The organism is Serratia sp. CY55921 (assembly GCF_052167655.1).
GTDB classification, from domain to species: Bacteria; Pseudomonadota; Gammaproteobacteria; order Enterobacterales; family Enterobacteriaceae; genus Serratia; species Serratia ureilytica.
On sequence record NZ_JBJNMU010000006.1, the window covers coordinates 1 to 56918 of the forward strand.

Below are 56918 nucleotides of genomic sequence, written 5' to 3' on the forward strand. Positions count from 1 at the left end.
CTGAACGGCGCTATCGTGGGCATGACCACCTTCGGTGAGTCGGCGCCGGCGGAGCAGCTGTTCGCCGAGTTCGGCTTCACCGTGGACAACGTGGTGGCCAAGGCGCAGGCGCTGCTGAAGTAAGCCGCCGGGTGCAAGCCGATAAAAAAGCCGGTCATCATGACCGGCTTTTTTTATGGGCGGAAATCGCGATTACGACGCGGCCTTGACGCTTTCGGCGCTGCGCAACCGGTCGTAAGCCGCCGCCAGCAACAGCACCAACAGCGTAGGCTGCAGCCAGACCAGACCCTGCTCGGCCAGCGGCAGCTTATCGAACCAGGCGGGCAGCAGGCCGCTGAAGCTTGAAGCCTTCAGGCCATCGGCCAGGCCGAACACCAGGCTGGTAGCGATCACCGGCGCGAAGACGCGTCTGGCGCTGCGCCAGCGGTTCTGGCTGAAGCTGAGCAACACCAGCGCGATGCAAGGCGGGTAGATCGCCGTCAGCACCGGCAGTGAGACGCGGATCAGATTGGCCAGCCCCATGTTGGAAACCAGCATGGCGAAGAGGGCGAGGATGACCACCAGCGCGCGATAAGAAAGCGGCAGGTAGCGAGAGAAGAAGTCCGCGCAGGCACAGGTCATGCCGACCGCCGTCACCAGGCAAGCGATGAACATCAGCACCGCCATAAAGACGCTGCCCAGATCGCCGAAGGTGTGCTGCACATAGGCGTGCAGGATTGCCGCGCCATCCTGAGCACCGCTGCCGACCAGGCTGCCGCTGCCGGCGCCCAGCTTGAACATGCAGATATAGACCAGCGTCAGGCCGACGCCGGCGATCAGGCTGGCCCAGAGGGTGTAGCGCAGCAGCAGGCCGCTGTCGCTGACGCCGCGCGAGCGGGCGGCGGTGACGATAATCGAGCCGAACATCAATGCCGACAGCGTGTCCATGGTTTGATAACCCTGAACGAAGCCGGTGGAAAACGCCGCGGCCTGATAGCTGCCGACGGCAGAGACCGGCGCACCGGCGGGCCACACCAGGGCGGCGATGCCGAGCGCGGCCAGCGCCAGAATTTTCAGCGGCGCCAGAATATGGCCGACGTTATCGAGCAAGCGGCCGGGATACAGCGACACAACCATCGCCAGGGTAAAGAACAGCAGGCTGTAGATGAACTGCGGCAGGGCGCCGTCGCCAGTGAAGGGCGCGATGCCGAGGGCGAAAGAAACATTGGCGGTTCGCGGGGTGGCGAACAGCGGGCCGAGCGCCAGATAGCAGACGGTCGCCAACAGCAGGCCGGCGGTGCGGCCGATGGGGCCGGTCAGCAGGCTGATGCTGCCGCCGACGCGCGCCAGCGCGATCACGGCGATCACCGGCAGAGCGACGGCGGTCACCATAAACCCGAGGGCGGCCGGCCACAGATGTTCACCGGACTGCAGCCCCACCAGCGGGGGGAAAATGATGTTGCCGGCGCCGACAAACAGGGCGAAGGTCATAAAGCCCAGGGCGATAATATCTTTCGGGGATAAACTCTTGGTCATAACGGTATGGCACTGCCTGTATTCATGAAATAAACGGCCTGGCTGCGAAATGAAGCGCTGCAGAAGGAGGCGCGTGGGGCTGCGTACGCCCGCAAAAATTTTCGTCCGGCAGGATATAATAATTCGGCGACAAAAACCTGATTAATCCAGCGCTGTTTATCCTGGCGTGAACCGGCCACACAGAGGGATCATGGCGGCCGACCCGGCAGCGCGTTAGCGCGCCACCCTGTCTATCGACAGCGGAATTTCGATGTGCGGCTTGAAAGAGACGTGGCCGTCTTCGACCGGTTTACGGGGGAAAAAGATCGGCATATCGCGGGTCGAATGCCGGCTTTGTTCTGACGTTGCAGGGGCGCCATCGTACAGCGAATTCGCCTGCTGCGGCGCTCACGCCTGGCAGAATAGTCTGCGACACGGATGACCGCCAAGCCCGCGCCGCCGGGCGTGGGTATTGACTGAAAAACGTCCAACCTCACAAAACCGAAAGATAACAAGCAACGCCGTTGCCTCGTCGCAATTATTAACTGTATGTTAATTTTTGGTTTATTAAATGTGATCTGGGGATGGATGATGATGAAAAAAATCAGCGCTACCGTGGCTGCAATCACCTTACTGGGCTCCGTTTCCGCCTATGCGGCCTTCCCGGCGGGCTACCCCGCCGACTATCAGAAACTGGTCGACGGCGCGAAGAAAGAAGGCAAGGTGGTGATTTACTCGACCACTGACACCAAAGCGGCGGCGCCGCTGATCCAGGGATTTGAGGCGTTGTATCCGGGCATCAAGGTCGAATACAACGACATGAACAGCACCGAACTGTATAACCGCTTCATCAGCGAGCAGGCGGCCGGCGGCACCAGCGGCGACCTGGTGTGGAGTTCGTCGATGGACACCATTTTGAAACTGGCGGGCGATTACGCGCAGGAGTATGCCTCTCCGGAGCGGGCTCAGCTGCCAAAATGGGCGGTATGGCAAGATAAAGTGTATGGCACCACCTATGAGCCGGTGGTGTTCATCTATAACAAACGCCTGATCCCGCAGGGCGATGTGCCGGATTCGCACGCGGCGTTGGCCAAGCTGATCGCCAGCCAGACGGACAAATTCAAGAAGAAAGTCACCACTTACGACATCGAAAAATCCGGCGTTGGCTTCATGCTGTCGGTGCAGGACTTCAAGGCCGATCCCAACTACTTCAAAACGCTGGCCGACGTGGCCAAGGGCGGGCTGGCGGTGCAATCCTCAACCGGCACCATGATGGAACGCGTTTCCTCCGGTGAAAACCTGATCGGCTTCAACATCCTCGGTTCGTACGCCGAGGCCCGCGCCAAGAGCGATCCGTCGCTCGGCATCGTCTATCCGAAAGACTATACCCTGGTGCTGTCGCGCGTGAGCTTCATCAGCAAAGAAGCCGGTCACCCTAACGCCGCCAAGCTGTGGTTCGACTACGTGCTGTCGGAGAAAGGGCAAAATATTCTCGCCAATCAGGCTGATATCCCTTCGATCCGCAACGATGTCGAAGGCAAGAACGACATCGACGGCATGACCAAGCTGCTGGGCAACGCGCTCAAGCCGATCCCGGTCGACGACAGCCTGCTGGAGTATCTGCAGCCGGCCAAGCGTCTCGACTACATCAAACAATGGCGCGCCGCCGCGGCGAAATAACAGGGACTGCATTCGGACGCGCGCCTGACGTACAGGCGCGCGCCCTTTGGTCGTCGTTTACAACCATAGGGAGCATTTATGCAAGCATGGCGCAGAAAGTGGCAGAGCCTGCCGCGCGGCCTGGTGGTGTTGATAACCGCGCTGGTTATCTATGTCCCCCTGTCGTTTATCATCATTCAAAGCTTCCTCTCGGCTCCGTTTTTCTCTCCCTCCAAGGTCTTCAGCCTGGAGGCCTTCGAGTTCATCTTTACCGATCCGGATTTCTACAAGGCGCTGAGAAGCGGCTTTATTCTGGCATTCGGCCTGGTAATCATCGCTATCCCGCTCGGCGGCATTTTGGCCTTCCTGATGGTGCGCACCGATCTGCCGGGGCGGCGGATCATCGAACCGCTGATTTTGGTGCCGATCTTCGTGTCGCCGATGGTGCTGGGCTTCGGTTACGTGGTGGCGGCGGGGCCGGTGGGCTTCTTCTCGCTGTGGGCGGAGGCGCTGCTGGGCTTCGTGCCGTGGAACATCTATTCGATGGCCAGCATCGTGGTTATCGCCGGGTTGACGCACGTGCCCCACGCCTACCTGTACATCTCCTCGGCGCTGCGCAGCGTGGGCTCAGACGTTGAAGAAGCGGCGCGCACCGCCGGCGCTACGCCGCTGCAGGTGATGACCGCCGTCAGCCTGCCGATGGTGCGGCCGTCTATCTTGTACGCCGGGGTGCTGCTGTTCTTCCTCGGGCTGGAGGTGTTCGGCCTGATGCTGGTGTTGGGCGATCCGGAGGGCAACCTGGTGCTGGCGACCTACCTGTATCAGTTGACCAACAAGCTGGGCACGCCGTCTTACCACCTGATGGCGGCGGTAGCAGTGGTGCTGATTTGCATCACCATTCCGTTGGTGATGCTGCAGCGCAGGCTAATGCGTACCGCCAACCGTTTCGTCACCGTCAAGGGCAAAGCCTCGCAGGCGCGCGCGTTGCCGCTGGGCAAATGGCGCTGGGTGGCCGGCGCGGTGGTGATGTTCTGGCTGACCGTGACCATCGGCGTGCCGCTGATCGGCGTGGTGCTGCGCGCCTTTATCTCCAACTGGGGCGTGGGCGTGTCTGTCTGGGACGAACTGTCGATCAACACCTTCCGCACCATCTGGGCGCAGCCCAACCTGCTGCGCGCCATCGTCAACTCGATGGCGATCGGGGTGATCGGCGGGGCGCTGGCGGTCGCGTGCTATCTGTTTATCGGCATCGCGATGCACCGCAAGCCGGACGGCGCCACGCGCTTCCTCGACTACAGCGTGCTGGTGCCGCGCGCGGTGCCGGGGCTGTTGGCCGGTTTGGCGTTCCTGTGGGTGTTCCTGTTCCTGCCGATGTGGCTGGATAAATCGCTCAAGGAAGGCTGGCTGTCCGTGCTGCCGATGGCCGAATGGCTGCGCGAGAACGTGATCGTCTGGCTGCGTTCGCTGCGCAGCACCATCTTCAGCGTCTGGCTGGCCTACACCGTGGTGTGGATGGCCTATGGCCTGCGTCTGATCTCTTCCACGCTGCTGCAGGTGGGGCCGGAACTGGAGGAAGCCGCGCGCAGCGCCGGCGCCAGCCGCGGCCAGATCACCCGACACGTTACCATTCCGCTGTCGCGCTACGGCCTGATCGGCTCCTGGCTGCTGATGTTCCTGATCTTTGAACGCGAATATTCCACCGGGGTGTATCTGCTGTCTCCGGGCACGGAAACCATCGGCTCGATGCTGGTTTCCCTGTGGGCCGCGGGCGCCATCGATATCGTCGCCGCACTGTCGTTCATCAATATCCTGCTGGTGGTGCTGGGGCTGGGGATCGCTTTGCGCTTTGGAGTGAAATTACATGATTGAACTTTCGGTAGAGAACCTGCATTTGACCTATGGCGACAACCCGGTGCTGAAAGGGGTGTCGATGGATCTGAAACGGGGCGAAGTGGTCTCACTGCTGGGCCCGTCGGGCAGCGGCAAAACTACGCTGCTGCGGGCGGTGGCCGGGCTGGAGAAGCCGAGCCAGGGGCGAATCGTCATCGGCGACAGCGCGGTTTACAACGGCAGCGCGCGCAGCGAAATTCCCGCCGAAGAGCGCAACCTGGGGCTGGTGTTTCAGTCCTACGCCCTGTGGCCGCATAAAACGGTGTTTGAGAACGTCGCTTATCCGCTGAAGCTGCGTAAGACCGCCTCGGCGGAAATCGCCCAACGGGTACAGGCGGTGCTGGATCAGCTCGGGCTGGGGCATTTGGCCAAGCGCCATCCGCACCAGCTCTCCGGCGGCCAGCAACAGCGGGTAGCGATCGGCCGTGCGCTGGTCTACAACCCGCCGGTGATCCTGCTGGATGAGCCGCTGTCCAACCTCGACGCCAAGCTGCGCGAAGAAGCGCGGGTATTTCTGCGCGAGCTGATCATCAAGCTCGGTCTGTCGGCGCTGATGGTGACCCACGATCAGAACGAGGCGATGGCCATTTCCGATCGCATCCTGCTGCTCAATAACGGCAAAATCGAACAGCAGGGCACGCCGCAGGAGATGTACGGTTCGCCCGCCACGCTGTTCACCGCCGAATTCATGGGCAGCAACAACCGGTTGCCTGGCAAGATCGTGGCGCTGGAAGATGGCCGGGCGCGCATCGAAGGTAAGGATTGGGCGCTGTGGGGCAAAGCGGGCGAAGACGTGCAGGTCGGGCAGGAGGGCACGGCGGTGATCCGCGTGGAGCGCGTGCGGTTGGGTGAAGATCCACAGGGTAATCAGCTTGAGCTGCCGTTGCTGACCAGCATGTATCTCGGCGATCGCTGGGAATACCTGTTCCGCACCGTGGCCGAAGATTTCGTGGTACGCGCCTATGGCCACGAGGCGCGCGATCGGGCGCTGTGCCGGCTCTCCCTGCCGGCCGAGCATCTGTGGATATTCCCGAAAGCTTAACCAGGACGCCCGCCGTTGCGGGCGCTCCTTTTACAAATCCAGCACCAGCCGGCTGCCTTTGGCGCGCGAGCAGCAGATCAACAGGGTCTGCTGCGCCGCGCGTTCTTCCTCGCTGAGATACTGATCGCGGTGATCGGCTTCCCCTTCGACGATGCGGGTTTCGCAGGTGCCGCAAATGCCTTCGCGGCACAGGCACTCGACCTTGGCCGCCTTGCTGTTTTCCAGCGCCTGCAGGATGGTCATGTCTTGCGCCACTTCAAGCTCAATACCCGATCGAGCCAGCACCAGCGTAAAGGCGCCGCCCGCCGTGTCTTCGGCGGCAAAGGCTTCGCTGTGCAAGCGACCGGCATCGATACCCCGTTCGGCGGCGATCCGGTAGACCGCTTCGTTCAGCGCCGCCGGGCCGCAGACGTAGATATGGGCGCCGGGTTCCACATCGGCCAGCGTGCGCGCCAGATCCAACCGGCCGCCAAGGCTGGAGACATGGCAACTGACGTTGTCTGCGAACGGCGCTTGCATCAGCTGCTGCTGGAAGGCGTTGTGCTCTTCACTGTGGAAGCAGTAGTGCAGATGGTAGCGTTGGCCGCTGCGTTGCAGCTCATGCAGATGAGCCATAAACGGCGTGATGCCGATGCCGCCGGCGATCAGCACGTGATGTTGCGCTTCCGGCGCCAGCGCGAACAGGTTATTCGGGGTGCTGATGGTCAGCGTATCGCCGACCGCCAGCCGGTCATGCATGAAGTCGGAACCGCCTTTGGAAGGAGACTCGCGCCGAACGGCGAACTGGTAATGCTCGAGTTCGAACGGTGAGCTGAGCAGCGAATAGGCGTTGCTGTAGCGCTGCTCGCCGTCCTGCATTTGCACGATGATGTGGCTGCCGCCGCTGAAGGCAGGCAGCGGCCGGCCTTGCGGATCCGTCAGGGTAAAGCGCTTGACCCGTGCGGTGACGGTTTCGATGTCGACGACGCGGACATCAAGCATCTGATAGCTGGTCATTCATTGGCTCCAAAGCGCGGGCGTCCCCGCGCATGAAAAAGTTATACCGCCTGGCACAGGTATTTGAGCTCCAGATAGTCTTCGATGCCGTATTCGGAGCCTTCACGCCCCAGCCCCGACTGTTTCACCCCGCCGAACGGCGCCACCTCGTTGGAGATAAGCCCGGTATTGATGCCGACCATGCCGTACTCCAGCCGTTCCGAAACGCGCCAGATGCGCGCCGCATCACGGGTGTAGAAGTAAGCGGCCAAGCCGTAAATGGTGTCGTTGGCCTGGCGGATCGCCTCGGCTTCGTCATCGAATATCACCAGCGGCGCGACCGGGCCGAAGATCTCTTCTTCCAGCAGCAGCGAGCCGGGCTGCACGTCGCCCAGCACCGTCGGGGTGAAGAAATTGCCGCCCAGCGCGTGCGGCGTGGCGCCGGTCAGCACCTGAGCGCCTTTGCTCAGTGCGTCATCGAGCAGCTCCAACACCTTATCGCGCGCCTTGCGATTGATCAGAGGGCCAATCTGTACGCCGGCTTCGAAGCCGTTGCCGACCTGCAGTGCCGCCACGCGGGCGACAAACTTCTCGGCGAACTGCGGGTAAACGCCGCGCTGCACGTAGAACCGGTTGACGCAGACGCAGGTCTGCCCGGCGTTGCGATACTTGGCGATCAGCGCGCCTTCCACCGCGGCATCGATGTCCGCATCGTCAAATACGATGAACGGCGCGTTGCCGCCCAGCTCCAGCGACACTTTCTTGATGGTGTCCGCGCTCTGGCGCATCAGCAGCCTGCCCACCGGTGTGGAGCCGGTAAAGCTGAGTTTGCGCACCTGCGGGTGGCGAGTCAGCTCGACGCCGATCGCCTGCGAATTGCCGGTCACCACGTTGAACACCCCGGCGGGAATGCCGGCGCGTTCGGCCAGCTCGGCCATCGCCAGCGCCGAATAAGGGGTTTCGTTGGCGGGTTTGACCACCAGCGTACAGCCGGCCGCCAGCGCCGGCGCAGCCTTGCGGGTGATCATCGCCGCCGGGAAGTTCCAGGGCGTGATCGCCGCGCACACGCCGATGCCCTGTTTCAGCACCATCAGGCGTTTATCGCTGCTCGGCGAAGGAATGATGTCGCCGTTGGCGCGCTTGGCCTGTTCGGCGAACCATTCGATAAAGGAGGCGGCGTAGCGGATCTCACCCAGCGATTCCGCCAGCGGTTTGCCTTGCTCCAGCGTCATCAGGTTGGCCAGATCCTGCTGGTGTTCCAGCATCAGTTCAAACCAGCGCCGCAGCAGCTGCGCGCGCTGTTGCGCCGGCAGCGCGCGCCAGCCTTCCAGCGCCTGCTGGGCGGCGTCGATCGCCCGTTGGGTTTCGGCCGTCGCCATGTTGGGCACGCTGCCGATGAGTTGGCCGGTGGCGGGATCGCTCACCGGCAGGGTTTCCTGGTTGTCGGCGTCGCGCCATTGGCCGTTGATATATGCCTGTTGGCGGAATAGCGCCCGATCGGAAATTTTCACAAGAACCTCACAAGTCAGGGGAAAGGGGCCCGCGGGCCCCGTCGCATCAAGGTTGATAAACCTGCGCCAGCAGGTTGTGGAAGTGGGCGATGCCGTGTTCGCTGACGCCGCTGCCGGCGCCGTCGGCCATGATGCGCCCCTGGCCGCGATAGCCGCGCGACTTCAGGCCTTTTTGCACGCTTTCCACCAGCCGCAAATCTTCCGGGCGGAACACGTCGCGGTACCAGTCGATCAGTTTGAGCTGTTCGTCGCTCAAATCGGTGTTGGTGAAGTAGATGTCGTAGTGCTGCAAAGTGGTTTCCGCATCGACCGGGAACTCATAGATCACCGTCATCATGCCTTCCAGCGGCGGCATGTTGAACATGGTGCACGGCCACAGCCAGATGCCGTGGAAGCTGGATTCTTTGCCCTCTTCAAACTTGAACGACTGCTCGGAGGGACGGGCGTAGCCGAACTGCAGCGTCCAGTTGCCGTGCAGGGTGTGCCAGTAGCGATCGACCTGCACCGAGTCGGCGAAACCGGGATGCGCCGGGCCGCAGTGGTAGCACTCGAGGTAGTTGTCGACGATGTTCTTCCAGTTGGCCGGGGTGCGGGTGACGAAGCGTGCCGCCAGCTTGAGGTCGTCGACCTGCGGGCAGGCTTCGCGCACTTTGGCGCCGAGGCCCGGCAGCTGGTCTTCCACCGTGCCGGCCTGCGAGTCCAGGTTGACGTAAATAAACCCGGCGTACTCTTCGACCCGCACCGGCATCAGGTGCGAGTTTTCCTTATCAAAGTTCTGCACGTTTTCACAGTTGCGCGCGTGCGCCAGCTCGCCGTCCAGCTTGAATGCCCAGGCGTGATAAGGGCAGGTGATGACGTTTTTCGCCCGGCCGTCGCCCGCCAGCAGTTGGTGGCCGCGGTGCGGGCAGACGTTGTAAAAGGCGCGCAGCACGTTATCGCGGCCGCGCACCACCAGAATGTTTTCACCGATGATCTCGCGGGTGATGTAGTCGTTCGGTTGGGCAAGCTCGCTGCGGTGCGCCACGCAGATCCAACTGGTGGCGAACACCTGCTCTTTTTCGTGCTCGAACGCCGCCTGGTGGGTGTAGAACCGGGCCGGTATGGTGTAGGCCTCGCGTGCGTCGGCGCAGAAATCTTTCGGTAAGGTAAATTCAGGGATCAGAGTGCTCATAAGTTAACCTTCCTCTTTTCTTATTGTCATTTCGCCATAGGGCGCGGTTGATACGACGATGGAGCGGAGAGTTCGCCGGCCGGCGGCGCTTCGGGCAGCGTTGGCGGGCTGCTTTCGATCAGGTGCGCCGGGATGGCCGCGTAGTCCTGCTTCAGCCAGCGGGCGAAACCGTAGGTTTTCACCAGCAGCACCAGCAGGAACGGCAGTGCGGTCAGGATCACCGTGGTTTTCATGGTGTCCAGCGAGGCGCCGGTAAACAGGATCGACAGCGGGATCAGGGTGATCACCACGCACCAGAACAGCCGCAGCATCGGGCTGGGATCTTGCCCCTCCTGCAGGTTGCGGGTGCTGGTGGCGGCCATGGTGTAGGCCACGGCGTCCATGTGCGAGGCCAGGAAAATGATCATGATGAACAGATAGGCGGCGAGGAACAGCTTGCCGAGCGGCAGCGCCGTCAGCAGCATCTGCACGGCGGTTTCGCCGCCCTGGGTGCTGAGGATCTCCGGCACGTTGAGCTGCCCGCTGATGAACTGGTGCATGGCGTAGCTTTCCAGCGAGCCGAAGAAGAACCAGCAGCCGAGGGTGCTGCCGAGCAGCAACGCCCAGATCACTTCTTTAATCTTGCGGCCGCGCGAGACGCGGGTGACGAACATCGCCACGCCCGGAGTATAGGAGATCCACCACAGCCAGTAGAACACCGTCCAGCTGCGGCTGAAGCTGCCGTCGCCCATCGGATCGGTGAACAGGCTCATCTGCAGAAAGTTTTGCGCCGTCAGGCCGATGGCGTTGATGGTGTTGTTGATGGTGAATTCGGTCGGGCCGACCAGCAGCACCAGCCCGGCGAAAGCGAATGCGCCCCAGCCGACCATTTTACTCAGGCGCTGCATGCCGCCGTCGATGCCGATGTAAGAGCTGAGACAGAAGATCACCGCTGCCAGCAGGATCACCGTCGCCTGCACCGCGAAGTTGTCCGGGATGCCGGTCAGCGCCGTCAGCCCGCGGGTAAAGGTGGAGGCGGTCAGCACCAGTGAAATGGTGAGGGCGCCGACGGTGGCGACCAGGAAGATCAGATCCACCGCCCGCCCGACCGGGCCGTTGGCGCGCACGCCGGTGATGGCGGAAATGATCCCCGACAGGCTGAGCCCTTTGTTCTTACGCACGTGGAAGTGATAGGCCATGATCAGCGAGGCGAGGGCGTAGGTCGCCCAGGCGCTCAGGCCCCAGTGGAAGAAGGAGTAGCTGATGCTATATTCCAGCGCCTTCGGGGTGCGCGGCGCGATGTTCAGCCCCGGCGTCTGGTAGTAATACGCCCATTCCATCACCCCCCAGTACAGGGTAGACGAGCCCAGGCCGGCGCAGATGAACATGAACAGCCAGGCCAGCGTGGAGTATTGCGGTTTGCCTTCGCCGAGGCGGATATTGCCGTATTTGCTCAACGCCAGATACAGCACCACCAGCAGGGCGATCAGCACCAGGATTTGAATGGTTGAACCGAACAGCCGGGTGACGCCGTTGAAAATGGTGTTGGCGATAAGCGCGGATTGAGCCGGAAAGAGCATCAGGCAAAGGGCGATCAGCGCAATGCTGCACAGGCTGATGGCGATGAGCGTGACATCCTTTTTGGGATTGCTCTGCATGGGAGTGAACTCCTGTTATCGGTGGTGGGCCGGTGCGCAAAGCGTAGGGTGCGCCCGGGCCTTATTGGCTTGAACCATTTGTTTTGTTACACCGCGAGGAGCAAACCGCCCGGTGGGTCGCTACCGGGAATATTCACTCTTCATTAACATTTTCGAGTGTGCACAAATTACAGGAGGGCCACAATTGGGGCATCTGTAAAAGGATAAAACACAGTATGTAAACAATTTGTTGTGATCTTGACCGGGGTATTGGCGTGCCTTCTGCGGTGGTTTTCAACGGATTTGCGGCAGCGATCGAAGCGGAAAAACGGACGTGGCAAAGCAGGGCGCGGAAGGGCGCCCTGCACGGGAAAATCTGCGGCGTTCAGCGTTGCAGCAGGGCGGCGATCGCCTGGCCGACTTGCTGGGTGGAGGCGTCGCCGCGCATGTCCGGCGTGCGCGGCCCGTCGGCGATAATGCGCTCAATCGCCTGCAGGATGCCGTCGTGCGCCTGGCGGTAGCGGGCATCGCCGTCGCCGAGGAAGTCCAGCATCATCGCGCCGCTCCAGATCATGGCGATCGGGTTGGCGATGTTTTTGCCGAAAATGTCCGGCGCCGAGCCGTGCACCGGCTCGAACAGCGACGGGAAGTTGCGCTCCGGGTTCAGGTTGGCCGAGGGGGCGATGCCGATGGTGCCGGTGCAGGCCGGGCCGAGATCCGACAAAATATCGCCGAACAGGTTGGAGGCGACCACCACGTCGAAGCGTTCGGGGTTCAGCACGAAACGCGCGCACAGAATATCGATGTGCTGTTTGTCCCAGGCGATATCAGGGTATTGGCGCGCCATCTCCGCCACGCGCTCATCCCAGTACGGCATGCTGATGGCCATGCCGTTGGACTTGGTGGCGGCGGTCAGGCGTTTGCGCGGGCGCTGTTGCGCCAGCTCAAAGGCGTACTTCAGGATGCGGTCCACGCCCTGACGGGTGAAGACCGATTCCTGGATCACCATCTCGCGTTCGGTGCCTTCGAACATCCGTCCGCCGAGCGAGGAGTATTCCCCTTCGGTATTTTCGCGCACCACGTAGAAATCGATATCGCCCGGCTGCTTGTTCGCCAGCGGGCAGGGCACACCGGAAAACAGCCGCACCGGACGCAGGTTGACGTACTGTTCGAAGTCGCGCCGGAATTTCAGCAGAGAACCCCACAGCGAGATATGATCGGGCACCGTGTCCGGCCAACCGACGGCGCCGAAATAGATGGCGTCGAAGCCTTTCAGTTGCTCGAACCAGTCGTCCGGCATCATCTGGCCGTGGTGCTGGTAGTAGTCGCAGCTGGCCCACTCGAAGGTGGCGAATTCCAGCGACAGATCCCAGCGCGCCGCCGCCGCCTGCAATACTCGTATGCCTTCCGGCAACACTTCCCGCCCGATCCCGTCCCCGGGGATGGCGGCAATCTTGTAAGTTTTGCTCATACAGAGGTCTCATTTGTAGGTAGGGGAGATTGACAACACTGTTATCCTATAATTGACTAACTGTTAATCAATCCTGAAAACGGTGAAACATAAAACACGAATCATGAACAATATGCCGATCCTGAGTGACCTGCGGGTGTTCGTGCTGGTGGCGCGCCGCGCCGGGTTTGCCGCCGCCGCCGAAGAGTTGGGCGTTTCGCCGGCCTTTATCAGCAAGCGCATCGCGCTGTTGGAGAAGACGCTGGACGTGTCGTTGCTGCACCGCACCACGCGGCGGGTGGCGATCACCGAAGACGGCGAGCGCATCTACGAATGGGCGCAGCGCATTCTCAACGATGTCGATCAGATGATGGACGAGCTGTCCGAAGTGCGCCAGGCGCCGCAGGGCATGCTGCGGGTGGTCAGCAGCTTCGGCTTTGGCCGGCGTTTCGTCGCGCCGGCGCTGTCGGCGCTGGCGCGGCAGTATCCGCAGCTGGAACTGCGGCTCGACGTTTCCGATCGGCTGGTGGATCTGGTCAGCGAAGGTTTCGATCTGGATATCCGCATCGGCGACGATATCGCCCCCAATCTTATTGCGCGCAAGCTGGCGGACAACCAGCGCATCCTGTGCGCTTCGCCGGCGTACCTGCAGCGCCACGGGGCGCCGAAAAACCCGGCGGAGCTGGCGGGCCGTTCCTGTCTGGTGATCAAAGAACGCGATCATCCGTTCGGGCTGTGGCGGCTGCAGGGGCCGAGCGGTGAAGAAACGGTAAAGGTGACGGGCGCGCTGGCGTCGAACCACGGCGAAATCGTGCATCAGTGGTGCCTGGACGGGCAGGGCGTCGCGCTGCGTTCCGCCTGGGACGTGAAAGAGAACATCGACAGCGGCCGACTGGTGCACATCCTGCCGGAGTATTATCAGCCGGCCAATATCTGGGCGGTGTACGTTTCCCGGCTGGCAACGTCGGCGAAAGTGCGGGTGACGGTCGAATTTTTGCGCGACTATTTCCGTGAGCACTACGGCGAAACGGGGCCGGCGAGCGAAAATCCGCCGCGGCCTTGAGGCCAAAAATGTGCGCCAGATCATCTTATGCTCGTAAAACTCCCCTCCGTTACCTGAGGAACTGTCGCACGTGTTCCTTTTGCCAAAACTTTGGTTTATGCTCAGCTGAAGCGTTTCAGTTGAAGCACTCTTCGACAGAAATGCCGATGTGACGGCGGTGAAAAACCGCTGAAGCGCGGGAATAATGCAAACTCGGCGATTCACAGCGGGCGGTACGATCCACTACTCTATGCGGGTTAGTGAGACAACCAGTCAGCGCCGGGCGGCGCCGGTGAGTCAACCCGGCGTGGACGGCCCTTTTTTCAGGAGCAGCATGACCATCCGCATAGCGATAAACGGCTTTGGCCGCATCGGCCGCAGCGTATTGCGCGCACTGTACGAATCGGGCCGACGGGCGGAAATCTCCGTGGTGGCGATCAATGAGCTGGCGAACGCCGAAGGCATGGCCCATCTGCTGAAGTACGACTCCAGCCATGGCCGCTTCGCCTGGGATGTGCGGCAAGAGTGCGACACGCTGAGCGTCGGAGACGACGCGATTCGCCTGTTGCACCAACCGGCGGTGGAGCAGTTGCCCTGGGGCGAACTGGGCGTCGACGTGGTGCTGGACTGCAGCGGCGTGTACGGCAGCCGGGCGGATGGCGAGGCCCATCTGGCGGCGGGGGCGAAGAAAGTGCTGTTCGCCCATCCGGGCGGCAACGATCTGGACGCCACCATCGTGTTCGGCGTCAACCATCAGACGCTGCTGGCGGAACATCGCATCGTGTCCAACGCCTCGTGCACCACCAACTGCATTATTCCGGTGATCAAGCTGCTGGACGACGCCTACAGCATCGAGTCCGGCACCGTGACCACCATTCACTCGGCGATGAACGATCAGCCGGTGATCGACGCGTATCACGCGGATTTGCGGCGCACCCGCGCGGCGAGCCAGTCGATCATTCCGGTCGATACCAAGCTGGCCGCGGGCATCACCCGCATCTTCCCGCAGTTTTGCGATCGCTTCGAGGCTATCTCGGTGCGCGTGCCGACCATCAACGTGACGGCTATCGATCTTAGCGTCAGCGTGAGCGCCGCAGTGAAGGTGGCGGAGGTCAACCAGCTGTTGCAAAAGGCCGCACGGGAATCATTTCGTGGTATAGTTGACTACACGGAATTACCATTGGTCTCGATCGATTTTAACCATGACCCGCACAGCGCTATCGTCGACGGTACGCAGACCCGGGTCAGCGGGCAGCACCTGATAAAGACCTTGGTCTGGTGCGACAATGAATGGGGCTTTGCCAATCGGATGTTGGATACAACACGGGCAATGGCCGCCAGCGGTTTCTAGTACGGCGGCGCCGGCGTGATTGGCGCGCTGCTCAGGCAATTTTATAGAGATTCAATAAAGAGGGTTCACCATGTCTGTAATTAAGATGACCGATCTGGATCTGGCGGGTAAACGCGTACTGATCCGCTCCGATCTGAACGTGCCGGTAAAAGACGGTAAAGTGACTTCCGACGCGCGTATCCGCGCTTCCCTGCCGACTATCGAAGCTGCGCTGAAGCAAGGCGCCCGCGTGATGGTAACCTCCCACCTGGGTCGTCCTACCGAAGGCGAGTACAACGAAGAATTCTCCCTGCTGCCTGTGGTCAACTACCTGAAAGATCAACTGAAATCCCCAGTGCGTCTGGCGAAGGATTATCTGGATGGCGTCGACGTCGCCGAAGGTGAACTGGTGGTGCTGGAAAACGTCCGTTTCAACAAGGGCGAGAAGAAAGACGACGAAACCCTGTCCAAGAAATACGCGGCGCTGTGCGACGTGTACGTGATGGACGCGTTCGGCACCGCGCACCGCGCGCAGGCTTCCACCCACGGCGTGGGCAAGTTCGCGCCTGTCGCCTGTGCCGGCCCGCTGCTGTCCGCCGAGCTGGAAGCGCTGGGCAAAGCCCTGGGTAACCCGGCCCGTCCGATGGTCGCCATCGTGGGCGGTTCTAAAGTCTCCACCAAACTGACCGTGCTGGATTCCCTGTCCAAAATCGCCGATCAGCTGATCGTCGGCGGCGGCATTGCCAACACCTTCGTGGCGGCGCAGGGCAACAACGTGGGCCAGTCCCTGTACGAACCGGATCTGATCCCGAACGCGCAGAAACTGCTGGAAACCTGCGACATTCCGGTGCCGACCGACGTGCGCGTGGCGACCGAGTTCTCTGAGACCGCGACCGCGACCGTGAAGCAGGCCAACGAGATCCAGGACAACGAGCAAATTCTGGATATGGGCGACGTCTCTGCCGAGCGTCTGGCCGTTATCCTGAAGAACGCCAAAACCATTCTGTGGAATGGCCCGGTTGGCGTATTCGAGTTCCCTAACTTCCGTAAGGGCACCGAAATTGTCGCCCGCGCGATCGCCGATAGCGACGCTTTCTCTATCGCTGGCGGCGGCGACACTCTGGCAGCCATCGATCTGTTCGGTATCGCTGACAAAATCTCCTACATCTCCACCGGCGGTGGCGCATTCCTGGAATTCGTTGAAGGGAAACCGCTGCCTGCAGTCGTGATGCTGGAAGAGCGCGCTAAGCAGTAATTCAGACAACGGGAGGCGAAAGCCGCCCGTTTGTTTTATACCGCGCGGCAAATGCTGCGCGGCGTGAAAACATCGATTTACATCCATCTACGGCCGACGAAACAGGACAAAGTAACATGTCTAAAATTTTTGATTTCGTAAAACCGGGTGTCATCACGGGTGATGACGTTCAGAAAGTCTTCGCAGTTGCTAAAGAGAACAACTTTGCGCTGCCAGCGGTAAACTGCGTGGGTACCGACTCCATCAACGCAGTGCTGGAAGCCGCGGCTAAAGTGCGCGCGCCGGTCATCGTTCAGTTCTCCAACGGCGGCGCCGCATTCATCGCCGGCAAAGGCGTGAAGACCGATGTGCCTCAGGGCGCAGCGATTCTGGGCGCTATCTCCGGCGCACACCACGTTCACCAGATGGCTGAACACTACGGCGTGCCGGTGATCCTGCACACCGACCACTGCGCGAAGAAACTGCTGCCATGGCTGGACGGCCTGCTGGACGCCGGCGAGAAACACTTCGCCGCTACCGGCAAACCGCTGTTCTCTTCCCACATGATCGATCTGTCTGAAGAGTCTCTGGAAGAAAACATCGAGATCTGCAGCGCCTACCTGAAGCGCATGGCCAAAATCGGCATGACGCTGGAAATCGAACTGGGCTGCACCGGCGGTGAAGAAGATGGCGTGGACAACAGCCATATGGACGCTTCCGCTCTGTACACCCAGCCGGAAGACGTGGCTTACGCGTACGAAAAACTGAACGCCATCAGCCCGCGCTTCACCATCGCTGCATCGTTCGGTAACGTGCACGGCGTGTACAAGCCAGGCAACGTTAAGCTGACTCCAACCATCCTGCGCGATTCTCAGGATTACGTGTCCAAGAAATTCAACCTGCCGCACAACAGCCTGAACTTCGTGTTCCACGGCGGTTCCGGTTCTACCGATGCAGAGATCAAAGAGTCTGTGGGTTACGGTGTGATCAAGATGAACATCGACACCGACACCCAATGGGCGACCTGGGACGGCATCCTGCAGTACTACAAAGCGAACGAAGCTTACCTGCAGGGCCAGCTGGGCAACCCGAAAGGCGCCGATCAGCCTAACAAGAAATACTACGATCCACGCGTATGGCTGCGCGCAGCGCAAACCAGCATGGTGACGCGTCTGGAGCAGGCCTTCAAAGATCTGAACGCGGTAGACGTTCTGTAATCTTCGGCACCTGTTGCATGATGTACAAGGCTCCCTGCGGGGAGCCTTTTTGTTTATGGCAAGCCTGATGCGTGGCTTGGCTTGCCGTAGGCAAAATATAAAAAATAAGGAAAATCAATTTATTGATTTTCGACTGATGATCACAAAGGAGGAAAAACCACGTTTTTTCCTCCTTTGTTTGCAATTTAAAGGCTCCCTGCGGGGAGCCTTTTTCGTTTTCAGCCCAACAGGCCGGCGCCGACGTTGATGGACAGGCCCAGGATCAGCATGTTGAACGCGAAGGAGATCACCGACTGCAGAAGGGTGATCTTGCGCACCTCTGCCGCGCCGACCGCCACATCGGCGGTTTGCGACGCGACCGCGATGGTGAAGGAGAAGTAGGCGAAATCCAGATAGGTGGGATCGGCGAGATTGCCGGGGAACAGCAGCGGCAAAGGATCCTGCTGTGCGCCCTGGCGATAAAACTGATGAGCATAGTGCATGGTGAAGGCGGTCGGCAGAAGCAGCCAGGAGACCGCCAGCGTGGCGCCGGTCAGGAGCAAATGCAGCGTTTTCAGAGAGCCGACCACCTGTTTGGCGCTGCTCAATTCAAACAGGATCGCCAGTAAGCTGACCAGGCAGCCGAGGCTGACTAACGCCAGCACCATGCTGGCGCTTTCGTCCTGCCGCCGGGCGATTTGGCGAATGTGCTGCGGCGTGCTGACCAGCATCAGCCGCCAGAGAAACAGCAGGTAGAGCCAGGCCAGCGTATTCCAGCCGATCATCAAGCGTTGCAGCAGCGAGAGCTGGGCGGGCAGCAGCAGAAAGCACAGCAGCCCGGCGCCGACGGAAAACAGCAGCCTGGGCCGCACTTGCCAATAGTGTTTGAGCGAAGAGCGAATGTGCATGAAGAACGGATCCCTTGTCGTGAAATGGCCAACGCGCTGTTCTCAGCATAGAAGAAGCGGCGGGCGGTTTCGGCTATTTTTAATGCTGATGGTTGGCATGAGCCTTTAATGTTGGTTACCCTTAGGCGTGGTTTCCTACTGGCCGCCGAGGCCAGTGTATTTTTGCGAGTTTCTCCCGTTAGGGACTGAGTTAGGACGACACGAATGAAAGATTTGAATGTAGTAGACGGCATCAACGGTGCCGGCGACTGGTTGGTGAAGAATCAGGATCTGTTGATCCAGTACGCGGTGAATATCGTCGCCGCCATCGTTATCCTGATCATCGGTTCGATTGTGGCCCGCGTGGTCGGCAATGCGCTGAACCGCGTGATGAAGCTGCGCGGCATCGACGCCACGGTGGCCGACTTCCTGTCAGCGATCGTGCGTTACGGCGTGCTGGCGTTCACCTTCATCGCCGTGCTGGGGCGCGTCGGCGTGCAGACAACCTCGGTGATCGCGGTGCTGGGTGCCGCCGGTTTGGCCGTCGGCCTGGCGCTGCAAGGCTCGCTGTCCAACTTCGCCGCCGGCGTGCTGCTGGTGATCTTCCGTCCGCTGCGCGTGGGTGAATATGTCGATCTGGGCGGCGTGGCCGGTACCGTCGATCAGGTGCAGATTTTCTCCACCACCCTGCGCACCGCCGACAACAAAACCATCGTGGTGCCGAACGGTAAAATCATCGCCGGCAACATCATCAACTACTCCCGCGAACCGAACCGCCGCGTGGATATCGTGGTGGGCGTGGCCTACAACGCCGATATCGACGTGGTGAAGAAGGTGCTGGGCGACGTGATCGCCGCCGACAAACGCATCATGCACGCCAAAGGCGTGACCGTGCGTCTGAACGAGATGGCGCCGTCCTCGCTGAACTTCGTGACCCGTTCCTGGACCACCAATGCGGAATACTGGAACGTGTACTTCGATCTGATGGAAAACTTCAAGCGCGCGCTGGATGCCCACAACATCGGCATTCCGTTCCCGCAGATGGATGTGCACCTGTATCGCACCGAAGACGCTTCCGCCAAGGCGGAATAACACAGAAGGGGGCCTTGGCCCCCTTTTTTACTGTAGGCCGAGACGCTACCGATGGCGTCTCGGCCTTTTATTTTCCGCGAGGTCAGATGCCCGCAGCCGGTTCCGTGAGCGGCGTGCGGCGGCGCAGGCTGAGGCGATAGAGCAGGAAGATGGCGGCGGCGCCCAGCAGCGCCGGCAGCGCCAGCCAGAGGAAGAACACTTCCGTCGAGCCGGCGGCGGCCATCATCCAGGCGCCGAGCATCGAGCCGACAATTGAGCCGAAGCGGCCATTGGCCATGGCCCAGCTGACGCCGGTGACGCGGGCTGCGGTCGGATAAAGGGTGGCGGAGACCAGGTTCAGGCCGTTTTGCGCGCCGGCCACGCCGAAGCCGATAAGGAACACGACGGCGGCCAGCGTGTAGACGTCGCCCATCAGATACCCGGTCGCGCCAATTACCAGTGCGGCGCCCAGGTAGGAGACGGCCAGTACGCGGTATGGCCCGATCCGATCCATCAGCAGCGCCATCAGGATGGCGCCCAGGGTGCCGCCGAGCGGCACCATCGCGCCGATGCGCGAGGCGTGGGCGATATCGTAACCGGCGTCTTTGAGCAGGGTCGGCAGCCAGCTGGTGAGCAGGTAGAACACGAACAGCGAACAGAAGAACGCCACCCACAGCAGCAGGGTGCGTACGGCGCGGCCTTCGATAAACAGGTGTGATATCGGCGACCTGGCCTGCGCCGGGCGCTCGTCATCGACGATGGTTATCCCCGTCCAACGCTGGCCGGTGATGCGTTCGACCACCCGGCGCAGCCGATCGGCATGTTTGGCGCTGGCGGCCATAAAGCGTACTGATTCGGGCATCTGCCAGGCCAACAACGGCAGCAGCGCCAACGGCGCGATGCCACCGACCAGCAGCAGGCCGCGCCAGCCGAACGCCGGGATGATCTGCCCGGCCAGCAGGCCGCCCAGGGCTAACCCAGCGGTAAAGCCGCTCCAGCTCAAGGTGACCATCAGCATGCGGCGGCGCGCCGGTGAGTACTCCGAGCTGAGGGTGATGCAGGTCGGTATCGCGCCTCCGAGGCCAATGCCGGTGATGAAGCGCAGCAGGGTCAGGGATTCGATCGAATGCGTATAGGCCGAAGCCAGAGTACAGCCGCCAAACACCAGCACCGCGACGAGCAGCACGCGTTTGCGGCCAATGGCGTCGGCGATCGGCCCGAACAGCAGGCTGCCGATCAGCAGGCCGAACAGCCCCGCGCCGAAGGCGGGGGAGAGCTGAGCGGGCAGCAGATCCCACTCTTCGCGCAGCGCCGGCGCGATATAGCCGATGATGGCGGTATCGAAACCGTCCAGAAGGGCAATGAGGAAACACAGGGTCAGGATCAGGATTTGGTAGGGGGAGATCCTGGCGCGATCGATGATTTCGCTGATGCGAGCGGTATTTGGGCTCATGGTTATTCCACTGTTATTCGGCTTGTGTGGGCTGGCTGAGGGCTGTTCAGGCCAGGCCTGAACCAAAACCGCTGTGGCTGGCATCGCGTAGAAATCCGAGTATACACCAGAGCGGGGGCGTTGCGGGGAGGGGGAATTGCTGATAATCGCCCGCCGCAGGAGGTGTCTGTGGCGGGCGCAGGCAAGGTTATTTGGCTAACAGCTCTCGGCGCACGATCTCGGCGCCTGCGCTTAACGCATTCAGCTTGCCGCGGGCGACCTGACGGGGCAGGGGGGCCATGCCGCAGTTGGTCGACGGATAGAGCTTGTCGGCATCGACAAACTGCAGCGCTTTGCGCAGCGTGTCGGCCACTTCCTCCGGCGTCTCAACGGCATGATTCGCTACGTCGATGGCGCCGACCATCACCTTTTTGCCGCGGATCAGTTCAAGCAGATCCATGGGCACGTGCGAGTTATGGCACTCCAGCGAGATGATATCGATGTTAGACGTTTGCAGTTTCGGAAACGCCTCTTCATATTGTCGCCATTCCGAGCCCAGCGTCTTTTTCCAGTCGGTATTGGCTTTAATCCCATATCCATAGCAGATATGTACGGCGGTTTCACACTTAAGCCCTTCAATGGCTCTTTCCAGGGCGGCGATGCCCCAGTCATTCACCTCGTCAAAGAACACATTAAATGCGGGCTCATCAAACTGAATAATGTCGACGCCTGCGGCCTCGAGCTCTTTGGCTTCCTGATTGAGGATCTTCGCGAACTCCCAGGCTAATTTCTCGCGGCTTTTATAGTGGTTGTCATAGAGCGTGTCGATCATGGTCATCGGCCCCGGCAGGGCCCATTTAATCGGCTGTGTGGTCAGCTGGCGTAAAAATTTGGCGTCTTCAACGAAAACGGGTTTTTGACGCGAGACCGCCCCCACGACCGTCGGCACGCTCGCCTCATAGCGATTGCGGATTTTAACCACTTCGCGTTTTTCGAAATCGACGCCGCTGAGATGCTCGATAAACGTCGTGACGAAGTGCTGACGGGTTTGTTCGCCATCGCTGACGATATCGATGCCGGCCTGTTGTTGCTCTGCCAGTGACAAACGCAGAGCGTCCTGTTTCCCTTCGATGAGTTCTTCATTCTGCAATTTCCAGGGCGACCACAGGGTTTCCGGTTGGGCCAGCCAGACCGGTTTGGGCAAGCTGCCGGCGGTCGATGTGGGGAGCAATATTTTCATGATAGGTGACCTGTATTTAAGTGAATCAAAGCGCGTAGTGAGCAGACCATTGCTCAAGAATAGGCTTGTAGGGTTTGATAAATTGCTCTTCCGTAAATTTCCCCTGCTCAATCGCTAACTGGCTACGCTCTTCGCGATCGTAAACAATCTTGGTTAATGAATGATCCTGGTTATTCAGGCTTGGCTGATAGCATTGCCCCGCCGCCGAATTGGCATTGTAAATTTCAGGCCGATAGATTTTCTGGAAGGTCTCCATCGTGCTGATGGTGCCGATCAGTTCCAGATCGGTGTAATCGCTCAGCAAATCCCCAGGGAAATAAAACGCCAGGGGCGCAACGCTATTTTTCGGCATGAAATAGCGCACCTGCAGGCCCATTTTTTTAAAATACCGGTCGGTCAATGAAGCGCCGTCTTGCCGATACTCGTCGCCCAAGACCGGGTGTTGATTGCCCGTCCGATGGTAGGTGTCTTTGCTGGATACGCTGAGGCAGATCACCGGCGGTTTGCTGAAATTTTCATGGTATTCGTTTGAATTGACGAAGTGCTTAAAGATATTGCCGTGCAAATCGCCGAAATCATCCGGAATGGTAAATTCCGCCGCGTTTTTATTGTGCGCCGGCAGCAAGACGCTAAAGTCGTAATCGCGCACGTAAGACGAGAAATTGTTCCCGACGATGCCCTCGATACGCTTTTGCGTTTTTTTATCGATGATGTTGGTTTTCAGGATTTCGATAACCGGAAAGCTGGCGCCCTGATCTTCGATGCACATCTCAACCGAGATGATTTCCAGCTCGACAGAGTAGCGATCGGCCTTGGGGTTATCCCAATAGGCTAATGCATTAAAGCGATTGTCGATCATCACCAACGTGTTGCGCAGGTTCTCCCGGCGGTTTTTCCCTCTGGCCAAATTAGCAAAGTTGGTGGTGATACGCGTATTTTCAGAAGGGTTATAATCTTCGTCGAAAGAACTGCTCTTAATCGTAAAGGTAAAGTCTGTATTCATCGTCTTATAGCATCCTGTTATATGATATGAAGGCCGGATTTATCCATTTTTTTTCAATGGCTTGTTTTTCTATTTTTTTATTCAGCCGATTTCATATTGTCTGTCGTTAATGAGGTCTATTTTTGCCAGAGTCCCGGAGGGAGTGAAAGAGACTTAATTTCATTACCACATGAGCGGTATTCATGATCGGGCGTTCGGGCCGTTTTACCGCCGTTGCTCTGCGGCGAAAACCGCCGGTGGGTTGGGCCGGCAACCTGGTGCAGCCTGAAAAATTACGGGTATAATCCCTCCATGATCCCACGGCTTCAGACACGAACATGACAAAACTCACCTTACAAGAGCAGATGCTCAAAGCGGGCTTGGTAACCAGCAAGAAAATGGCCAAAGTCCAAAGAACGGCTAAAAAATCACGCGTTCAGGCCCGCGAGGCCAGAGAGGCGGTGGAAGAGAATAAAAAGGCGCAGCTTGAGCGCGATAAGCAGCTGAACGAGCAGCAAAAGCAAGCCGCGCTGTCCAAAGAATACAAGGCGCAGGTGAAGCAGCTGATCGAGATGAATCGCATCGTGCTGGCGAAAGGCGATATCGGTTTTAACTTTACCGACGGCAACCTGATCAAAAAAATCCTGGTGGATAAGGCGACGCAGACCCAACTGATCAATGGCCGCCTCGCCATTGCCCGCTTGGTGGTCGAGAACCGGGAAGAGTGTGAATACGCGATTATCCCAGCGAGCGTCGCCGATAAAATCGCGCAGCGCGATGCGGGCAGCATTGTGTTGCACAGCGCTGAGTCAGGAAGAGCAGGATGAAGACGATCCGTACGCCGACTTTAAAGTGCCTGACGATTTGATGTGGTAAGCCGCGTTCAGAACGGCGCGGCGTGACGAGCGGTTATCCGCTCTCCGCGGATGGGGTGCACAAAGTCCAGTTCGCTGGCGTGCAGCATCAGCCGCGGCGTCTGCTCGGCACCCGGCAGCAGGCGCCCGCCATACAGATCGCAGCCTAAAATAGGATGGCCCAATTGCCGGCTGTGAATACGCAGCTGGTGGGTGCGCCCGGTCTCCGGAATGAGCTGTACCCGCGTCAGCGGCAGCGAGATCCCGCCTTCCATTTCACGATAAAAACGCTCGACGACCCGATAGCGGGAGCGAGCGGGCTTGCCGTGAAGGGCGCAAATCGACATCAGCGGGAACAGCGCCGGATCGTTGGCGATCGCCGCGTCTATTACCCCTTTGTCATCCGCCACATGGCCGCAGAGCAGCGCGCTGTAGACTTTACCGACGGTGCGCTCGCTGAACTGCCGGCAGAGCGCGGCATTGACGGCCTTATTGCGGGCTACCACCATCAACCCGGACGTGCCGAAATCCAGGCGGTGTGCCAGCGTGCAGCCGGGGAAGATCTGCACCAGCCGATAGTGCACCGAGTCGAGATTTTGCGGATTTTTGCCCGAAAGGCTGAGCAACCCGGCGGGTTTATTGATCAGCGCCAGATGATCGTCCTGATAGAGGATCTCTATCTGGTCATGACAGGGCGGGGCGATGAAGGTATCGGTAATCGTAGACATCGGTCGGCCGGCTGGAGGGAGGAGGGGCGGATGATAGCGAATTTTTCGCCGATGGGCGAATCTGGCGGCGCTGGCCTGGCGCCCACAGGGTATTAGCATCTCTGATACTTGATTAGAAACATCAATTTCACCTAATGATCGCTTCCTCGTATGATGCGCGTGTTGACCGATACGCGCCCACGTCCGGCGCCTTTTATCATTCGAGGAATTTCCCATGCTAGCCGTCTTCCTGCAGGGCTTTGCCCTGAGCGCCGCCATGATCCTGCCGCTGGGCCCGCAGAACGTATTCGTGATGAATCAGGGCATTCGCCGTCAGTATCATCTGATGATCGCCTCATTGTGCGCGCTGAGCGATATCGTGCTGATCTGCGCCGGTATTTTCGGCGGCAGCGCGTTGCTGACCCGCTCGCCGCTGCTGCTGGCGTTGGTGACCTGGGGCGGGGTGGCGTTTCTGCTGTGGTACGGCTGGGGCGCGTTCCGTTCCGCCTTCAGCCCGCAACCGGCGCAGGCCGCGGCGCAGGAGCTGGCGCAGAGCCGCTGGCGCATCGTGGTCACCATGCTGGCGGTCACCTGGCTGAATCCGCACGTCTATCTGGATACCTTCGTGGTGCTCGGCAGCCTGGGCGGACAGCTGACGGCGGACGTGCGTTCCTGGTTCGCGCTTGGCGCGGTCAGCGCGTCGGCGGTGTGGTTCTTTGGTCTGGCGCTGCTGGCCTCCTGGCTGGCGCCGTGGCTGAACACCCAGCGGGCGCAGCGCATCATCAATGCGCTGGTCGGTCTGGTGATGTGGGGCATCGCGCTGCAGCTGGCCTGGCAGGGGGCAAATTTATAAGAATTTGTCACTAATCCGAATTCAAAACGCCGTGCGATATGCTACGTTTGATGCCAGGAAACCGGCGGTTCTCGCAGGGAAAAGCCGGCGATCAGAGACAGCCTGTCATTAAGGAGACACTGTGAAGCTAAAAGCATTGGCTATGGCCGCAATGGTCGGATTAGGGACGCTACCGATGGCGCTGCAGGCGGCTGAATTGCCTGAAGGGCCGCACGTCGTCACCTCCGGCACCGCCAGCGTGGACGCCACGCCGGATATCGCCACTCTGGCGATCGAAGTGAGCGTTTCCTCCAAAGACGCCGCCCAGGCGAAGAAGCAGGTGGACGAGCGCGTGGCGCAGTACTTTGATTTCCTGCAGAAAAACAACATCGAGAAGAAAGACATCAGCGCCGCCAACCTGCGCACCCAGCCGGAATACGATTACCTGAAAACCGGCGAGTCGGTGCTGAAGGGCTACCGGGCGGTGCGCCAGGTGCAGGTTACCCTGCGCCAGTTGGACAAGCTGAACGAGCTGCTGGACGGCGCGCTGAAATCCGGCCTGAACGAGATCCGCGCGGTGGAGCTGGGCGTCGCCAAGCCGGACGTGTATCGCGAGCAGGCGCGGCAAAAAGCGATCGAGAACGCGACTCAGCAGGCCGAATCCCTGGCCAAGGGCTTCCACGCCAAGCTGGGGCCGGTGTACAGCATTCGCTACCGGGTCGCCAACTACCAGCCGATGCCGGTGGCGCGGATGTATAAGGCGGCCGGCGCGGCGGCGGAAAACGACGCGGCGCAAACCTATGAACAGCAAAGCATTCACTTCGACGATCAGGTGGATGTGGTGTTCGAGCTGCAGCGCAACGCCGCGCAGTAAGGGTGTTGTCATGAAGAAAAGGTTCGCTGCGGCGAACCTTTTTTCGTTTTAATCCTGGCGCAGCACCTGGTGACCGTGCTCCAGCAACGCGTCGGTCACTTTACGCATCATGCGGCTCTCCGGCGCGAAGCGGTGCCAGTACAGCATGCGGCGCTGGTACAGCCCCGGCGTCAAATCGATCAGTTCGCCGGATGCCAGCTCCTTTTCGATCTGCAGATGCGGGATCATACAGCAGGTGGTGCCCTGACGGGCCAGCTGCACGAAGGCTTCCGATGAGTTCACGATATGGCAGGGCACGCTGCCCGGCGACAGATCGAAGTTCTGCTGCAGAAATGCCTGGTGCATGTCGTCGAGATGATCGAAGGCCACCGCCGGCGCTTTCAACAGCGCGGAGCGGGTGACGCCGTTCGGGAAATAGCGCTCGGCGAAGCCGCTGGAGGCCACGAACAGGTAGTCCAGCGCCCCCAGCCGATCCACCAGGCAGCTCGGCAGCGGCTGCGGCTGAATACTCACCGCGCCCACCACCTCACCGCGGCGCAGCCGCTCCTGGGTGCGGGTTTCATCTTCCACCTGCAGATTCAGACGAATGGGGGAGTCCGCCAGCACCGGCTTCAGCGCCGGCAGCAGCCAGGTCGCCAGACTGTCGGCGTTGACCGCCAGCGACAGCAGCAGCGGCGTATCGACGCCGGTGTCGTTGCCCAGCCACTCTTCTTCCAGCAGCTCCACCTGATGCAGCAGCGCCAGCAGCTTTTGCCCCTGTTCGGTCGGGCGCGGCGGCACGGTGCGGACCAGCAGCGGTTGGCCGAACAGGTTTTCCAGCTGTTTGATGCGTTGGGATACCGCCGATTGCGTGATGCAGAGTTTTTGCGCGGCGCGCTCGAAGCCGCGCTCACGGATCACCGCGTCCAGCGCTTGCAGCGTACGATAGTCTGGGCGTTTCATCGGAAAGATATCCCTTAAATTAGAATGATACCGGCACTATGCCACATTTTGCGTGCGGCGCAGGTGGAAAAATCACGCCCCCAGCTCGCCGCCAAGCGGGTAAAAATGCGGGCTGCGGTAAATAAGTGTGATCCTGCCGGCGTGAAAAACAGCGTTTTACCCTATAATACGCACACGTTTTCGTACAGAGGCAAGGGACATATTATGACGCAGGATGAACTGAAAAAAGCGGTGGGCTGGGCGGCGCTGGAATACGTGACGCCGGGCACCATCGTCGGGGTGGGCACCGGCTCTACCGCCGCCCACTTTATTGACGCGCTGGGCTCCATCAAGCACCAGATTGAAGGCGCGGTGTCCAGCTCAGACGCCTCCACCGCCAAGCTGAAAAGCCTCGGCATCCATGTGTTCGACAGCAACGAAGTGGACTCGCTCGATATCTACGTGGACGGCGCGGACGAAATCAACGGCCACATGCAGATGATCAAAGGCGGCGGCGCGGCGCTGACGCGCGAGAAGATCATCGCCGCCATCGCCAAGAAATTCATCTGCATCGTTGACGCCAGCAAGCAGGTGGACGTGCTGGGCAAATTCCCGCTGCCGGTGGAAGTGATCCCGATGGCCCGCTCCTATGTGGCGCGCGAGCTGGTGAAACTGGGCGGCCTGCCGGAGTATCGCCAGAACGTAGTGACCGACAACGGCAACGTGATCCTCGATGTGCATAACCTGAACATCACCGACGCCATCGCGCTGGAGAACAAGATCAACGGCATCGCCGGCGTGGTGACCGTGGGGCTGTTCGCCAACCGCGGCGCGGACGTGGCGCTGGTCGGCACCCCGGAAGGCGTGAAAGTGGTCAAATAAGCCTCTGCGGCCTGTGGCCCGGCTGTGCCGGGCCGCATATTTCTTCGGTTAAAACATCTTTTCTAAAAAGCGGCAAATTTGGTGACTTATGTCACATTGTGAAAACTGACTCCCCAAAGCTTCTGCCGAAAACTTTCCCTATGGCATTTTCTGCCGTAAACCGCCATCAACGCTGCGCCTTGTCCTGCCGGGCAGGCAATCGTTTGTATTGCCGCCTGCGTTATTTTTGTTATGTTGGATGGGAGCTGTGTCGTCACAGCCGCTTCTGAAGTCTGAACATAGGGTCGGGTAAATGGCAAAAGTATCATTGGAGAAAGACAGGATTAAATTCCTGTTGGTGGAAGGGGTTCATCAGAGCACGGTCGATAATTTGCGTGCCGCCGGTTATACCAACATCGAATACCACAAGGGTGCGTTAGACACCGAATCGCTGAAGGCCTCCATCCGCGATGCGCACTTCGTCGGCATCCGATCGCGCACGCATCTGACCGAAGAGGTGTTCGCCGCCGCAGAAAAACTGGTGGCGGTGGGCTGCTTCTGCATCGGCACCAACCAGGTTGACCTGAAAGCGGCGACCAAACGCGGCATTCCGGTCTTCAACGCCCCGTTCTCCAATACCCGATCCGTGGCCGAAATGGTGCTGGGCGAGCTGTTGTTGATGCTGCGCGGCATTCCGGCCGCCAACGCCAAGGCGCACCGCGGCGTATGGCACAAACTGGCCGTGGGCTCCTATGAAGCGCGCGGCAAAAAACTGGGCATCATCGGCTACGGCCATATCGGCACCCAGCTGGGCATTCTGGCCGAAGGGCTGGGCATGAAGGTGTTCTTCTACGATATCGAGAACAAGCTGCCGTTGGGCAACGCGCAACAGGTGCGTCATCTGTCCGATCTGCTCAATATGAGCGACGTGGTGACGCTGCACGTGCCGGAAACGCTGGCGACCAAGAATATGATGGGGGCGGAAGAGCTGGCGCTGATGAAACCGGGCGCTATTCTGATCAACGCCTCGCGCGGCACCGTGGTGGATATCCCCGCGCTGTGCGACGCGCTGGCCAGCAATCACCTGGCGGGGGCGGCGATCGACGTCTTCCCGGAAGAACCGGCGACCAACAGCGATCCGTTCAACTCGCCGCTGTGTGAGTTCGATAACGTGCTGCTGACGCCGCACATCGGCGGTTCCACTCAGGAAGCGCAGGAAAACATCGGCGACGAAGTGGCCGGCAAGCTGGCGAAATATTCCGATAACGGTTCGACCCTGTCGGCGGTCAACTTCCCGGAAGTGTCGTTGCCGGCGCATGGCCCGAACGCCAGCCGTCTGCTGCACATCCATGAAAACCGTCCGGGCGTGCTGACGCAGATTAACCAGATCTTCGCCGAAGAGGGGGTTAACATCGCCGCGCAGTATCTGCAAACCGGGCCGGAAATTGGCTATGTGGTGATCGACATCGAAGCGGAAACCGCGCGCGCCGACGCCGCGCTGCAGCGCATGAAGGCCATCGACGGCACCATTCGCGCCCGTCTGCTGTTCTGATTCGGCGGCTCGCCGCAACGAAAAAGGCCGGAGCGATCCGGCCTTTTGCTATTTGGGTTCGTGCCACGCCCAGCTGCAGAGCGGGGTGAGGATTTCCGGCAGCGGGATATCCCAGTGCTCGGTCGGCAGGCGCTCCACCTGCTGGCAATCATGGGCCAGACCGATGGGATAGGGGCCGCCGCTGCGCCAGTTTTGCAGGGTGCGATCGTAGAAACCGCCCCCCATGCCCAAACGCTGCCCGGTATGATCGAATGCCACCAACGGCGTCAGCACGACGTCAAGTTCGCCCAGCGGCAACACCTGGCGCACATCGAGGCGGGGCTCGAGAATATTGAAGCGATTGCGTACCAGCGGCGTTTCCGGCGCATAGCGCAGGAACAGCAGGTGACCCGGGCTGAACGGGTGCAGCACCGGCAGGTAAACCCGTTTGCCGAGCGTCCACAGACGCTCGATCAGCGGCCCGGTATCGAGTTCGCCGTCAAACGACAGGAAGACCGCGATGTTGTGCGCCGCTTGAATGCGCGCGTGTGCGGTGAGGCGTTCGGTTATCTTTTCTGCGGCAAAGCGTTGCTGCTCGGGTGTAAGCTCGCGCCGACGTTGGCGAATGAGTTGACGAATGGCTTGGCGCTGCTGCGCGAATTGGGATTGAAAAGACATCGTATCAGGCTTGCTCAGTGTGGCGTTCAGCACACAAAACCGCTGAGAAGGGGAATCTCCGAGATGCCGTCGCAGGCTGTAACCCTTGAACCCATGGTTCAAGGTGAACGTGCCGTCGCAATCTTAAGGCTTCTCGGCGCACCGAGCGTGCTCACCGATCGCGGAGCAACACATTCTGTTTGTACTAAATATCGGCTCAGGGGACTGGCCCGCTGGCGAACATCTCAGAGAAATTTTGTACTCGTTGCCGAAAACTTGGCTTTCAACAACTTAAGTTATTCGAATTGTGCATCCTGACGTTCAGAGATGCGACCTTGTTCAAGCAGCGCTTGTTCAATGGTCTGCTGCAGCATCCGTATGCGTTGTTCCATATTGGACGCATAGTCACGGGTTTTCAACCGTTCTTGAGCAAGTTCGTGACAGACGTTCAATGCCGCGATGAAAACCAGTTGCTCAGTATTGGAGACTCTAGTGCGAACTTTAAGATCTTGCAACCGTTGGTTAAGATCGTCCGCCGCCATATTCAACGCATCTTGTTGTTCTGGCGGGCAATTGACTCTTAACGAGCGGCCAAAAATTTGAATATCTACCGGTTGTGCAGACATGCCACCTTCCTGCCTAAATTTCGCGCCAGCCTTGTCCGCCCGGGCCGGGCCGTCAAAGCGGGCGCCACTATATATACCTCGGTACCAAGATACAACCCCTTTTTCAGTACCTGGTTGTAATCTACTGTGGCGGACATTGCCAGTCAAAAAAGGGTTTCAAAATGCGTATTTACCGCACTTTCGTCACCCGCCGGCGCAGTGTGAAACCTGCCACATCGCGATTATAACTAGCCACTGAGGTGTCGCGCTTATCTGGTATAGCGACGGACCTTGGTGGTAGCATAACACGAACTTATCCTGCCAACGATGACGAATGCGCATGTCTATACAGAATACATTTCCAAGTTACCAATCTTTGACCGTGGCCCTCAACCAGCAGTCGGTGGCGCTGACCGCGGCAGAAATGCACGGCCTGATCAGCGGCCTGCTGTGCGGCGGCAGCCGTGACGCCGGCTGGCAGGCGCTGGTGCACGATCTGACCAACGAAGGCGTCGCCTTCCCGCAGGCGCTCAGCCAACCGTTGCAGCAGCTGTATGAAGCGACGCGTGACACGCTGGAAGATGACGAATTCCTGTTCCAACTGATGCTGCCTGAAGGGGAGATCGTCAGCGTGTTCGATCGCGCCGACGCGCTGGCCGGTTGGGTCAACCACTTCCTGCTCGGGCTGGGCATGATGCAGCCGAAGCTGGCTCAGGTGAAAGACGAAGTCGGTGAAGCGATTGACGATCTGCGCAATATCGCGCAGCTGGGCTACGACGAAGACGAAGATCAGGAAGAATTGGAACAGTCGTTGGAAGAAGTGGCGGAGTATGTGCGGGTCGCCGCCATCATGTGCCACGGCGAATTCACCCGTCACAAACCGACGGCGCCGGAAAATATCAAACCGACGCTGCACTAAACGTTCTATCGCCTCTCCGCCGGCGGTGCGGATGGCATGATTTCAGGAGAAGGTAATGACTCAGCAGGAATTCAACAACCGCCGCCAGGCGCTGTTGGCGAAAATGGCGCCGGCCAGTGCGGCGGTTATTTTCTCTGCGCCGGAAACGACGCGCAGTGCAGATTCAGACTATCCCTACCGGCAGAACAGCGATTTTTGGTACCTGACCGGCTTCAATGAGCCGGAAGCGGTGCTGGTGCTGATTAAAAGCGATGAAACGCACAACCACAGCGTGTTGTTCAACCGGGTGCGCGATTTGACGGCGGAAATCTGGTTTGGCCGCCGCCTGGGGCAAGACGCCGCACCGGCAAAGCTGGGCGTGGATCGCGCGCTGCCGTTCGATGAAATCAATGACCAACTGCACCTGCTGCTCAACGGCCTGGACGTGGTCTACCACGCGCAGGGCGAATACGCCTATGCCGATCAGATCCTGTTCAGCGCGCTGGACAAGCTGCGCAAGGGGTTCCGCCAGAACCTGCAGGCGCCGGCCACCGTTACCGACTGGCGGCCGTGGCTGCACGACATGCGGCTGTTCAAGTCGCCGGAAGAGCTGGCGGTGATGCGCCGCGCCGGTGAGATCAGCGCGCTGGCGCACACCCGCGCGATGGAAAAATGCCGTCCGGGCATGTTCGAATACCAGCTGGAAGCGGAAATTCATCATGAGTTCACCCGCCTCGGCGCCCGTTACCCGTCTTACAACACCATCGTCGGCAGCGGCGAAAACGGCTGTATCCTGCACTACACCGAGAACGAGAGCCAGATGCGCGACGGCGATCTGGTGTTGATCGACGCGGGCTGCGAGTACCAGGGATACGCCGGCGACATCACCCGCACCTTCCCGGTCAACGGCAAGTTCAGCCGGCCGCAGCGCGCGGTGTACGACATTGTGCTGGCGTCGCTGCAGCGCGCTTTGGAACTGTTCAAACCCGGCACCAGCATTCGCGAAGTCAATGACGAAGTGGTGCGCATCATGGTGGTCGGGCTGGTGGAGCTGGGCGTATTGAAAGGTGAAGTCGACCTGCTGATCGCCGAGCAGGCGCACCGTCAGTTCTTCATGCACGGGCTGAGCCACTGGCTGGGTCTCGACGTGCACGACGTTGGCCACTACGGCACGCCGAGCCGCGATCGGCTGCTGGAGCCGGGCATGGTGCTGACCGTGGAGCCGGGGCTGTACATCGCGCCGGATGCGGACGTGCCGGCGGAGTACCGCGGCATCGGCATCCGCATCGAGGACGATATCGTGATCACCGCCGACGGCAATGAAAACCTGACCGCCACCGTGGTGAAAGACGCCGATGCCATCGAGGCTTTGATGGCGGCGGCAAGGTCGTAGCATGAGCGTTATTATCGTTGGCGGGGGTATGGCGGGCGCGACGTTGGCGCTGGCCATTTCGTCGCTCACTCAGGGAAGAATGGCGGTGGATCTGGTCGAGGCGACCCGGCCGGACGACCGCAGCCATCCGGGCTTTGACGCCCGCGCCATCGCACTGGCGCAGGGCACCTGCCAACAGCTGGCGCGCATCGGCGTTTGGCCGGCGCTGCGCGATTGCGCTACGCCGATCACTCAGGTGCACGTCAGCGATCGCGGGCACGCCGGGTTTGTGAATCTGCAGGCGCAAGATTATCAGGTCGATGCGCTCGGCCAGGTGATCGAACTGCACGACGCCGGGCAGCGGTTGTTCGCGCTGCTGGCCAAGGCCCCCGGCGTTACGCTGCACTGCCCGGCGCGGGTGGTGGACGTGATTCGCACCGCAGAGCGGGCGGAAGTGCTGCTGGACAACGGCCAGCGTCTGCGCGGGCAATTGCTGGTGGCGGCCGACGGCTCGCGCTCTGCGCTGGCGCAAGCCTGCAATATGCAGTGGCGGCAGGAGGACTATCCGCAGTTCGCCACCATCGCCAACGTCACCACGGCGGAAGATCCGCAGGGGCGCGCCTTTGAGCGCTTTACCCGCTATGGGCCTCTGGCGCTGTTGCCGATGTCGCAGGGGCGCAGTTCACTGGTATGGTGCCATGCGCGCGAAGATCGCGCCCAGGTGGATGCCTGGGACGACGAGCGGTTTATCGCCGAGCTGCAACAGGCCTTCGGCTGGCGGCTGGGGCGCATCCTCAAAGCCGGTAAACGGCACAGTTACCCACTCGGTCTGCTGACCGCCGATCGCCATGTCAGCCACCGGCTGGCGCTGGTGGGCAACGCGGCGCAAACGCTGCATCCTATCGCCGGGCAGGGGTTCAACCTTGGCCTGCGCGACGTGATGTCGCTGGCGGAAACGCTGGCGGAAGCGGCAGACAGCGGCGAAGACGCCGGCGGTTACGCACTGCTGAGCCGTTATCAGCAGCGGCGGCAAAACGATCAGCGGGCGACGATCGGCGTGACCGATGGGTTGATTCATCTGTTCGCCAACCGTTATGGCCCGCTGGTGATCGGCCGCAATCTGGGGCTGATGGCGATGGAACGTTTGCCGGCGATACGCGATGCCTTCGCCAAGCGTACGCTGGGCTGGGTGGAACGTTAGAGACATGGTCGGGCGCTTTAACGCGCCCAAAGCGCGGCGCGGCAAGGCGTCGCGCGTTATTTAAGGAAATCGAGCAGCATGCAATCATTTGACGTGATTATCGCCGGTGGCGGTATGGTGGGGTTGGCGTTGGCCTGCGGCCTGCAGGGCAGCGGGCTGCGCGTGGCGGTGCTGGAGCAGCGCCAGCCGGAGATGGCGCCGCCGTCGGAACAGCCGGCCCTGCGCGTCTCCGCCATCAATGCCGCCAGCGAGCGGTTGCTGCAGCACATCGGCGTGTGGGACGACATTCTCCAGCTGCGCGCCAGCGCCTATAACGCGATGGAAGTGTGGGATCGCGACAGCTTCGGCAGAATCGCCTTCCGCGGCGACGAGTGCGGCTTCAGCCATCTCGGCCACATCATCGAAAATTCGGTGATCCAGCAGGCGCTGTGGAAACGCGCCGAAAGCCTGTCGGACATCACGCTGATTACCCCGGCCGCGCTCAAGCAGGTGGCGTGGGGCGAGAACGACGCCTTCGTCACGCTGGAGGACGGCCGCATGCTGACCGCCCGGTTGGTGATTGGCGCCGACGGCGCCCAGTCGTGGCTGCGCCAGCATGCCGATATCCCGCTCACCTTCTGGGATTACCGCCACCACGCGCTGGTGGCCACCGTTCGCACCGAAGAATCGCATCAGGCGACGGCGCGGCAAATTTTCCACGGCGACGGCATTCTGGCGTTCCTGCCGTTCAGCGATCCGTATTTGAGCTCTATCGTCTGGTCGGTGACGCCGGAAGAAGCCGAAAGGCTCAAACGGCTGGAACCGGCGCAGTTCAACCGCGAACTGGCGATGACCTTCGACATGCGCCTGGGGGCTTGCAGCCTGGAAAGCGAACGGCTGGCGTTCCCGTTGACCGGCCGCTATGCGCGCAGCTTCGCAGCGCACCGCCTGGCGCTGGTGGGCGATGCGGCGCATACCGTGCATCCGTTGGCCGGCCAGGGCGTTAACCTGGGCTTCATGGACGCCGCCGAGCTGATTTCCGAACTGCGCCGCCTGCAGCGGCAGGGCAAGGATATCGGCCAGCACCTCTATTTGCGCCGTTATGAGCGCCGCCGCAAACATGGCGCGGCGGTAATGCTGGCCAGCATGCAGGGTTTCCGCGAACTGTTCGACGGCAATCACCCGGCCAAAAAGCTGTTGCGCGACGTGGGCCTGCGGCTGGCAGACAGCCTGCCGGGCGTCAAACCGAAGCTGGTGCGTCAGGCGATGGGCCTGAACGATCTGCCCGAGTGGCTTGCCTGATCCCTTCCTTCTGCGGGCCCGCACCGGGCTCGCGCTTCCCGCCTTATTCCATCGCTTTTCCTTATATAACCCTTCATTTGAAATAATCTAATTTCAGCCGCTTTTTATCATTACTTTTTCTAATTCCATGTTCGGTTATCAAAAGTCCGGATCCCATGTGAGGCCATAGGTTTGTTATATAAGTTCGGTGTTTTGCCGCTTTAATTGTTAATTTTGTGCCTTAAGGCGCATTTTTCCAGTGAAAAACTCTGCACACTAGCCCGGCGTTTTACCGCCCCGGAACGGCGATGAGCCTATTTTAACTTATGGTTAATGTGGTCGTTCGGTGATAAGTTCGAGGGAAAGGTATCGTTTGCGTCACGGCGGTTGCACGCAGTTTCCGCCCGTCCCGGCGCAGCATTTGTGTTGAGCAGTCAGTGCGCCATGGCGATCGGGCCGCGAGCCAGGCTCCGCCGCATTGCGTGGCAGCACCCTAACTTCTAGCGACGAGTGGAAAGAGGGAAAAGATGGCAAAGCAAACCCCACTGTACGACCAGCATGTGGCGTGCGGTGCGCGCATGGTAGACTTTCACGGCTGGATGATGCCGCTGCACTACGGCTCGCAGCTCGATGAGCACCACGCGGTGCGTCAGGATGCCGGCATGTTCGACGTGTCTCACATGACCATTGTGGATCTGCACGGCGCCCGCACCCGCGAGTTCCTGCGCTACCTGCTGGCGAACGACGTCGCCAAACTGACCCAACCCGGCAAAGCGCTGTACACCGGCATGCTGAATGCCTCCGGCGGCGTGATCGACGACCTGATCGTTTATTTCCTCACTGAAGACTATTTCCGCCTGGTGGTGAACTCCGCCACCCGCGACAAAGACCTGGCCTGGATCGAAGAGCACGCCGCACCGTATGGCGTCGCGCTGACGGTGCGCGACGATCTGGCGCTGATCGCGGTGCAGGGCCCGCAGGCCAAAGAGCGCGCCGGCACCCTGTTCACCCCGGAGCAAAAAAGCGCGGTCGAAGGCATGAAGCCATTCTTCGGTGTGCAGGCCGGCGAACTGTTCATCGCCACCACCGGTTACACCGGCGAGGCCGGCTATGAGATCGCGCTGCCGAAAGAGCAGGCGGCGGATTTCTGGCAAAAATTGCTGGCCGCGGGCGTCAAGCCGGCCGGTCTGGGCGCACGCGACACCCTGCGCCTGGAAGCGGGCATGAACCTCTATGGGCAAGAGATGGATGAAGGCGTTTCGCCGCTGGCCGCCAACATGGGCTGGACCATCGCCTGGCAGCCGGAAGATCGCCGTTTCATCGGCCGCGAAGCGCTGGAACAACAGCGCGAGCAGGGCACCGAGCAACTGGTCGGCTTGATCATGACGGAAAAAGGCGTATTACGTAATGAGCTGCCGGTGCGTTTCACCGACGCGGCGGGGCAAACCCACGAAGGCGTGATCACCAGCGGCTCGTTCTCTCCGACGCTGGGCTTCAGCATCGCGCTGGCACGCGTGCCGGCAGGCATCGGCGAGCAGGCTATCGTGCAGATCCGCAACCGTGAAATGCCGGTCAAAGTGACCAAGCCCGGTTTCGTTCGCGCCGGCAAGCCGCTGACAAATTGATTTTTTATTGATTGATTCTTTTATTTCTTCGAAGGAGTAACCGGCGATGAGCAATGTGCCAACAGAATTGAAATACGCATCTTCCCACGAGTGGGTTCGTGCAGAAGGTAACGGCGTTTACACCGTAGGCATCACCGAACATGCGCAGGAACTGCTGGGCGATATGGTGTTTGTCGATCTGCCGGAAGTGGGCCGCAGCGTCGCCGCCGGTGAAGATTGCGCCGTGGCGGAATCCGTCAAGGCGGCATCGGACATTTACGCACCAATCAGCGGCGAAATCGTGGCGGTGAACGGCGAGCTGGAAAGCTCTCCGGAACTGGTGAACAGCGAACCTTACGGTGACGGTTTCCTGTTCCAGATTAAAGCCTCCGACGAAGGCGAGCTGGCGAACCTGCTGGACGCCGCAGCTTATCAGGCCTCGATCGACGAGTAATCGTGACCACGCCCCAGGCCTTTCGGCCGGGGCGTTTTAGTTACCGTTCAAGCTATATCCCGTATCACGCAAGCATTCAGGAATTTGTAGCAATGACTCAGACACTCAGCCAACTCGAACACAGCGAAGCGTTCATTGAACGCCACATCGGCTCTTCTGCGGAACAACGCCAGGAGTTGCTGGCAGCGGTGGGCGCTCGCTCGCTCAGCGCGCTGATCCAACAGATTGTGCCGGCGGACATTCAGCTGCCGGGGCCGCCGCCGGTCGGCGACGCGGCGACCGAACATCAGGCGTTGGCTGAGCTGAAGGCGATCGCCTCGCAGAATCAGCGCTACAAATCCTATATCGGCATGGGCTACAGCGCCGTGCTGACGCCGCCGGTGATCCTGCGCAACATGCTGGAAAACCCGGGCTGGTACACCGCTTATACCCCCTATCAGCCGGAAGTGTCGCAGGGCCGTCTGGAAGCGCTGCTGAACTTCCAGACCGTGACCCTCGATCTGACCGGTCTGGATCTGGCCTCCGCTTCGCTGCTGGATGAAGCGACCGCCGCCGCCGAGGCGATGGCGTTGGCCAAACGCGCCAGCAAGCTGAAAGACGCCAACCGTTTCTTCGTGGCTGACGACGTGCATCCGCAAACGCTGGACGTGGTGCGCACCCGCGCCGAAACCTTCGGCTTCGACGTCATCGTCGATAAAGCGGAAAAAGTGCTGGAGCTGGACGGCGTGTTCGGCGTGCTGCTGCAGCAGGTGGGCACTACCGGTGAACTGCACGACTACAGCGCGCTGCTGGCCGAACTGAAATCGCGCAAAATCATCACCAGCGTGGCTGCCGACATCATGGCTCTGGTGCTGCTGACCGCGCCGGGTAAGCAGGGCGCCGACGTGGTGTTCGGCTCCGCGCAGCGCTTCGGCGTGCCGATGGGCTACGGCGGCCCGCACGCCGCCTTCTTCGCCTGCCGCGACGAGTTCAAGCGTTCGATGCCGGGCCGCATTATCGGCGTTTCCCGCGATGCCGCCGGCAACACCGCGCTGCGCATGGCGATGCAGACTCGCGAGCAACATATCCGCCGCGAGAAAGCCAACTCGAATATCTGTACCTCGCAGGTGCTGCTGGCCAACATCGCCAGCCTGTACGCGGTGTATCACGGCCCGCAAGGCCTGCAGCGCATCGCCGGGCGCATCCATCGCCTGACCGACATTCTGGCCGCCGGGCTGCAGAAGGCCGGCCTGACGCTGCGTCACCACACCTGGTTCGACACCCTGACCGTCGAAGTGAAGGACAAGGCCGCCGTGCTGGAGCGCGCGCTGAGCTTCGGCATCAACCTGCGTACCGACATTCACGGCGCCGTCGGCATCACGCTGGATGAAGCCACCTCGCGTGAAGACGTGCAAACGCTGTTCGCACTGTTGGCCGGCGACAATCACGGTCTGGACATCGACGCGTTGGACGCGGCGGTGAGCAAAAACAGCCAATCGATCCCGGCCGCCATGCTGCGTCAGGATCCGATCCTGACCCACCCGGTATTCAACCGCTATCACAGCGAAACCGAGATGATGCGTTACATGCATCGCTTGGAGCGCAAGGATCTGGCGCTCAACCAGGCGATGATCCCGCTGGGTTCCTGCACCATGAAATTGAACGCCGCGGCGGAAATGATCCCGATCACCTGGCCTGAATTCTCAGAGTTGCATCCGTTCTGCCCGCCGGAGCAGGCGGCCGGTTACCAGCAGATGATCGGCCAACTGTCCCAGTGGCTGGTGCAGCTGACCGGCTATGACGCGGTGTGCATGCAGCCGAACTCCGGCGCGCAGGGCGAATACGCCGGCCTGCTGGCGATCCGCCGCTACCACGAAAGCCGCAACGAAGCGGGCCGCCACGTCTGTCTGATCCCGAGCTCGGCACACGGCACCAACCCGGCCTCCGCCCAGATGGCGGGCATGAGCGTGGTGGTGGTGGCCTGCGACAAGAACGGCAACATCGATCTGCACGATCTGCGCGTCAAGGCGGAGCAGGCAGGCGAAGAACTCTCTTGCATCATGGTGACCTACCCGTCGACCCACGGCGTGTATGAAGAAACCATCCGTGAAGTGTGCCAGATCGTGCATCAGTTCGGCGGTCAGGTGTATCTGGATGGCGCCAACATGAACGCCCAGGTGGGCATCACCACGCCAGGCTACATCGGCGCGGATGTGTCGCACCTCAACCTGCATAAGACCTTCTGTATCCCGCACGGCGGCGGCGGCCCGGGCATGGGCCCGATCGGCGTGAAAGCGCACCTGGCGCCGTTCGTGCCGGGCCACAGCGTGGTGCAGATCGACGGCGTGACCACCCAGCAGGGCGCGGTCTCCGCGGCGCCGTTCGGCAGCGCCTCCATCCTGCCTATCAGCTGGATGTACATCCGCATGATGGGCGCGGAGGGCCTGAAGCAGGCCAGCCAGATGGCGATCCTGAACGCCAACTACATCGCCACCCGTTTGAAAGACGCGTACCCGATTCTGTATACCGGCCGCGATCACCGCGTGGCGCACGAATGTATCCTCGATATTCGTCCACTGAAGGAAGAGACCGGCATCAGCGAAATGGACATCGCCAAGCGCCTGATCGACTTCGGTTTCCACGCCCCGACCATGTCGTTCCCGGTGGCGGGCACGCTGATGGTCGAGCCGACCGAGTCGGAAAGCAAGGTGGAGCTGGATCGCTTTATCGATGCGATGCTGGCGATCCGCAGCGAAATCGACCGCGTCGCCAAGGGCGAATGGCCGCTGGAAGACAACCCGCTGGTGAATGCGCCGCACGTCCAGGCGGAGCTGGTCAACGACTGGCAGCATCCGTACAGCCGCGAACTGGCGGTGTTCCCGGTGGCCGGCGTACGCGAGAACAAGTACTGGCCGAGCGTTAAGCGTCTGGACGACGTGTACGGCGACCGTAACCTGTTCTGCTCTTGCGTGCCGATGAGCGATTACGAATAACACGTTCGGCAAAGTTTGTGTTTGGGGGACACCGCATCATGCGGTGTCCCTTTTTATTTTATAGCGGCCTATTCTTTCCTGTACGTTCCCACGATTTGAGGAGTCACCATGCAAGCGGCAATCGTAACAGCGCTGGGGCAACCCCCGGTTTTCGGCACCTTTGAGGAGCCTCAGGCGCAGGCGAATGAAGTGCCGATCGACGTTCTGGCGGCCGGCATCAAACAGCTGGATCGCGCCACCGTCGCCGGAACCCACTATTCCAGCCCGAAGCAATTGCCGATCGTGCCCGGCACCGACGGCGTGGGCCGTACGGCGGACGGGCAACGGGTGTACTTCGCCTCTTTCCGTCGCCCTTACGGCGCGATGGCAGAGCGCAGCGTCGCGTCCTGGACGGTGCCGGTGCCGGCGACGGTGGACGACGCCACGGCGGCCGCGCTGATCAATCCGGCCTTCGCCGCCTGGTTGCCGCTGCGCTGGCGGGCGGATCTGCAGCCCGGTGAAACGGTGCTGATCATCGGCGCCACCGGCACCTCGGGCAAGCTGGCGGTCGCGGCGGCGCGTCAGGCGGGGGCCGGACGCATTGTTGCCGCCGGCCGTCGACTGAGTGTTTTGGAGGCATTGGGTGTAGACGCCACGGTGGATCTGAGCCTGCAGGGCGAGGCGCTGACGCAGGCCTTCGCGGCGGCGGCGGGGCCGGGCGGTTATCAGGTAATCGTCGATTACATCTGGGGCCCGGCGACTGAAGCGCTGCTGGCGACGCTCAATAATCACGATCTCTCGTCTTACGCCGGCGGACGCGGCATTCGCTTGGTCAATGTCGGTTCGATGGCCGCGCCGGACATCCGGCTGCCGGCGGCGGTGTTGCGCAGCAATCAGCTGCAGATCCTCGGCAGCGGTACCGGCAACTTCCCGCCGATCCCGGAGATGCAGCGCTACGCGACCGAGATTTTGGCGCTGGCGGCGACCGGAGCGCTCACTATCGAGACGCAGGAGCACGCGTTGGCGGAGATCGCCGAGGTGTGGGATCTGAACAAGAAAAGCGACGTGCGTTCGGTGATGCGCATCGCCCGTTAACCCCGGCCGCTAGCGGCAAGGGCAGACCAGGTGAATGTCTTCCGGCTCACGGGCGAACAATTCGGTATCCGGCTGTTCGATGAGCCGGCAGCCCTGCGCCAGATAGAAGTCTACGGTGCTTTTATTGGGGATGGAGGAGACATACAGCCCGGCGGCGCCGTCTTGCGCCGCCTGACGCAGGCAGAGCTGGAACAGCTGCCTGCCTAACCCCTGGCCGCGTTTGTGCGCGCTGACGTAAAAGAACAGCAGCTGGCGCAGATCCCGCTGTGGGCCGCGCGGCTCGGTGTCCAGCGCCGCCGCCGCCACGATCTCCTCGCCTTCGAACAGCGCGAAGAACGCGCCGCCGCGATCGAAGCACGCTGCGTGGATTGGCGTATAGGTTTCCCGATCGTGCGGATCCCAGCCGCGCACGTCGTAGTACTCCGCATAGGATTGCAACTTGCCGTCCCGCAGGCGATACAGTGTGTCGATAATTTCGCTGCGGTCGATATCCCATAGCCGGTCGAGTTGCTGCCGTTGCAGCAGAACAGGGGCAATCATGGTCGTGGTTCACTCTCAGTCTGTGGCCGATAACTTTCCGGCAAATCGATGATGAAGCCGATGCCGCGATCGTCAAGGCCTTCGGTAACGCGCAGCTGCGCGCCGATTTTGTCGGCCAGGTTTCGGGCGATGGCCAATCCGAGCCCGCTGCCGGTTTGCTGCGTGCCGGGCACGCGGTAAAAGCGTTCAAACAGGCGGGAATGATGTTCTTCGCTCACCCCCGGGCCGTTATCGCGTAACGTAATATAGCAGCCGAGCGGCGCCAGCGAGCGGATATTGGCCTCGATGCGGCTGCCGGGCGGCGCGTACTTGAGCGCGTTATCCAGCAGGTTGGTGAAGATGGCGATCAGCGCATGGCGGTCGGTACTCACCACCACATCCTCGCTGCCGTCGAGCGACAGTTCGACATCTTTCTCCAGCGCATAGGGGACGTGCTGTGCGATGCATTTGCCGATCTCCGCATAGATATCCACCGCCTCAATCTTCAGCGGAAAATCTTCCGCCTCCAGCTTGGCCAGGTTGATCAGCTGGCGTGACAGCGACGCCGCGCGATCCAGCCCTTGCTGCATGTCGCCGATGATTTCCCGGCGCTCCTGCTGCTCGCTGACCTGGGTCAGCAAATGTAGCTGCGCCAGCACGGCGGCGATCGGCGTGCGCAGCTCGTGCGCGGCGTCGGCCATAAAGCGTTTCTCGCGCTGATTGGCCGCGTCGATGCGCGCCATCAGTTTGTTGACCTCCATCACCACCGGCCGGATTTCCTGATACTGCTCACTGACGTTGAGCGGCGACAGGTTGCCAGGCTGGCGATCGGAAATGGTGCGGGCGATCTGGCGCAATGGCCGCAGGCTGAAGTAGGCGGTAAACAGCAAGGTAATGATGATCGCCGCCAGAATGCCCAACAGCGGTACGGCGGTGCTTTCCGCCGGGTTGCCGAACAGCGTGGTGCGATCGTTGAAAGACTCGCCGACGATCACCCGGTACTGGCGCTTTTCGCTCCAGCTGCCGGCAAGGTGCCAGTTGGCGCCGGCGTAATTGACGGAGCCGGACAGCACCGAAGGCGGCAGACGCAGCGGTTCTCCCTGCGTTTGCGAACTGTAAAGCACCCGGCTGTCCCGATCGTAAACCACAAACAGCGGGTGATAGTCGATTTCATCCTGCATGCCGTTATTGATGGAATCAATGTACATGCCTTCAATGGTTTTGATGATGCCGCGGTAATCGATATTATCGGTGCCGGTTTCATCGAGAATATTGGCGATGCCTGCGGCGACGATGCGTTGCTGGTTATCGAAATATTTCTCCATGTCGGGGTAATACCAGTACTTCACCCAGGCGACGAGGATCCCCCACAATAATAAAATGGCCAGGACCTGGAAAATAATGGTGCGCATAAAGAAGGATTTGAAACCGATCATCCCGCTACTCTTTCTTCAGCAAATAGCCAATGCCGCGTACGGTAATGATTCTTTCTTTACCAATCTTGCGGCGTAAATTATGCATGTGTACTTCCAGCGAGTTGCTTTCCACGCTATCGCCGTGGCCGAACAGCCGCTGTTCCAACACCGCTTTGCGCACCACGGTGCCGGCGCAGCGCATCAGTTCGTGCAGCAGGTGATACTCTTTTTTCGACAGCATCAGCAGTTCGTTATCCAGCATGACCTGATGGTTGACCGGATCGAGATACAGCGCGCCGAGGCTCCAGGTTTGAGACGCGAAGCCCGCCATGCGCCGGTTGACCGCTTTGACGCGCGAGATGAGTTCGGGCAGCGCGAAAGGTTTGGCCAGAAAGTCGTCCGCGCCGGAGTCGAGGCTGTTCACCAGGCTCTCGATGCGATCGCGGGCGGTCAGGATGATGATCGGGATATTCTGTCCGGCGGCGCGCCAGGCGACCAGCTTCTGCAAACCGTCGCCGTCCGGCAGCGTGAGATCCAACAGCATCAAATCGAACCCGCCGGGTGAAAGTTTATTTTCCGCGTCGGTGAGCAGGCGCACCCAGCACAAATTAAAGCCGGCCAGCTCCAATGCTCGGCACAGCGCCTTGCCTAATTGCAGGTCGTCTTCCACCAACAGTATGTTCACGTTATTTCCGCTGAGAGCCTTGAGTCGCGATTATCTAACTATAACGCTGACGGGAAGACAACGAGGAAAACCGCTCTGCCTGCGCGTTCTTAAGCAAACCTTAATCTGGCTTTAATCTCGCGTTAAGGGAGCGGGGGGGAATTTCAGTTATTTTGCTGCCATTCGAAATCATGGCTGAGGGAGCGAAACATGCAGACTGAAGGTTTCCCGAACGCGGGCGCCTCGCGGCGGCTGATGTATTCAGGCGTGGCGATGCTGCTCGTTCTGTTGATGCTGTCTTTTCGCGGTGATGCGCAGAGCCATAGCCACGGCGGCCATCATGCTTCCGCTTTGCAGCGGGTGCATCAGGCGGCGGCGACGGACGCTTACGGCTGCGCCAAGTCGCGCATTAAAAAGCAGCTGCGCCGCCTGGCTCAGCTTTGAAGCGTTTTTTAGGGTGCCGCTCTATACTCTGACGGGCAAACGGAAGGCCTGTGCGCAGGCCGTTGTCGACATCGCCAACCAGAGAAAAAATACGATGATGAAAGTGGCATTGGTGACCGGCGCAAGCCGGGGAATTGGCCGCGCGACCGCTTTGCTGCTGGCCCGGCAGGGCTATGCGGTGGGCGTGAATTACCTGCGCGACGAAAGTGCGGCGCGGCAGGTGGTGGCGGAGATTGAGGCGCAGGGCGGCAAGGCGCTGGCGCTGCAGGCCGACGTGGCCGATGAAACGCAGGTGATGGCAATGTTCAGGGCGCTGGATGCCGGGCTGGGCACGCTCAGCGCGCTGGTCAACAACGCCGGCATTCTGTTCCGGCAGGCGAACATTGAACAGTTGACCGCCGAGCGCATCAATAAGGTGCTCGGCACCAACGTCACCGGGTATTTCTTGTGTTGCCGCGAGGCGGTGAAGCGCATGGCGCGGCGCCATGGCGGGCAGGGCGGCGCTATCGTCAACGTTTCCTCCGCGGCGTCCCGGTTGGGGGCCGCGGGGGAATACGTCGATTACGCCGCCTCGAAAGGCGCCGTCGATACCCTGACCATCGGGTTATCGCGCGAGGTGGCGGCGCAGGGCATCCGCGTCAACGGCGTGCGGCCCGGATTCATCTATACCGAGATGCACGCCAGCGGCGGCGAACCCGGCCGGGTGGATCGCGTGAAGTACAGTTTACCGATGCAGCGCGGCGGCCAGCCGCAGGAAGTGGCGGAGGCGATCGCCTGGCTGCTGTCTGACGCCGCGTCTTACGTGACCGGCACCTTTATCGAGGCCGCAGGCGGGCGTTGAACGCATCCGGAGAATTTTGACATCCCTTCGGAGGTGATGTATTTTGATTAAATAACAATCAAAATGTAGTTACAAAAATGTATTTTTATTTTGAATGGAATCAGGATAAAAATCACAGTAACCAGCGCAAACACCGTGTCAGTTTTGAGATAGCGCAACGGGTTTTTCTGGATCCCAACCATTTGGCTGTGCTGGAAAGGATCGAGGATGGAGAAGAACGTTGGCAAACGATCGGTATGGTCGGATCCTGTTTGCTGTTGCTGGTGGCACATACGACGATCGAAACGGATGTCGAAGGCGATACAGTAGAGATCGTGCGTATCATTTCAGCACGCAAGGCCGATGCCAAAGAGAGGGGAAGATATGAAGCGCAAAAATTCCGCCAAAAATCTGGCCCATAGCGTACTCCCGCCGTTGACGGAGGAGCAGAAAGCGCAAATTGCTTCACTGAGTGCGTTGCCGGACGAGGGAATCGATTATGCCGATGCGCCGGCGCTGGGGGAAGAAACGTGGCAGACTGCGGTTCAGGGGCGTTTTTATAAGCCGATGAAAGTATCAAAAACCATCCGAATCGATGCGGATGTGTTGGCTTGGCTTCAGCGACCAGGCAAAGGCTATCAGAAACGCCTGAACGCCGTGTTGCGTGAGGCGATGTTGAAAGAGCATGAGCACGAGGAATAATTTGTGTCAGGCGGCTAACGATCCGGTGAGATTCTCACCGGATTTTTTTTGCTGTTTTTTCAGGTAATGCGTTATCAACGCCGGCTGTCTCCTTGCGGCGCTCGGTCAAAACCACACAAACGGTCATTAACGGTCATGGCGCGGAACGTGGAATTGTGACCGTTTACCGTTTCTCTCCTGTCTGTCTCAGGCGGTCGCGCATCATAACTGTCTGTTACTCCACACTTTCGTAATTATTCATTTCATTTCCTTCCCGATTTTTTTGACAACTATCACAGCGCGATCGTTGACCGATCGCGGGGCGATGCGCTTTGCGTCTGCGTGCAAAACGCGGCGCGGCAAATCGATATCGTAATCATCGTCGTGGAGGAGAAAAGAAACATGCTGCCTGTAGAACGTCATCGCTTTATTACCGAAGTCTTGAGCCAGCGCGGCCGCGTGATGGTGCAGGAGGTGGCGCAGCTGTGCCACATCTCTATCGAGACGGCGCGGCGTGATCTGGCCCTGCTGGAACGGCGCGGCCTGCTGCTGCGCAGCCACGGCGGCGCGGTCTTCGTCGAGCCGCCGGCGGTGGAAAAAACCTATGTGCCCGCCGAGATAGATCAGGGGGAGTCCTTCCGCCAGCGCAGCAATGAGTCGCCGGAGCAGAAGACGCGCATCGCCAAACGCGCGCTGGAGTTTATCGCGCCGGGGGATTGCTTGCTGCTGGACAGCAGCTCCACCAGCTGGTTTTTGGCGCGCCAGCTGCCGGATATCTCGCTGGTGGTGCTGACCAACTCGCTGCACATCATCCAGACGCTGGCCTGCAAGGCCAACGTGCGCACCATCGGGCTGGGGGGCGAGTATTCCGCCAAGTACGAGGATTTTATCGGCGTGCTGGCGGAGCAGATGCTGAAAGAGTTCGTGATCAACAAGCTGTTTTTCTCCTGCCACGGCATTTGCCAGGACGGCGGCATCCGCGAGAGCAATGAGCACCATGCGCGGCTGAAGCAACAGATGCTGCTGGCCTCGGAGCGCAAGTTCCTGCTGGTGGACAGCAACAAGTTCGGCCGCCGCTCGTTCGCCCGCATTTGCCATTACCGGGAAATAGATACGCTGATCACCGACAGGCTTGGCGATGACGAGTTTCGTCAGGAATTGGCCTGGAACAACGTCGATGTGATTGAAGTTTCACCCGCCGCGAAAAGGGCGGCGCGATAACAACAACGAAAACCTTTTATTACAGCCAACACTTGTGGAGAGAGAACAATGAAAAAATCCGTACTGGTCGGTCTGTTTGCCTCGCTGCTGCTGTCGGTCTCCGCGCAGGCGGCGGACAAGCTGAAAATGGGCGTGGTGGTGAAGATCGGCGGCATTCCCTGGTTCAACGCCATGGAGGCCGGCATCAAAAGCGAGAGCGCCAAACGCGGCATCGACGCCTGGATGGTCGGGCCGACGGCGGCGGATCCTGCGCTGCAGGTGCGCGCCATCGAGGATCTGATCGCGCAGAAGGTGGACATCATCGGCGTGGTGCCGAACGACGCCCGGGTGCTGGAGCCGGTGCTCAAGCGCGCGCAGGAGGCGGGCATCAAGGTGATCGTGCACGAGTCCCCCGGCCAGAAGTACGCCGACTGGGATTTTGAGCTGGTGGACGCCTCGCAGCACGAGGTCAACCACATGAAAGCGCTGGCCGCCTGCATGAAAGAGCAGGGCAAGTACGCGGTATACGTCGGCAGCCTGACGGTGCCGCTGCACATCACCTGGTCGGACTCGGCCATCAATTACCAGAAGCAGCACTACCCGAACATGCAGCTGGTGGGCGACAAGTTCGGCGTGGGGGAATCGCTGGATGACAGCGTGCGCACCACCAACGATCTGATGGCCAAATATCCCGATCTGAAAGGCGTGCTGGCCTTTGGTTCACAGGGGCCGATCGGCGCCGGGCGCGCGGTGCTCAACCGCGGAAAAAGCAACGATATTTGCGTCATCGGGCCGTTCAGCCCGGGCCAGGGCGCTTCGCTGGTCAACCGTGGCGCCATCAAGGGCGGTTATATCTGGAACCCGATGGTGGCGGGCGAAGTGTTCGTGCGCATCGCCGACATGATGCACAAGGGCGAAAAAATCACCGATGGCATGACCATCGAAGGCATGGGCAAGGTGCAGGTGGATGCGCAGCAGCACACCATTCTCGGCAACGCCACCGAAAGCCTGGATAAGCAAAACCTGCCGAAGCTGGTGAAGATGGGGCTGTAATCATGGCGATTTCCGGCAATACGGCAACGCGGGGCGCGCCGCTTATCGAACTGCAACAGCTGTCGATGACCTTCGGCGGGCAGCGCGCGCTGAACGATATTTCATTGGCGCTGATGCCGGGAGAGGTGCACTGCCTGGCCGGCACCAATGGCTGCGGCAAGAGTACGTTGATCAAGGCGATCGCCGGCGTGTATCAACCGGATGACGGCAGCCGCATTACCTTCGATGGGCAAACCTTCGGCCGGCTATCGCCGGATCAGGCGCGCGCCTTCGGCATTCAGGTGATCTATCAGGATCTGTCGCTGTTTCCCAACCTGACGGTGGCGGAAAACATCGCCTTTGAGCACAACCTGCACGGGCTATTGGGATGGCACCGCCCGGCGAGGCTGCGGCGCACCGCCGAGCGCCTGCTGCAGGAGCTGAATTTCAATCTCGATCTCGACAAACCGGTAGCGGAACTGCCGATCGCCCAGCGCCAGCAGGTGGCGATCTGCCGCGCGCTGGTGGCGCAGGCACGGCTGGTGATCATGGATGAACCGACCGCCTCGCTGACCCGCACCGAGGTCAATCAGCTGCTGCGCACGGTGGATTATTTGAAAGCGCAGGGCATCTGCGTGGTGTTCGTCAGCCACCGGCTGGACGAGGTGCTGGAGATCTCCGATCGCGTCACGGTGATCCGCGACGGCAACAAGATCGGCACCTGGCCGGCGGCGGAGATCACCGGCGATCGCCTGACCGAATTGATGACCGGCCTGACGCTGGACTATCGCCTGAAGTCACCGAGCATGAATAAGGATCGGGTGATGCTGGAGGCGGATCGTCTCAGCCGCGCCGGGCAGTATCACGATGTCAGCTTCCGCCTGCATCAGGGCGAGGTGCTCGGGCTGTGCGGACTGCTCGGCTCCGGGCGCACCGAGCTGGCGCTGAGCCTGTTCGGCATGACCCGGCCGGACAGCGGCAAGCTTTACCTCGACAGCAAACCGGTGCGCTTTCGCGGCCATGAGGACGCGATCAAAGCCGGCATCGGCTACGTCTCGGAGGATCGCCTGACGCTGGGGCTGGTGCAGCAACAGTCGGTGGCGGACAACGCGGTGCTGACCATTCTCGATAAGCTGCGCGGGCGTTTTCGCCTGATTGACGACTACCGCAAGAATCGCATCGTCGCGGAGTGGATCGCCAAACTTGGCGTGCGGGTGGCGGATCCGGAGCAGGCGGTTTCGACGCTGTCCGGCGGCAACCAGCAAAAGATCGTGCTGGCCAAGTGGGTGCTGACCCAGCCGCGGATCCTGATCCTCGACTCGCCGACCGTCGGTGTCGACGTCGGCGCCAAGGCCAGCATCTACCAACTGATCCATCTGCTGGCGCAGGAGGGGATCGCGATTCTGCTGATCTCCGACGAGGTGCCCGAGGTGTATTACAACTGCGATCGGGTGCTGCACTTCAGCGGCGGCAGCGTGATCGGCGAGTACCTGCCGGAGCAGGTGAGCCAGCAGCAGCTGGCGGAGGCGGTTAATGCGTAGATTCAGTCTGAAACCGCGCGGCAACGAAGGCTACCTGGCCTGGGTGCTGCTGCTGACGGTCATCGTCTTTTCGCTGCTCAGCGATCAGTTTTTGACGGTGCAAAACCTGCTCGATCTCAGCGAAAGCTACGCGGTGAGCGGCATATTCGCTCTCGGCCTGTTCGTGGTGCTGGTGACCGGCGGCATCGACATTTCCTTCGCCGCAGTCGCCTCGGTGGTGCAGTACCTGATCGCCACGCTGGCGACGCATTACGGCCTGGCCAGCCCGACGGGCAGTATTTTGCTGGCGTTGGCGATCGGCGCCGCGCTCGGCATGGTCAACGCGCTGTTGATCTACTGCCTGCGCATCGTCTCGATCATCGTCACCATCAGCATGCAGGCGTTGTTGTTCGGCATGCTGATGTGGCTGACCAACGGCCGCAGCCTGTACGCATTGCCGGACTGGTGGACGCTGCCGCGCAGCGTGCTGCCGTTCCAACTGGGTGAGCAGAGCTATCAGCTCGGTTTGCCGACGCTGGTGATGCTGGCGGTGGCGCTGCTGACCTGGCTGCTGCTGAACAAAACGCACCTCGGGCGCCAGCTGTTTGCCGTGGGCGGGGATGCGGAGTCGGCGCGGCGCATCGGCATCCGCGTCGGTCTGCTGCATCTGTTCGCCTATGGCTATCTGGGCGCGATGGCGGCGATCGGCGGCCTGGTGCAGGTGTATCGCATGGGGGAAGTGGTGCCCAACGCGCTGGTGGGCGGCGAGCTCGACGTGCTGGCGGCGGCAGTGCTGGGTGGCGCCAGCCTGAACGGCGGCAAGGGCAGCGTTGTCGGCACGCTGATGGGCGTGTTCCTGATCGGCGTGCTGAAAAACGGCCTTAACCTGATCGGCGTGTCCAGCTACTTCATGAACGTGGTGATCGGTCTGGTGATCGTCGCGGCGATCACCGTCACTCACTACAAGAAACGCAAAGAAACCGACGTTGGTTTCGCCTGAGGAGCGCTTGATGGGCAACAACCTGAAATTTCGTCCGGACGGGGCCGCCGTCGGTTTGCTGGCCTTGCTGCTGGCGGTGGTGCTCGCCTTCAGCCTGCTGATGCCGGGGCGCTTCTTCAGCGGCGCCACCTTCACCAGCGTGGCCTTCCAGCTGCCGGAGCTGGGCCTGCTGACGCTGGCGATGTTCATTCCGATCCTCAGCGGCGGCCTGAACCTGTGCATTATCGCCAGCGCCAACCTGACCAGCCTGCTGATGGCCTGGCTGTTCATCAGCTACCTGCCGGCGGACGCCGGGCTGGGCTTGCAGGCGCTGTGGCTGGCCTTGGCGCTGGCGGCGGCGATGCTGCTGGCCGGGCTTATCGGCGCGGCGACCGGCGCACTGGTGGCCTACGTCGGCGCGCACCCGATTTTGGTGACGCTGGCCACCATGACCACGGTCAACGGCATCGGCATCTACCTGACGCGCGGCGCAGCCCTGAGCGGCATGCCGGAGATCGTGCGGTTTATCGGCGCCGAGAGCGTGCTGGGCGTGCCGGTGCCACTGTGGATCTTCCTGGCGGTCGCCGCCTTGCTGGCGCTGTTCCTGCAGAAAACCCGGCTCGGCAAATGCATCTACATGAGCGGCAGCAACATCAACGCCACCCACTTCAGCGGCGTGAATACCCATCGGGTGCTGATCGCCATTTACACCCTCTCCAGCCTGCTGTGCGTCATTGCCGGGCTGGTGATGATGGCGCGCTTCAACTCGGCGCGCATGGGCTACGGCGACTCTTACCTGCTGCTCACGGTGCTGGCGATCATTCTGGGCGGCACCGATCCGTTCGGCGGTTTTGGCCGGGTCAGCGGCGTGGTGCTGGCGCTGATCGTGCTACAGGTGATCGCGACCGGTTTGAATCTGATGAACGTCAGCCCGCATTTCAGTCTGGCGATGTGGGGCGCCGTGCTGATCGCGGTGCTGGCGCTGAAGTTTTTCCGGCATCGCTATCGGCAGCGGCGGGCGATGCGCCGCAGCGCGGCCCAGGCCAGAACCGCGGCGGGCCACTGATCCTTTTCCCTTTTGCGCAGGATAACGCTAATGAAATACCAGATTTCGCCTTCACTGATGTGCATGAACCTGATGGATATCCGCCAGCAATTGGCGGTGCTGAACCGCCGCGCCGATATGCTGCATATCGACATCATGGACGGGCATTACGTTAAAAACATCACGCTGTCGCCGTTCTTTATCGAACAGATCCGCCCGCACACTTCGTTGTTGCTGGATGTGCATCTGATGGTGGAGAACCCTACCGACTTTATCGAGCCAATCGCCCGCGCCGGCGCGGACTTTATCTGCCCGCACGCTGAAACCATCAACCGCGACGCGTTTCGGGTGATCAATCAAATCCGCGCGCTGGGCAAAAAAGTGGGGGTGGTGCTGAACCCGGCCACGCCGGTGGAGTTTATTCGCCACTACCTTCACCTGCTGGACAAGGTCACCGTCATGACCGTCGATCCGGGCTATGCCGGGCAGCCGTTCATTCCCGAGATGCTGGAAAAGATCCGCCAATTGCGCGATCTGAAAAGCCAACAAAATCTGCGCTATCTGATCGAGATCGACGGATCCTGCAACCAGCGCACTTACCGCGATCTGATGGGTGCCGGTGCAGAAGTGTTGATCGTCGGCAGCTCCGGGCTGTTCAATCTCGATCCGGATCTGGAGACGGCATGGGAAAAAATGCTGGATCAGATGCGGCAGGCGGCCTGAGGCGGGGGACATGATGCGGTATTTTCTTGGCGTTGACGTCGGCGGCACCAATACCCGCCTGCTGTTGATGGATGATGAAGGTGAATTCAGCGGTTACCGCAAGATAGCGACCGCCGACTGGGCGCGGCAGGCCGATTCGCTGGCGGCGTTGGGCCGGCTGATCGCCGGGCATTGCCAAGATCGTCAGGTGGCGCAGGTGATGCTGGGGCTGCCGGGGATCCTCAGCCGCGATCGCTCACGGGTGCTGTCGCTGCCGTTTATCCCGGCGCTGGACACTCAGCCGGTGGCGGCGCTGTTGGCCGATTTGCTGGCGCTGCCGGTGCGAATGGACAAGGACGTCAATCATCTGCTGTGGTGGGATCTGCAGCAGCTGCCTGCGTTGCCGCAGGTGGCGGTCGGGCTGTATCTGGGCACCGGCATGGGCAACAGCCTGTGGCTGAACGGCGATTTTTACCACGGCGCGCACGGCGCCGCCGGCGAGCTGGGGCACATTCCCTGGCCGGGCCATCAGGGCGAATGCCCGTGCGGTAAACGGGGCTGCGTCGAGAGTCTGACGTCCGGTCACTGGCTAACCGGCTGGGCGCGCGCCAACGCGGCGCAAACGCCGTTCGACCGGTTGTTCGAACGCCACGGCGATCATCCTGATCTGCAGCGCTTCGTCGAGCGATTGGCGCAGACCATCGCCGTCGAAATGAACGTGATCGACCCCCAGCGCCTGATCCTGGGCGGCGGCGTGATCGCCATGCGCGGTTTTCCGCTGGCGCGGCTGGAGCAAGAGATCCGCCGTCATCTGCGCGCGCCGCAGCCGGCGCAGGGGCTGACGATCTCCGTCAGCCGCCTCAGCGATGAAACCGGCAGCAAAGGCGCCTGTCTGGCCGCCCGGCGCCACCTCCAATTGAGCAGGGAGTACCCGCAATGAAAGGCAAAGTCTGCGTGTTCGGTTCGTTCAACCTGGATATCGTCGCCGGCATGGCGCGCTTTCCGCAGCCCGGCGAATCGCTGATCGCCCGTAACAGCATGATGGGCGCGGGCGGCAAGGGCGCCAACCAGGCGACCGCCGCGCTGCGCGCCGGAGCGCGGGTGCATTATATCGGCAAGGTGGGGCGCGACGACTTCGGCACGTTCGCCCGGCGCCACCTCGCCGCCGCCGGTTTCGATGCGGTGACGCTGTTCTCTACCGGCGATTGCCCCACCGGCAATGCGCTTATCTACGTTGCCGGCGAGGATGCGGAAAACATGATCGCCGTCGATCCCGGCGCCAACCTGACGGTCAGCGAAGACGAGGTGCGTCAGTGCCGGCCGGCGATCGCCGCGGCGGATATTCTACTGACTCAATTGGAGAACAACCTGCCGGCGATCGAGCAGGTGATCGCCATTGCCCGCGAAGCGCAAACGTTCATCATACTCAACCCGGCGCCGTTTCAGCCGGTGCCGGACAGCCTGTTGGCGCAGGTCGATCTGCTGACGCCCAACGCCACCGAGTGCACGTTGCTGACCGGCGTGCCGGTGCGCGATGTGGCTTCGGCGCGCCAGGCGGCGCAGGTGCTGCATGCCAAAGGCATTCGCTTACTGATCGTGACCTTGGGCACGCAAGGGGCGTTGTTCTCGGACGGGGAAAACAGCGAGCTGATCCCGGCGTTTCCAGCGCAGCCGAAAGACACCACTGGCGCGGGCGATGCGTTTAACGGCGCCCTGGCGGCGCAGCTGGCGAATCAGGTGCCGTTAGCCGATGCGGTGCGCTTTGCCGCCGCCTACGCGGCGGTCTGCGTGGAGCGCGCCGGTGCGGCGGGATCGATGCCGAGCTATGAGGAGGCGTTGGAACGCCAACGGACGTTCGCGTGACGATAACGGGCTGCGGCGCGGAGGCGGCAGCCCGGTTCCCTTATTTCAACCAGCCTTTGCGCTGCGCGTCCCGCAGATGTTGCTCCAGGTGGCGCCACAGCTCGGGATGCACGTCGGCGATCGCCGCATTGCGCGACAGTACCTGCTCCAGGCTGATGCCGTTTTCCACCCAGCTCTGGCCTTCGTTGTGCAGGTTCATCAGCATCGGCATGGTGCGATCCAGTAGCAAGGCGAAGCGGGCATCGGCGCTTTCGCCATCTTCATACTCCTGCCATAAAGCGGTGAAATACTCGCGCTGTGTCTGCGGCAACATGCCGAACAGACGACGTGCCGCCGCCACTTCCTGATCGTGGATCGCCGCGCGGGCGGCCAGATCGTAGACCAGTACGTCACCGGCGTCGATTTCCACGATGTCATGCAGCAGCGCCATCTGGATCACGCGCTGAATGTCTACGTCATCACCGGCGTACGGGGCCAGGCTCATGGCGGCGATGGCGAAGTGCCAACTGTGTTCGGCGGAGTTTTCCTGGCGCTGGGTGCCCAGCACTTTGGTGCGGCGTTGCACGCCTTTCAACTTATCGATTTCCATCAGGAACTGGATGGCCTGGGTCATTGAACCGAAATCTAACGCGGGTACAGCGGATGACATGGTGTAAACCTCAAGGTGGGTGGGTTGAAGCCTGACGATTGTAGACCACCGGGCAGGGGATTTCGATGGTTACACGCGTTCACATTTTTATTTTAGCGTACACGTGTACACTGGAATTATTCTCAGTTAAGCTGCTTTGCGTTAATTTCGAACAAAGCAGGGCATTTTGAGGGGTTGCGCGTTATGGGGAAAACGGACGTAGTGAAAGCCGGGACCAATAAGATTGTCGCCGCGGCTTATCCGTGGGCGGAAGAGATCGCCAACAGCATCAGCCACGGCATCGGGCTGGTGTTCGGCATCGTCGGCCTGGTGTTGCTGTTGGTGCAGGCGGTGAATACCGGCGCCGATGCGACGGCCATCACCAGTTACAGCCTGTACGGCGGCAGTATGATTCTGCTGTTTCTCGCTTCCACGCTGTACCATGCGATTCCGCACCAGAAGGCCAAGCATTGGCTGAAAAAGTTCGATCACTGCGCCATTTATCTCCTGATTGCCGGCACTTACACACCGTTTTTGCTGGTGGGGCTGGATTCGCCGCTGGCGAAGGGATTGATGGCGGTAATCTGGGGGTTGGCGCTGCTCGGCGTGCTGTTCAAACTGGCCTTCGCCCACCGTTTTGAAGCCCTGTCGTTGGTGACCTACCTGACGATGGGCTGGCTGTCGCTGATCGTGATTTATCAGTTGGTCACGCGGCTGGAGGCCGGCGGCGTCACGCTGCTGGCGATCGGCGGGGTGGTCTATACCCTGGGCGTGATTTTCTACGCTTCCAAGCGCATTCGCTTTGGCCACGCCATCTGGCACGGCTTCGTGCTCGGCGGCAGCGCCTGCCATTTCATGGCGATCTACCTGTACGTCTAAGCGTTGCCGCTACGTCTGAATGCGTATTGAACTGGCGCCTCTTTTGTTTTAAAAAAGAGGCGCTTGCTTCTTTCGGGTATCCAGCAAGCCCGTTCCTTCATTTCTGAGCCCGCATACCGTTTCTTTAACCTCTGTTCAGGACTCACCAAGATGATCGTTCGCTTATCCAAAGCGCTGCTGGTCTGCGCTATCGCTTTGTTCGCTTCGCTGGTCGCCTTCGGCAACATCACCGACTACGGCTCCAACTTCGCCTTCGTGCGCCATGTCTTTATGATGGACACGATTTTCCCCGACGCCACCATCGGCTATCGCTCGATACAGACACCGTGGCTGCATCACGCCGGTTATATTTTCATCATCGCGCTGGAAAGCCTGACCGCGCTGCTGTGCTGGATCGGCGGCCTGCGACTGTTGGGCGGCCTGAAACTGCCCGCCAGGGCCTTCAACGGTCGCAAAAAGCTGGCGGTGGTCGGCCTGACGCTGGGCTTCCTCACCTGGCAGGTCGGTTTCATGTCGATAGGCGGCGAGTGGTTCGGCATGTGGATGTCGAAGCAGTGGAACGGCGTTCCCGATGCCTTTCGTTTCTTCATCACCATCATTTTGGTGCTGATTTATCTGGTGCAGCGCG

53 protein-coding genes, 1 other RNA gene and 1 pseudogene (1 of these 55 running past the window's edge) are annotated in these 56918 nt (G+C 60.7%); 36 read left to right on the forward strand and 19 right to left on the reverse strand.

Features of this window, described 5'->3' with window-relative positions:
* Positions 1-123, forward strand: a 123-nt coding sequence (locus tag ACJ8M3_RS20815; protein WP_072269788.1) for a transketolase-like TK C-terminal-containing protein, incomplete at its 5' end; no start/stop codon positions are given.
* A gap of 69 nt (positions 124-192) precedes the next feature.
* Here ACJ8M3_RS20815 and brnQ read toward each other — a convergent pair.
* The gene (brnQ, locus tag ACJ8M3_RS20820) at positions 193-1515 is read right to left on the reverse strand and encodes a branched-chain amino acid transport system II carrier protein (RefSeq protein ID WP_060660267.1); all 1323 of its coding nucleotides are present in this window, start codon (positions 1513-1515) and stop codon (positions 193-195) included.
* A gap of 570 nt (positions 1516-2085) precedes the next feature.
* Between brnQ and ACJ8M3_RS20825 the strand changes: the two genes are divergently transcribed.
* From ACJ8M3_RS20825 to ACJ8M3_RS20835, 3 genes are all read left to right on the forward strand, one after another.
* Positions 2086-3174 (forward strand): ABC transporter substrate-binding protein, encoded by a 1089-nt coding sequence (locus ACJ8M3_RS20825; RefSeq protein ID WP_033644933.1) that lies wholly within the window; start codon positions 2086-2088, stop codon positions 3172-3174.
* Between the two features lie 78 nt (positions 3175-3252).
* Positions 3253-5022 carry an ABC transporter permease gene (locus ACJ8M3_RS20830; protein WP_033644727.1) on the forward strand — a complete coding sequence of 590 codons (1770 nt, stop codon included), beginning with the start codon at positions 3253-3255 and terminating at the stop codon, positions 5020-5022.
* A complete protein-coding gene (locus ACJ8M3_RS20835) occupies positions 5015-6085 on the forward strand; it encodes an ABC transporter ATP-binding protein (RefSeq protein WP_089197410.1) in 1071 nt (356 codons plus the stop codon). Before ACJ8M3_RS20830 ends, ACJ8M3_RS20835 begins: the two co-directional genes overlap by 8 nt.
* A gap of 30 nt (positions 6086-6115) precedes the next feature.
* On the opposite strand, the gene ACJ8M3_RS20840 is transcribed toward ACJ8M3_RS20835, so the two are convergent.
* The 5 genes from ACJ8M3_RS20840 to ACJ8M3_RS20860 form a co-directional block, all read right to left on the reverse strand.
* Complete coding sequence (locus tag ACJ8M3_RS20840) at positions 6116-7081, reverse strand: PDR/VanB family oxidoreductase (RefSeq protein WP_089192231.1); 966 nt, start codon at positions 7079-7081, stop codon at positions 6116-6118.
* 41 nt (positions 7082-7122) lie between these two features.
* Positions 7123-8571 carry an NAD-dependent succinate-semialdehyde dehydrogenase gene (locus ACJ8M3_RS20845; protein ID WP_089192230.1) on the reverse strand — a complete coding sequence of 483 codons (1449 nt, stop codon included), beginning with the start codon at positions 8569-8571 and terminating at the stop codon, positions 7123-7125.
* Positions 8572-8617: 46 nt separating this feature from the next.
* Positions 8618-9742: an aromatic ring-hydroxylating oxygenase subunit alpha gene (locus ACJ8M3_RS20850; RefSeq protein WP_025304183.1), complete on the reverse strand. Its 1125-nt coding sequence runs from the start codon at positions 9740-9742 to the stop codon at positions 8618-8620.
* Between the two features lie 26 nt (positions 9743-9768).
* Positions 9769-11379, reverse strand: a complete 1611-nt coding sequence (locus tag ACJ8M3_RS20855; protein WP_033644733.1) for a BCCT family transporter — start codon at positions 11377-11379, stop codon at positions 9769-9771.
* Positions 11380-11743: 364 nt separating this feature from the next.
* Positions 11744-12829, reverse strand: coding sequence for a tartrate dehydrogenase (locus ACJ8M3_RS20860; RefSeq protein WP_089197409.1), 1086 nt, complete (start codon positions 12827-12829; stop codon positions 11744-11746).
* An 82-nt stretch (positions 12830-12911) separates the two neighbouring features.
* On the opposite strand from ACJ8M3_RS20860, the gene ACJ8M3_RS20865 reads away from it, so the two are divergent.
* From ACJ8M3_RS20865 to fbaA, 4 genes are all read left to right on the forward strand, one after another.
* Positions 12912-13871: a LysR substrate-binding domain-containing protein gene (locus tag ACJ8M3_RS20865; protein ID WP_277623794.1), complete on the forward strand. Its 960-nt coding sequence runs from the start codon at positions 12912-12914 to the stop codon at positions 13869-13871.
* Between the two features lie 313 nt (positions 13872-14184).
* Positions 14185-15201, forward strand: a complete 1017-nt coding sequence (epd, locus tag ACJ8M3_RS20870) for an erythrose-4-phosphate dehydrogenase (RefSeq protein ID WP_004931582.1) — start codon at positions 14185-14187, stop codon at positions 15199-15201.
* 70 nt (positions 15202-15271) lie between these two features.
* On the forward strand, positions 15272-16435 hold the full coding sequence (gene pgk, locus ACJ8M3_RS20875) for a phosphoglycerate kinase (protein WP_046687768.1): 1164 nt from the start codon (positions 15272-15274) through the stop codon (positions 16433-16435).
* A 116-nt stretch (positions 16436-16551) separates the two neighbouring features.
* On the forward strand, positions 16552-17631 hold the full coding sequence (gene fbaA, locus ACJ8M3_RS20880; RefSeq protein WP_025304179.1) for a class II fructose-bisphosphate aldolase: 1080 nt from the start codon (positions 16552-16554) through the stop codon (positions 17629-17631).
* A gap of 218 nt (positions 17632-17849) precedes the next feature.
* On the opposite strand, the gene ACJ8M3_RS20885 is transcribed toward fbaA, so the two are convergent.
* Positions 17850-18518 carry a DUF1345 domain-containing protein gene (locus tag ACJ8M3_RS20885; protein WP_046687767.1) on the reverse strand — a complete coding sequence of 223 codons (669 nt, stop codon included), beginning with the start codon at positions 18516-18518 and terminating at the stop codon, positions 17850-17852.
* Positions 18519-18722: 204 nt separating this feature from the next.
* Between ACJ8M3_RS20885 and mscS the strand changes: the two genes are divergently transcribed.
* On the forward strand, positions 18723-19589 hold the full coding sequence (gene mscS, locus ACJ8M3_RS20890) for a small-conductance mechanosensitive channel MscS (protein WP_015378992.1): 867 nt from the start codon (positions 18723-18725) through the stop codon (positions 19587-19589).
* 82 nt (positions 19590-19671) lie between these two features.
* On the opposite strand, the gene ACJ8M3_RS20895 is transcribed toward mscS, so the two are convergent.
* From ACJ8M3_RS20895 to ACJ8M3_RS20905, 3 genes are all read right to left on the reverse strand, one after another.
* Entirely contained in the window at positions 19672-21021 is a 1350-nt protein-coding gene (locus tag ACJ8M3_RS20895; RefSeq protein WP_060660275.1) for an MFS transporter, read from the reverse strand.
* Between the two features lie 187 nt (positions 21022-21208).
* The gene (locus tag ACJ8M3_RS20900) at positions 21209-22240 is read right to left on the reverse strand and encodes a methionine synthase (RefSeq protein WP_033644741.1); all 1032 of its coding nucleotides are present in this window, start codon (positions 22238-22240) and stop codon (positions 21209-21211) included.
* Between the two features lie 25 nt (positions 22241-22265).
* Positions 22266-23243, reverse strand: a complete 978-nt coding sequence (locus ACJ8M3_RS20905) for a DUF1852 domain-containing protein (RefSeq protein ID WP_089197407.1) — start codon at positions 23241-23243, stop codon at positions 22266-22268.
* A 377-nt stretch (positions 23244-23620) separates the two neighbouring features.
* Between ACJ8M3_RS20905 and ACJ8M3_RS20910 the strand changes: the two are divergent.
* A pseudogene (locus ACJ8M3_RS20910) lies at positions 23621-24029 on the forward strand (DUF2058 family protein); the annotation flags it as partial.
* 76 nt (positions 24030-24105) lie between these two features.
* Here the strand turns inward: ACJ8M3_RS20910 and ACJ8M3_RS20915 are convergent.
* The gene (locus ACJ8M3_RS20915) at positions 24106-24804 is read right to left on the reverse strand and encodes an RluA family pseudouridine synthase (protein ID WP_442514728.1); all 699 of its coding nucleotides are present in this window, start codon (positions 24802-24804) and stop codon (positions 24106-24108) included.
* A gap of 214 nt (positions 24805-25018) precedes the next feature.
* On the opposite strand from ACJ8M3_RS20915, the gene argO reads away from it, so the two are divergent.
* Together argO and ACJ8M3_RS20925 are read left to right on the forward strand one after the other, a co-directional pair.
* Positions 25019-25636, forward strand: a complete 618-nt coding sequence (gene argO, locus ACJ8M3_RS20920) for an arginine exporter ArgO (RefSeq protein ID WP_004931603.1) — start codon at positions 25019-25021, stop codon at positions 25634-25636.
* A 121-nt stretch (positions 25637-25757) separates the two neighbouring features.
* A complete protein-coding gene (locus tag ACJ8M3_RS20925) occupies positions 25758-26489 on the forward strand; it encodes an oxidative stress defense protein (protein WP_031300626.1) in 732 nt (243 codons plus the stop codon).
* A gap of 48 nt (positions 26490-26537) precedes the next feature.
* Here the strand turns inward: ACJ8M3_RS20925 and ACJ8M3_RS20930 are convergent, their stop codons facing one another.
* Positions 26538-27431, reverse strand: coding sequence for a LysR family transcriptional regulator ArgP (locus tag ACJ8M3_RS20930; protein ID WP_004931613.1), 894 nt, complete (start codon positions 27429-27431; stop codon positions 26538-26540).
* A 204-nt stretch (positions 27432-27635) separates the two neighbouring features.
* On the opposite strand from ACJ8M3_RS20930, the gene rpiA reads away from it, so the two are divergent.
* Positions 27636-28292, forward strand: coding sequence for a ribose-5-phosphate isomerase RpiA (rpiA, locus tag ACJ8M3_RS20935; RefSeq protein WP_033644746.1), 657 nt, complete (start codon positions 27636-27638; stop codon positions 28290-28292).
* Positions 28293-28584: 292 nt separating this feature from the next.
* Entirely contained in the window at positions 28585-29823 is a 1239-nt protein-coding gene (gene serA, locus ACJ8M3_RS20940) for a phosphoglycerate dehydrogenase (protein ID WP_025304156.1), read from the forward strand.
* A 48-nt stretch (positions 29824-29871) separates the two neighbouring features.
* Here the strand turns inward: serA and ACJ8M3_RS20945 are convergent, their stop codons facing one another.
* The 3 genes from ACJ8M3_RS20945 to zapA form a co-directional block, all read right to left on the reverse strand.
* On the reverse strand, positions 29872-30480 hold the full coding sequence (locus tag ACJ8M3_RS20945) for a 5-formyltetrahydrofolate cyclo-ligase (protein WP_060660278.1): 609 nt from the start codon (positions 30478-30480) through the stop codon (positions 29872-29874).
* 51 nt (positions 30481-30531) lie between these two features.
* Positions 30532-30714: non-coding RNA, 6S RNA (gene ssrS, locus ACJ8M3_RS20950), on the reverse strand.
* 41 nt (positions 30715-30755) lie between these two features.
* Entirely contained in the window at positions 30756-31085 is a 330-nt protein-coding gene (zapA, locus tag ACJ8M3_RS20955) for a cell division protein ZapA (protein WP_004931621.1), read from the reverse strand.
* A gap of 319 nt (positions 31086-31404) precedes the next feature.
* Here zapA and ACJ8M3_RS20960 point away from each other — a divergent pair, with 319 nt between their 5' ends.
* From ACJ8M3_RS20960 to ACJ8M3_RS20995, 8 genes are all read left to right on the forward strand, one after another.
* A complete protein-coding gene (locus ACJ8M3_RS20960; protein ID WP_004931622.1) occupies positions 31405-31983 on the forward strand; it encodes a YecA/YgfB family protein in 579 nt (192 codons plus the stop codon).
* Between the two features lie 55 nt (positions 31984-32038).
* Entirely contained in the window at positions 32039-33355 is a 1317-nt protein-coding gene (pepP, locus tag ACJ8M3_RS20965; protein WP_033652182.1) for a Xaa-Pro aminopeptidase, read from the forward strand.
* Position 33356: 1 nt separating this feature from the next.
* Entirely contained in the window at positions 33357-34535 is a 1179-nt protein-coding gene (gene ubiH / locus ACJ8M3_RS20970) for a 2-octaprenyl-6-methoxyphenyl hydroxylase (protein WP_047573764.1), read from the forward strand.
* Positions 34536-34613: 78 nt separating this feature from the next.
* A complete protein-coding gene (gene ubiI, locus ACJ8M3_RS20975) occupies positions 34614-35816 on the forward strand; it encodes an FAD-dependent 2-octaprenylphenol hydroxylase (protein WP_089197405.1) in 1203 nt (400 codons plus the stop codon).
* A gap of 506 nt (positions 35817-36322) precedes the next feature.
* Positions 36323-37420: a glycine cleavage system aminomethyltransferase GcvT gene (gene gcvT, locus ACJ8M3_RS20980; RefSeq protein WP_004931631.1), complete on the forward strand. Its 1098-nt coding sequence runs from the start codon at positions 36323-36325 to the stop codon at positions 37418-37420.
* A 46-nt stretch (positions 37421-37466) separates the two neighbouring features.
* Positions 37467-37853 (forward strand): glycine cleavage system protein GcvH, encoded by a 387-nt coding sequence (gene gcvH / locus ACJ8M3_RS20985; protein WP_025304150.1) that lies wholly within the window; start codon positions 37467-37469, stop codon positions 37851-37853.
* 92 nt (positions 37854-37945) lie between these two features.
* Entirely contained in the window at positions 37946-40825 is a 2880-nt protein-coding gene (gcvP, locus tag ACJ8M3_RS20990; RefSeq protein ID WP_015378983.1) for an aminomethyl-transferring glycine dehydrogenase, read from the forward strand.
* Between the two features lie 108 nt (positions 40826-40933).
* Entirely contained in the window at positions 40934-41899 is a 966-nt protein-coding gene (locus tag ACJ8M3_RS20995) for a quinone oxidoreductase family protein (protein ID WP_033652179.1), read from the forward strand.
* Positions 41900-41908: 9 nt separating this feature from the next.
* Here the strand turns inward: ACJ8M3_RS20995 and ACJ8M3_RS21000 are convergent, their stop codons facing one another.
* From ACJ8M3_RS21000 to ACJ8M3_RS21010, 3 genes are read right to left on the reverse strand one after another with little or no spacing between them, the layout of a single operon-like run.
* Complete coding sequence (locus ACJ8M3_RS21000; RefSeq protein ID WP_231922839.1) at positions 41909-42436, reverse strand: GNAT family N-acetyltransferase; 528 nt, start codon at positions 42434-42436, stop codon at positions 41909-41911.
* Positions 42436-43854 (reverse strand): ATP-binding protein, encoded by a 1419-nt coding sequence (locus ACJ8M3_RS21005; protein ID WP_060660280.1) that lies wholly within the window; start codon positions 43852-43854, stop codon positions 42436-42438. Before ACJ8M3_RS21005 ends, ACJ8M3_RS21000 begins: the two co-directional genes overlap by 1 nt.
* Positions 43855-43858: 4 nt before the next feature.
* Positions 43859-44518 carry a response regulator gene (locus ACJ8M3_RS21010; protein WP_033644757.1) on the reverse strand — a complete coding sequence of 220 codons (660 nt, stop codon included), beginning with the start codon at positions 44516-44518 and terminating at the stop codon, positions 43859-43861.
* Positions 44519-44707: 189 nt separating this feature from the next.
* Between ACJ8M3_RS21010 and ACJ8M3_RS21015 the strand changes: the two genes are divergently transcribed.
* From ACJ8M3_RS21015 to rbsK, 12 genes are all read left to right on the forward strand, one after another.
* Complete coding sequence (locus ACJ8M3_RS21015; RefSeq protein WP_046687757.1) at positions 44708-44941, forward strand: hypothetical protein; 234 nt, start codon at positions 44708-44710, stop codon at positions 44939-44941.
* A 97-nt stretch (positions 44942-45038) separates the two neighbouring features.
* Positions 45039-45782: an SDR family oxidoreductase gene (locus ACJ8M3_RS21020; protein WP_162997253.1), complete on the forward strand. Its 744-nt coding sequence runs from the start codon at positions 45039-45041 to the stop codon at positions 45780-45782.
* A 77-nt stretch (positions 45783-45859) separates the two neighbouring features.
* A complete protein-coding gene (locus ACJ8M3_RS21025) occupies positions 45860-46183 on the forward strand; it encodes a BrnT family toxin (RefSeq protein WP_071883578.1) in 324 nt (107 codons plus the stop codon).
* Positions 46146-46463: a BrnA antitoxin family protein gene (locus ACJ8M3_RS21030; RefSeq protein WP_016929995.1), complete on the forward strand. Its 318-nt coding sequence runs from the start codon at positions 46146-46148 to the stop codon at positions 46461-46463. Before ACJ8M3_RS21025 ends, ACJ8M3_RS21030 begins: the two co-directional genes overlap by 38 nt.
* A 381-nt stretch (positions 46464-46844) precedes the next feature.
* Positions 46845-47663, forward strand: a complete 819-nt coding sequence (locus ACJ8M3_RS21035; RefSeq protein ID WP_033644759.1) for a DeoR/GlpR family DNA-binding transcription regulator — start codon at positions 46845-46847, stop codon at positions 47661-47663.
* A 48-nt stretch (positions 47664-47711) separates the two neighbouring features.
* Positions 47712-48695 carry a substrate-binding domain-containing protein gene (locus ACJ8M3_RS21040; RefSeq protein ID WP_442514729.1) on the forward strand — a complete coding sequence of 328 codons (984 nt, stop codon included), beginning with the start codon at positions 47712-47714 and terminating at the stop codon, positions 48693-48695.
* A gap of 2 nt (positions 48696-48697) precedes the next feature.
* Positions 48698-50215, forward strand: coding sequence for a sugar ABC transporter ATP-binding protein (locus ACJ8M3_RS21045; protein WP_046687756.1), 1518 nt, complete (start codon positions 48698-48700; stop codon positions 50213-50215).
* Positions 50208-51194 (forward strand): ABC transporter permease, encoded by a 987-nt coding sequence (locus ACJ8M3_RS21050; RefSeq protein ID WP_033652174.1) that lies wholly within the window; start codon positions 50208-50210, stop codon positions 51192-51194. Before ACJ8M3_RS21045 ends, ACJ8M3_RS21050 begins: the two co-directional genes overlap by 8 nt.
* Before the next feature lie 10 nt (positions 51195-51204).
* Entirely contained in the window at positions 51205-52239 is a 1035-nt protein-coding gene (locus ACJ8M3_RS21055) for an ABC transporter permease (protein WP_033652172.1), read from the forward strand.
* 30 nt (positions 52240-52269) lie between these two features.
* Positions 52270-52941, forward strand: coding sequence for a D-allulose 6-phosphate 3-epimerase (gene alsE / locus ACJ8M3_RS21060; protein ID WP_033644765.1), 672 nt, complete (start codon positions 52270-52272; stop codon positions 52939-52941).
* 10 nt (positions 52942-52951) lie between these two features.
* Entirely contained in the window at positions 52952-53860 is a 909-nt protein-coding gene (gene alsK / locus ACJ8M3_RS21065) for an allose kinase (RefSeq protein WP_089197402.1), read from the forward strand.
* On the forward strand, positions 53857-54783 hold the full coding sequence (gene rbsK, locus ACJ8M3_RS21070) for a ribokinase (RefSeq protein WP_089197401.1): 927 nt from the start codon (positions 53857-53859) through the stop codon (positions 54781-54783). The genes alsK and rbsK overlap by 4 nt, the downstream gene beginning before the upstream one ends.
* 40 nt (positions 54784-54823) lie before the next feature.
* Here the strand turns inward: rbsK and ACJ8M3_RS21075 are convergent, their stop codons facing one another.
* Positions 54824-55432, reverse strand: a complete 609-nt coding sequence (locus ACJ8M3_RS21075; RefSeq protein WP_047573791.1) for an HD domain-containing protein — start codon at positions 55430-55432, stop codon at positions 54824-54826.
* 183 nt (positions 55433-55615) lie between these two features.
* Here ACJ8M3_RS21075 and trhA point away from each other — a divergent pair, with 183 nt between their 5' ends.
* Together trhA and ACJ8M3_RS21085 are read left to right on the forward strand one after the other, a co-directional pair.
* Positions 55616-56290: a PAQR family membrane homeostasis protein TrhA gene (gene trhA / locus ACJ8M3_RS21080; protein WP_033644772.1), complete on the forward strand. Its 675-nt coding sequence runs from the start codon at positions 55616-55618 to the stop codon at positions 56288-56290.
* A 150-nt stretch (positions 56291-56440) separates the two neighbouring features.
* Positions 56441-56918: the 5' portion of a DUF2165 family protein gene (locus ACJ8M3_RS21085; protein WP_033644774.1), read on the forward strand. It continues 20 nt past the right edge of the window; only the first 478 of its 498 coding nucleotides appear in the window; it begins with the start codon at positions 56441-56443; the stop codon falls past the right edge of the window.

Bases quoted from the DNA above. Each gene is read 5' to 3' on its own strand.
- ubiH (WP_047573764.1), top strand. From the start codon at position 33,357: ATGAGCGTTATTATCGTTGGCGGGGGTATGGCGGGCGCGACGTTGGCG.
- ACJ8M3_RS21030 (WP_016929995.1), top strand. From the start codon at position 46,146: ATGAAGCGCAAAAATTCCGCCAAAAATCTGGCCCATAGCGTACTCCCG.
- alsK (WP_089197402.1), top strand. From the start codon at position 52,952: ATGATGCGGTATTTTCTTGGCGTTGACGTCGGCGGCACCAATACCCGC.
- ACJ8M3_RS20895 (WP_060660275.1), bottom strand. From the start codon at position 21,021: ATGAGCCCAAATACCGCTCGCATCAGCGAAATCATCGATCGCGCCAGG.
- rpiA (WP_033644746.1), top strand. From the start codon at position 27,636: ATGACGCAGGATGAACTGAAAAAAGCGGTGGGCTGGGCGGCGCTGGAA.
- ACJ8M3_RS20835 (WP_089197410.1), top strand. From the start codon at position 5,015: ATGATTGAACTTTCGGTAGAGAACCTGCATTTGACCTATGGCGACAAC.
- fbaA (WP_025304179.1), top strand. From the start codon at position 16,552: ATGTCTAAAATTTTTGATTTCGTAAAACCGGGTGTCATCACGGGTGAT.
- ACJ8M3_RS20860 (WP_089197409.1), bottom strand. From the start codon at position 12,829: ATGAGCAAAACTTACAAGATTGCCGCCATCCCCGGGGACGGGATCGGG.
- ACJ8M3_RS20825 (WP_033644933.1), top strand. From the start codon at position 2,086: ATGATGAAAAAAATCAGCGCTACCGTGGCTGCAATCACCTTACTGGGC.
- ACJ8M3_RS21015 (WP_046687757.1), top strand. From the start codon at position 44,708: ATGCAGACTGAAGGTTTCCCGAACGCGGGCGCCTCGCGGCGGCTGATG.
- ACJ8M3_RS21040 (WP_442514729.1), top strand. From the start codon at position 47,712: ATGAAAAAATCCGTACTGGTCGGTCTGTTTGCCTCGCTGCTGCTGTCG.
- epd (WP_004931582.1), top strand. From the start codon at position 14,185: ATGACCATCCGCATAGCGATAAACGGCTTTGGCCGCATCGGCCGCAGC.
- brnQ (WP_060660267.1), bottom strand. From the start codon at position 1,515: ATGACCAAGAGTTTATCCCCGAAAGATATTATCGCCCTGGGCTTTATG.
- ACJ8M3_RS20830 (WP_033644727.1), top strand. From the start codon at position 3,253: ATGCAAGCATGGCGCAGAAAGTGGCAGAGCCTGCCGCGCGGCCTGGTG.
- ACJ8M3_RS20900 (WP_033644741.1), bottom strand. From the start codon at position 22,240: ATGAAAATATTGCTCCCCACATCGACCGCCGGCAGCTTGCCCAAACCG.
- ubiI (WP_089197405.1), top strand. From the start codon at position 34,614: ATGCAATCATTTGACGTGATTATCGCCGGTGGCGGTATGGTGGGGTTG.
- ACJ8M3_RS21075 (WP_047573791.1), bottom strand. From the start codon at position 55,432: ATGTCATCCGCTGTACCCGCGTTAGATTTCGGTTCAATGACCCAGGCC.
- gcvP (WP_015378983.1), top strand. From the start codon at position 37,946: ATGACTCAGACACTCAGCCAACTCGAACACAGCGAAGCGTTCATTGAA.
- ACJ8M3_RS20915 (WP_442514728.1), bottom strand. From the start codon at position 24,804: ATGTCTACGATTACCGATACCTTCATCGCCCCGCCCTGTCATGACCAG.
- ACJ8M3_RS20995 (WP_033652179.1), top strand. From the start codon at position 40,934: ATGCAAGCGGCAATCGTAACAGCGCTGGGGCAACCCCCGGTTTTCGGC.
- argO (WP_004931603.1), top strand. From the start codon at position 25,019: ATGCTAGCCGTCTTCCTGCAGGGCTTTGCCCTGAGCGCCGCCATGATC.
- ACJ8M3_RS21025 (WP_071883578.1), top strand. From the start codon at position 45,860: ATGTATTTTTATTTTGAATGGAATCAGGATAAAAATCACAGTAACCAG.
- ACJ8M3_RS21035 (WP_033644759.1), top strand. From the start codon at position 46,845: ATGCTGCCTGTAGAACGTCATCGCTTTATTACCGAAGTCTTGAGCCAG.
- pepP (WP_033652182.1), top strand. From the start codon at position 32,039: ATGACTCAGCAGGAATTCAACAACCGCCGCCAGGCGCTGTTGGCGAAA.
- mscS (WP_015378992.1), top strand. From the start codon at position 18,723: ATGAAAGATTTGAATGTAGTAGACGGCATCAACGGTGCCGGCGACTGG.
- ACJ8M3_RS21045 (WP_046687756.1), top strand. From the start codon at position 48,698: ATGGCGATTTCCGGCAATACGGCAACGCGGGGCGCGCCGCTTATCGAA.
- alsE (WP_033644765.1), top strand. From the start codon at position 52,270: ATGAAATACCAGATTTCGCCTTCACTGATGTGCATGAACCTGATGGAT.
- ACJ8M3_RS21050 (WP_033652174.1), top strand. From the start codon at position 50,208: ATGCGTAGATTCAGTCTGAAACCGCGCGGCAACGAAGGCTACCTGGCC.
- gcvT (WP_004931631.1), top strand. From the start codon at position 36,323: ATGGCAAAGCAAACCCCACTGTACGACCAGCATGTGGCGTGCGGTGCG.
- ACJ8M3_RS20885 (WP_046687767.1), bottom strand. From the start codon at position 18,518: ATGCACATTCGCTCTTCGCTCAAACACTATTGGCAAGTGCGGCCCAGG.
- trhA (WP_033644772.1), top strand. From the start codon at position 55,616: ATGGGGAAAACGGACGTAGTGAAAGCCGGGACCAATAAGATTGTCGCC.
- pgk (WP_046687768.1), top strand. From the start codon at position 15,272: ATGTCTGTAATTAAGATGACCGATCTGGATCTGGCGGGTAAACGCGTA.
- ACJ8M3_RS21005 (WP_060660280.1), bottom strand. From the start codon at position 43,854: ATGATCGGTTTCAAATCCTTCTTTATGCGCACCATTATTTTCCAGGTC.
- rbsK (WP_089197401.1), top strand. From the start codon at position 53,857: ATGAAAGGCAAAGTCTGCGTGTTCGGTTCGTTCAACCTGGATATCGTC.
- zapA (WP_004931621.1), bottom strand. From the start codon at position 31,085: ATGTCTGCACAACCGGTAGATATTCAAATTTTTGGCCGCTCGTTAAGA.
- ACJ8M3_RS20945 (WP_060660278.1), bottom strand. From the start codon at position 30,480: ATGTCTTTTCAATCCCAATTCGCGCAGCAGCGCCAAGCCATTCGTCAA.
- ACJ8M3_RS20960 (WP_004931622.1), top strand. From the start codon at position 31,405: ATGTCTATACAGAATACATTTCCAAGTTACCAATCTTTGACCGTGGCC.
- ACJ8M3_RS20930 (WP_004931613.1), bottom strand. From the start codon at position 27,431: ATGAAACGCCCAGACTATCGTACGCTGCAAGCGCTGGACGCGGTGATC.
- serA (WP_025304156.1), top strand. From the start codon at position 28,585: ATGGCAAAAGTATCATTGGAGAAAGACAGGATTAAATTCCTGTTGGTG.
- ACJ8M3_RS20840 (WP_089192231.1), bottom strand. From the start codon at position 7,081: ATGACCAGCTATCAGATGCTTGATGTCCGCGTCGTCGACATCGAAACC.
- ACJ8M3_RS20905 (WP_089197407.1), bottom strand. From the start codon at position 23,243: ATGAATACAGACTTTACCTTTACGATTAAGAGCAGTTCTTTCGACGAA.
- ACJ8M3_RS21055 (WP_033652172.1), top strand. From the start codon at position 51,205: ATGGGCAACAACCTGAAATTTCGTCCGGACGGGGCCGCCGTCGGTTTG.
- ACJ8M3_RS20855 (WP_033644733.1), bottom strand. From the start codon at position 11,379: ATGCAGAGCAATCCCAAAAAGGATGTCACGCTCATCGCCATCAGCCTG.
- ACJ8M3_RS20850 (WP_025304183.1), bottom strand. From the start codon at position 9,742: ATGAGCACTCTGATCCCTGAATTTACCTTACCGAAAGATTTCTGCGCC.
- gcvH (WP_025304150.1), top strand. From the start codon at position 37,467: ATGAGCAATGTGCCAACAGAATTGAAATACGCATCTTCCCACGAGTGG.
- ACJ8M3_RS21020 (WP_162997253.1), top strand. From the start codon at position 45,039: ATGAAAGTGGCATTGGTGACCGGCGCAAGCCGGGGAATTGGCCGCGCG.